Origin of the sequence: Rhodococcus sp. T7, from assembly GCF_009872365.1 — a bacterium.
Lineage (GTDB): Bacteria > Actinomycetota > Actinomycetes > Mycobacteriales > Mycobacteriaceae > Rhodococcus_F.
In genome coordinates this window covers 1-48,207 of sequence record NZ_WXYH01000349.1, presented here as the reverse complement: position 1 = coordinate 48,207, position 48,207 = coordinate 1, and the positions used below count along the sequence as shown (strand labels likewise).

Genomic DNA, 48,207 nt, shown 5'->3' with positions numbered 1-48,207 from the left:
CTGTATCCATGCCCGCATGCTCTCGAGAAAATCACGAAAACTCGAGCCGACACGCCGATCTAACAAAGTACTACTAGGCGTTCCGCCGGGTACCGACACCAGAAAGCCGAGATCATCATGGGCCAGGTTCTTGACAGGATCGAACAGTACGCGGACGAGATCCGCGCGGAAGGCGCCGAGGGCGACAAGCTGATGCGGCTGTCGGACACCTCCGCGAAAAGGCTGCGCGACTCCGGGGTGATGCGGATGCTGCAACCCAAGGAGTACGGCGGCTACGAATCCCACCCGCGCGAATTCGCGGAGACCGCGATGGGCATCGGCGCCATCGACGGAGCCGCGGGCTGGGTCAGCGGCATCGTCGGCGTCCACCCCTGGGAGCTGGCGTTCTTCGACCGCGTCGCGCAGGACGAGGTGTGGGGCGAGGACTCCGACATGTGGATGGCGTCGCCGTACGCCCCGATGGGGGTGGCCGTGCCCGTCGACGGCGGCTACGTCCTCAACGGACGGTGGTCGTTCTCCTCGGGCACCGACCACTGCGGGTGGGTCATGATCGGCGCCGCGGTCGGCGACCGGGACGGCAACCGGGTCATGCCCCCGAAGATCCTGCACGTGCTGCTCCCGCGCTCGGACTACGACATCGACCAGGACAGCTGGAACGTCGTCGGACTGCGCGGCACCGGATCCAAGGACCTGATCGTCAAGGACGCGTTCATCCCGCAACACCGGACGCTGCAGGCCGACAAGGTCTTCGACGGGTCCGCGCCGAAGGAGTTCGGCCGCACCCAGACGCTCTACAACTTCCCGTTCTCGTGCATCTTCCCGCTCGGCATCACGTCCTCGCTCATCGGCATCGCCGAGGGCGCGCTGGCGTGCCACCTGAACGCGCAACGCGAACGCGTCACCGTCTCCGGCACCCCGATCAAGGACGACCCCTACGTGCTGTTCGCGATCGGCGAGGCGGCCGCGGAGATCGCGGCATCGCGCGCAGCGATCCTGGAGACGGTCGACCGGTTCTGGGACATGACCGAGCAGGGCCGGGAGGTGTCGTTCGAGCTGCGGTCGATCGGTCGTCGCACCCAGACGGCCGCAGCCTGGCGGGCGGTACGCGCCGTCGACGAGATCTTCGCGCGCTCCGGTGGCGGTGCGCTCCAACTGAAGACACCGATGCAGCGGTTCTGGCGGGACGCGCACGCCGGCCTCTCGCACGCCATCCACGTGCCGGGGTCGATCTTCCACTCCTCGGCCCTCACCCAGCTCGGCGGCGAACCCCAGGGCATCCACCGCTCGATGATCTAGGCGCTCCGCGCCCGTGCGCCTTTTTGGTAGTTCCAGCTACCAGAAAGGCGCACGGGTGGCGGAGCCGCCCCCCCAGGAAAGGACTTCACATGACCGACATCCGAGGGCTCGGCTACCTACGGATCCAGACGAAGGACGTGCCACGCTGGCGTGAGCTGGTGGTGGACGGGCTGGGCATGGCCGAGGGGTCGGGCCCCGAACCCGACGGCCTGTACCTGCGCGTGGACGAGCGGCGGTCGCGGCTGATCGTCCTGCCCGGCGACACGGACAAGGCGCTCGCCGTGGGGTGGGAGGTACGCGACCAGTTCGCCCTCCAGCGGGTGCGCGAGCAGGTGGAGAAGGCGGGCGTCACGGTCGACGTCCTGTCCGAGGAGGAGTCGCGCTACCGCGACGCCGAGCAGGTGTTAGCGTTCGACGATCCGTCCGGCACCCGGGTGGAGGTGTTCTTCGGGCCGGTCCTCGACCACAGTCCCGTCGTCACCCCGCACGGGGGCCGTTTCGTCACCGGCGCACAGGGACTGGGGCACGTGGTTCTCCCGACGCCGGCGTTCGAGGAGGCGTACTTGTTCTACACCGAGGTGCTGGGGTTCCTGCCCCGCGGGGCGATCCGCCTCGGACCGGCCGACGCCCCCGGACCCGCCCGCCGGGTGCGGTTCATGGGCGTCAACCAGCGCCATCACAGTCTCGCGTTGTGCCCCGCCCCGCACAGCGGCGAACCGGGGATGGTGCACCTGATGACGGAGGTCGACACCCTCGACGCCGTCGGTCAGGCACTCGACCGGCTCGGCAAGCTCGGCTTCTCCATCTCGTCGACCCTCGGTCGCCACACCAACGACCGCATGGTGTCGTTCTACGTGCGCGCCCCCGGCGGCTGGGACCTCGAATTCGGCACGGACGGCATGCTCGTCGACGAGGCGCACTACACCGCCGAGGAGATCACGGCGGACAGCTACTGGGGCCACGACTGGTCGGGTTCCGAGCCGCTGGCGGCGTTCTCGTGACGTCCTCGCGCGCCCGCATCGGCGCTGTGGCCGCACTCGTTCTCCTCGGTGGAAGTGCCTGTTCCAGTGCGGCTTCCGAGACGACCACCGACACGTCGCCCCGGCCGGGTCAACTGCTGTCGGCCCGCGCCGTGACCGATGGTCCCGCGCTGCCGAGCGCCGCGCGGACCGAGGTGATCACCTACGCGTCGCAGGACGGCAACGGCGGCCCGGTCGTGGTGTCGGGGACCGTGGCGATTCCCCGCTCGCCGGCACCCGAGGGCGGGTATCCGGTGATCAGCTGGGCGCACGGCACCACCGGAGTCGCGGACGCCTGCGCCCCGTCCGCGGATTTCGCGGGCGGTCCCGCCCACAGCTACCTCTCCGGAGTCAACGCCTCCCTCGACGACTGGGTGGCGAAGGGGTACGCGGTGGTGAGCACGGACTACCAGGGTCTGGGCACGCCGGGTATCCATCCGTACATCAACGGTGACACGGAGGCGAACGCCGTCGTGGACATCGTCCGGGCCGCCCGCGAGGTGGATCCGGCGGTCGGCTCGACGTGGTTCGTGATCGGGCACAGCCAGGGTGGGCAGGCGGCGCTGTTCACCGCGGCGCAGGCAGAGGAGCGCGCCCCGGAACTGGACCTCGGCGGTGCTGTGGCGATCGCCCCGGGCAACGGGCTCGACCAGACTCCGAACTACTTCCGCTCGGGCGTGCCGGGTATCGAAGCGGCCGAGGCGTTCCTCCCGCTGATCCTCCTCGGCGCGCAGGCCGCCGATCCCGCGATCGACCCGTCGGCGCTGCTGACGGAGCAGGCGCAACCGCTGCTGACGGCGGCGCGGACCGGGTGCATCGACGACATCCGGAAGGTGCCGCCCGTGCCCGCGGGTCAGGTCTTCCGCCCCGACGCCGACCTCGGACCGCTGACGGAGTACCTGGGCCGCCAGGAGCCGTCGCGGGTCCACGTGCAGGTCCCGACGCTGGTCGCGCAGAGTTCCGGTGACCTGGTGGTGAGCAAACCGTCGACGGATCTGATGGTGAAGACGTTGCAGGACAACGGGAACGAACTCACGTATCGGACGTACGAGGGCGTGGACCATCGCGGGACGATCGGGGCGTCGCAGCAGGACGCGCAGGATTTCGTCGCCGGGATCCTCGACCGCTGACGGCGCCGGGACCTCCCCGGACACCACGATCATCAACAGTTTGTTGACAACAGGCTGTTGATGGCGTGGAGTGGCCGGGTGACCACCGACGACCAGACACACGCGGCCGAGCTGGATTCGGCCCGCACGACGCTGAACCGGGCCGGTGCCGCGAGGCTCGAGCGGCGTCCGTGGGAGCATCCCGGGCAGCCACGTTCGGACGGTGACCTCGTCAGATTCGCGGCGTGGGACTGCCGGGATGCGAACGGTGCGGACCCGGCGGTCCTCGCGGCCGGGCTGCGGCTGCTGTCTTCGGCGCGGGTCGAACTCGACCAGATCGAGGCCGGGCTGCTGTTCGCCGCCCGGGGCAGTGGGCTGACCTGGCCGCACATCGCCGAGGCGCTCGGCCTGGGTTCGGCTCAGGCCGCCCAGCAGCGCCTGAACCGGGTCGTGTCCCGAGTCGGCGACCGCGACGCGGAGGACTGAGCGGTGGCCTCGTGATGTCCACTCCCCACCCGGAAGCTGCGCCGGGCGAGGTGCTGCTGACCGGCATCGCGGCCGGCCCCGGCACCGCGGTCGGCCCCGCGCGGATCGTCGGCGGCCCGGACGACTTCGCCCGCTTCCGCCCGGGCGACGTCCTGGTCTGCCGCACGACGTCGCCGGCCTGGACCCCGCTGGTGGCCACAGCCTGCGCGGTGGTCACCGAGACCGGTGGGTTGTCGGCGCACGCCGCGATCGTGGCCCGCGAGTTCGGCATCCCCGCGGTCGTGGCTGCGCCGACGGCCATGATCACCCTGACCGACGGCTTGCTGGTTCGCGTGGACGGCACGCGCGGGCACGTCGCCGTTCCGAACGCCGGGAGGATCTGATGGCCTACCGCACTCCGACGGACATTCTGGTGTTGCACGCCGTGCGGATCCTCGGCTACGCCGAGACCGCGCGTGTGGCTGCCCGATTCGAGCTGCCCGTCGAGGCGACCGCCGAGCACCTGCTCGATGCCCAGGCCCGTGGGTGGGTCACCCGCACCACGTTCGCCGAGGACAGTGGCTGGTCCCTGACCGATCTCGGAAAGGTACACGGCGAGCGACTGCTCGCCGCCGACCTCGACCGGTGCGGGATCCGTGCCGTGGTGGTGCAGGTGCACCGGGAGTTCCTGCCGCACAACGTCGCCGTCGCGGACGCGTGCACCGCCTGGCAGTTGGCCGAGCTGGGTATCGGCGACGCAACCGTGACCCTCGACGAGACCACCACCCGCCTCGCGTCCGCGGCCCGCGCACTGGCCGATTTCGAGGCGCGCCTGGTCGCGGACGCGGACCGGTTCGCCGGCTACCACCGGCGGTTTGCCGACGCAGTCGAGTGGGCGAGCACCGATCCGGCCTGGATCACCGCGACCGACCGCGACTCCTGCCACCGCGTCTGGTTCGAGTTCCACGAGGACCTCATCGCGTCCCTCGGCCTGGTTCGGTGATACGGCCTAGTCTCGAACGCATGGGCCTGCGACTGCGCGACACCGTCGGACGTCAGTTACGTGAGCTTCGCTACGAGCCGACAGCGAAGCGGATCCGCGCCGTGCTGAACGCGACCACGGTGGTCGACAGCGACCGCGCGGTTCTGGTCTGGGAACCCCGGCGCGTCGTTCCCACCTACGCGGTGCCGGAGGAGGACATCGCCGCGGAGGTGACGCCGGAGCCGGCGAGGCCGGTGCCGGCGGCGGACGCAGTCGGCTTCGCGCTGCCGGACGTGACGTCGATGCCGGTGCTGGATCCGCGGGTGCCGTTTTCTGTGCACAGTGCGGAGGGCGAGGCCGTCGCGATCCGCATCGACTGCGAGCGGTACGCCCTGGGGTTCCGGCCCGGTGACGCAGACCTGGCCGGGTATGTGGTTCTCGATTTCGACGGCTTCGACCGCTGGCTGGAGGAGGACGACGAGATCGTCGGCCATCCGCACGACCCGTTCCAGCGCATCGACGTTCGCCGCACATCCCGTCGTGTGCAGTTGATGTTGGGCGACACGGTCCTGGCCGACTCGCGGCGGGCGAGCATGCTGTTCGAAACGATGCTGCCGGTCCGTTACTACCTGCCGCCCGAAGACGTCGTCGCGGAACTGCAACCGAGTGAGACGAAGACGTATTGCGCATACAAGGGTGAGGCCACCTATCAGTCGGCGGTCACCCCCGGCGGACTGCTTCACGACATCGCGTGGCGTTACGACAACCCACTCGTCGATGCGTCGGAAGTTCGCGGACTCGTGGCCTTCTTCGACGAGCGGATCGATCTGATCGTCGACGGTGTCGCCCGGCCTCGCTCCCTGACTCCCTGGTCCTAATCCTCGGCGGCGTCTGCGCCGCCGAGCGCGATCTCGAGTGCCCGGGCCTCGTGGGCGTGCCCGAGCAACTCGTATCCGACGACGGTGACGACCGGTGCCAGCATCACCACGATCAGGCACCACGCCATCGACACGCCCTGCGCCGCCAGCACGAGTGCGAGCGCGATCGTGGCCGCGGTCAGGACGAGGAGCAGGACGTGGAACGGATCGGGAACCCGCAGCAGATACGTGTACAGCAGGTACACGGCCGCGAGGTAGATCGCGACGGGAGCGGCGACGGCGAGCACCGTCGCCGTTGCGCCGATGTGGGAGGCGTGTTCGATGTAGTACGCCGCCACGTGCAACCCGGCCCCGACGGCGGCCAGTGCGGCGAAGATCACGATGTGGCTGTACCCCCACACGAACGAGCGGCGGCGATACACCGCAAGCACCTCGGCCGACGGCAGGGTGTAGTACACCCACCACAGTCCGAACGTGAGTCCGATGCCCGCGACCGCGACGAGTATCGCGTCGAGCGTCCACCCCTGGTGTTCGACGACGGCGGACAGTGAGGCCACCGTGCCGATCACACCCTCACCGAGCGTGATGATCACGAGCAGGCCGTGACGCTCGACGATGTGGTGTGCGTGCCAGGGTGTTCCGCCCCTGTACCGTTCGGCGATGACGGGGCTGCTCATCTCGACGAGGATGAGGACGGCGCCGAGGCCGAACGCATACTCGACGGTGAGGGGTGCGATCAGCAGGGCGACCCAGCCGATCTGGGCGAAAACGAGTGCCGTGGCGTATGTCAGCGACGCCGAACGGTGGTCGGGGTCGTGCCGGGCTGCGCGCAACCACTGGAACACCATGGCGACCCGCATGACGATGTACCCGGACACCATCACGGAATTGTCGAGTTCGACTCCGCGGTCGATGGACGCGAACATCTGCGGCATGCCGAGTGCCAGGACGACGACGCCGATCATCTGGATCATGGTGGTGACCCGGTAGATCCAATCGTCGGTGTCGTAGGCCGAGGCGAACCAGGAGAAGTTGATCCACGCCCAGATGATCGAGAACATCGCGAACGAGAATCCGGCCAGCCCGGCGCCGACGTGTCCTTCGGCGACGAGGTGGGCGAACTGATTGCCCGCGACACCGAACGCGACGACGAACGTCAGGTCGAACAGCAACTCCAACGGCGTTGCCGTGCGGTGTTCCTCGTCCGGGTCGCGTCCGACCATCTTCCGGACGCGGTGGGCGAGGCTCCTGTTGTTCGATGCCGATCGGTCGGGTGCGTTCACGACCCGGCCGTTACGGTGTCGCCCGGTCTGCCTGCACCACGAGGTCGGCGACGGCGACGGGTTGAGACACCAGGACGGCGTGCGACGCGGGGATCTCCGTGATCTGTGCCCCCGCCCGGGTGGCCATGAACCGCTCGGACGTCGCCGGAATCACCTGATCGTTCTGAGCGACCATGGCCCAGCTGGGAGTCGACGCCCACGACGGCGGGCCGCTCGGTTCGAGGTTCGCCACCAGCGCGGCCGACCGCTGGTGCGCGAGCATCTCGGCGGCCGTCGCGTCCGACACGTCCGGTGCGAACACCCGATGGAAGTCGGCCGGGTTGATGTAGCCGTCGAGGTTCCTGCCCGCGATCCCGGTGGGATCGTTCTCGACGACCTTCACCTGCAGCACCGGTGGGAGCAACTGGCTGCCGGGGAAGCGGATCGGGTCGAGGTTCAGCATCACCGGCTCGCCCTGCACCGGGGCGAATGCCGCCACGTAGACGAGAGCCTCGACGTTCGGCGAGTGCACATTCGTGATGACCGCCCCGCCGTACGAGTGGCCGACGAGCACCACCGGTCCCGGGATGTCCGCGAGCACCTTCTCGATGGCGGCGGAATCGTACGCGGGTCCGCGCAGCGGGTTGTCCGGGACGACGACTTCGTACCCGCGACCGCGCAGGTTCGCGGCCACCGCGTCCCAGCTGGTCGTGTCGGCGAACGCGCCGTGGACCAGCACCACCGTCGGCAGATCCTGGGCGAGGGCCGGTCCGGCCCCGACGGTGAGTGTGCCGGCAGCGGCGATCGCGCACGCGGCGACGGCGGTTCGTAATCGAAGAAGTCGCATCACTCGTCTCCCGGGTCGGGGCGGAACACAGTGGTCAGGGGTGAAGGGGACTGTGCGCCACAATCAGTCGTGCGACGAGAAGCAGTGCAGTACGACGGACGACGCCGTGGCCTGGCCCTTCGTCGCTGAGATTACTCGCCCGCAGCGCGGTCGGCATCATTTCGGCTAGCGTGAGCGGAGGGGGCATTCCGCTCGTGCACGCTTCGCCGTCGTCAGGAGGAACCCCGTGGATCTCGCATTGCACGGCACCGTCGCCGTGGTCACCGGAGCCAGCAAGGGTATCGGGCTTGCCATCACCCGGGCGCTCGCCGCGGAAGGCGCCTTCGTGGTGGCGGGGGCACGATCACCCGGCCCGGAACTGGAAGAACTCGTCCGCGGCGGAAACGTGGAGGCAGTGAGCGTCGACCTGTCGACACCCACCGGCCCGGGCGAACTCGTCGCCGCGGCCGTTGCCCGGGGCAGTCTCGGCGTCGTCGTCAACAACGTCGGCGCCGCCCACCCCAGGCTGACCGGTTTCCTCGACGTGACCGACGAAGACTGGATCACGACGATGAATCTCAACCTGATGTCGGCGGTGCGGACGATCCGGGCCGCGCTGCCCACGATGATCGCCGCGGGCCGGGGGAGCATCGTGACCACGAGTTCGGTCAACAGTTTCCTGCCCGATCCCACCGTCATCGACTACTGCGCGTCGAAGGCCGCGCTCACCAACTTCTCGAAGGCTCTGTCGAAAGAGGTGGGGCCGTCGGGAATTCGGGTGAACACGGTCAGCCCCGGTCCGGTATCGACCGCCCTGTGGCTCGGTGACGACGGGGTGGCCGCCACGGTGGCGCGCGCCGCGGGCGGCGAAGCGGAGGCGGTGGCGGAGAGTGTCGCGAAACAGTCGGTCACGGGCCGGTTCACCCGCCCGGACGAGGTGGCGGATCTCGTCGTGTTCCTCGCGAGCGATCGGGCGGGCAACGTGACGGGATCCGATTTCGTGATCGACGGTGGACTCGTCACCACCCTCTGACCGCCCTCTGACCACCCGCGGCCTACCGGCGGCCCAGAAGTTTCCGCATGCCCTCGGCCGCACCGCGCACCAGTGCGTCGCGGGGGAAACCGCTGCGCTTCTGCGCCGCGTCGTAGTTGCCGCCCGCCACCCAGACCGGACCGTCCGCGAGGTGCGCGAGCCCCTCCCGGGCAACGTCTTCGGGCTCGGCGACGTTCATCCCCGGCAGGTCGAAGTTCAGGCCCGCCCGGACCATCGCCGGCGTGCGGGTGACGCCGAGAACGAGTTCGACCACGTGGACGCCGAACGGCGCCAGTTCGAGCCAGAGGCTTTCGGCGAAGATCCGGCCGAACGCCTTGGACGCCGCGTAGATGCTCTGGTCTTCCGACCCCAGATAGCCGGCCAGCGAACCGACCAGCACGATCGCGCCCCGGCCGCGGTCCTTCATCCTCGCGCCGAAGTGCTGTGACAGGTGTAGCTGGGAGGTGATGTTCAGGTCGATGATGCGCTGGAAGCCGGCGAGGTCTCCGCTGACGAACTCGTGCCCGTAGCTGTTGGCTCCGGCGTTGAAGATCAGCAACCCGACCTCGACGTCGTCGGTGGCCGTGCGGATCCGGTCGGGGGCGTCCGGGTCGAGGAGGTCGAGCGCGAGGGTGCGCACCAGGACGCCGTGCGCGCGGACCTTGGCGGCGGTCTCCTCGAGTGGGCCGGGTTTGCGGGCGATCAGCACGAGGTTGATCCCCGCTCGGCCGAGTTCCTCGGCGAAGCTCGCGCCCACACCCTCGGAGCCGCCTGCGATCACGGCCCACGGTCCGTAGTAGTCGGTGTCGATCATGATGTGTCCCTTCGGGAATGATTTCAGTGGACGACGACGGGCGTCGGTACGGGGTCGGGATCGCGCACCGGGACGGCACCCGCCTGCGCGGCCCGGGCGATCGACGCGGTCAGTGCCGCGCACCCTTCCCGGGGAGCGCCGGGACGTCCCGGTCCGGTACCGCCGATCTCACGGCACCGGGAGCGGGCCGCGTCGTCCCACTGAATGGACGTGTGCTCCCAGCTGTTCTTCTGGACGAGCACCCGCGCGCCGCACTCAGTGCACTGCAGCGGCTGCATCGGCTTCGCGCGCCTTTCTTGCGAGGTTCTCGTCCACTTCCCGCTTCCACGATTCCACGGGCCGGGTGGTGTCGAGTTCGAACTCGAAACGCTCGGTCATCTGCGGCGTCACCGCGGCGACGTCGACGTAGAACTGCTCGTACCACCGCCGCAGCTGGTAGACCGGACCGTCCTCCTCGCACAGCAGCGGATTCTCGATGCGGGTCTTGTTCTTCCAGATCTCGATGTCCTGCTCGAAGCCCTTCGCGATGAACGTGCCGAAATTCTTTGCCATCGCGGTGGCGGCGTCGCCCTCGAGTTCCTCGGACTTCTTGACGATGATGCCGTACTGCAGCACGAACTTGTCGGCGCTGACGGGGTAGTGGCAGTTGATCAGCACGGAGTCGACGTCGTGCGTCTCGTACTGGTACGTCAGGTCGTCGACCATGAACGACGGTCCGAAATAGGTGGCGTCCGAGCGGCTTCCGACCATCTTCGGCTGACCCGACGCGTGCGGGCGCATGTCTTCACGGGCCTGCCCGCGCATGAACTGGCTGGCGACGTGGCCCTCGAAGACGTTCTTGAAGTAGGTGGGGAACGAGAAGTGCACGTAGAAGAAGTGCGCCATGTCGACGATGTTGTCGACCACCTCGCGGCAGTTGGTGTCGACGGTGGTGCGGTACCAGACCCAGTCCGTCCACTCGTCGTCGAGAGAGCCGTCGATGCGGGGAATCGTGACGTCCGCGGGCGGCGGATTGCCTTCCGGATCGTTCCACACGAACAGCATCCCGTCCTGGTCCAGCGCGTGCCACGACCGGGTTCGCGCGAGCGGCGGCACCCGGCGAGCGTACGGAATCTTCTTGCACCGGCCGTTGCTTCCCCACCGCCAGTCGTGGAACGGGCACGCCACCTCGTCGCCCTTGACGGTGCCCTGGCTCAGATCGCCGCCCATGTGCCGGCAGTAGCCGTCGAGCACCGCGAGGTCGCCGGCACTGTCGGCGAAGACGACGAGTTTGGTGCCGAACGCCTCGACGGAATGCGGCTTGCCGTCCCGGAACGGCTCGGACAAGCCGATGCAGTGCCATCCACGGGCGAATCGGGTGGGCGCTGCGCCCGCGTCGATCTCGCGTACCTCGACTGTCTCGGACTGTTGGGTGGTCACGATGCGTCCCGTCCTCTCCTGGGCTTGTGCGGTGCCCTGCACGCTAAGTGAGCGTGAACGGCCGGCATCGTGTGGTCCCACTGGACGGGACCGGTCGAAGGGCGGCGTTTCCCGTTGAGCGAGATGTATATCCACGCGCGGGTGCGATCGCCCTACCCTCCGACAGATGACGAACGAGGTCCTCAGATCGGTCCGCGGGCTGCTGCCGACGATCGCGGAGTGCGCGGACAAGGTCGACGAGTCGCGGCGGGTGTCCGAGCAGGTGATCCGTGAACTCGGCGACGCCGGATTGTTCAAGATGCTGCAGCCCCGGCGGTACGGCGGCACCGAGAGCAATCCGGTGCACTTCTACGAGGTGGTGCGCGCCGTGTCGGGGGTGTGCGGCTCGACGGGCTGGCTGGCGTCCGTGCTCGGCGTGCACCCGTGGCACCTGGCCCTGTTCGACGACCGGGCGCAACATGACGTGTGGGGCCACGACGATTCGGTGCTGGTGTCGTCCGCCTACGCACCCGTCGGGCGGCTCGTCCCGGTCGAGGGCGGATACCGGCTGACGGGGGACTGGGGTTTCTCCTCGGGCTGCGAGCACGCGTCGTGGGCGCTGCTCGGCGCGATGGTCGTCGGAACCGAGGGCCGCCCGGTCGATTTCATGACCGCACTGGTGCCGAGGTCGGACTACCGCATCCACGACGTGTGGGACGTGGTGGGGATGCGCGGCACCGCCAGCAACGAGATCAGCGCCCGGGACGTGTTCGTTCCCGACTACCGGATCAAGAGGAACTACGAGACGGCGAAACTGCGCGGTCCGGGGCAGAAGGTGAACCGGGGACCGCTGTACCGGCTGCCGTTCGCCACGCTGTTCACCACTGCCGTCGCGACGCCCGGGGTCGGCATCGTCGCGGGATGTTACGAGCGCTATCTGACGTTCATGCGGGAGCGGGTGCGGCTCACCCTCGGTGGCGGCCGATTCGTCGACGACCAGTTCGCCCAGGTCGCGGTCGCCCGGGCGGCGTCCGAGATCGATGCCGCAATCCTGCAGATGGACCGCAACGTGCGGGAACTGTGGGAGTTGGCCGAGGCCGGTGAGGAACTCCCCATGGGCTTGCGCCTGCGGGTGCGCCGCGATCAGGTCCGCGCCACCGAGCGGGCCCTCGAGGCGATCGACCTGCTGTTCAAGACCGCCGGCGGGAGTTCGCTGTTCCGCGGCAACGCGATCGAACGGTCGTGGCGTGACGCCCACGCGGGCAGCGCGCACGTGGCCAACGAGCCCGAACGCGCCCTCGCCCTGTTCGGCAGGGGTGCGTTCGGGCTCCCGGTGGAGGACAACCTTGTGTAGCTCTCGTCTAGTCAGGCCCGCATGTGCTGAACTGCCCGGTAGGAGAACACCATTGCGGTGCCGAGTGGCACGCCGGGGCCGGGGTAGAACCGGCCGCTGAGCGATGCGCTGGTGTTGCCTGCCGCATACAGCCCGTCGATGGGGGAGCCGTCGGCGCGCAGGACGCGGGCGTCGGCGTCGGTCCGGACCCCACCCTTGGTGCCGAGGTCGCTCAGCACGATGCGGGCCGCGTGGAACGGGCCCTGCGACACCGGGCTCAGCGCCGGGTTGGGCGGAGCGTCTGCACCCGTGCCGGGCGGGCAGAAGAAGTTGTCGTACGGATCTTCTCCCCGGTGGAACGCCTCGTCGACGCCGTGCTTGGCGAAGTCGTTGAACTGTTCGACGGTGCGGCGCAGAGCGTCCGCGGGGACGCCGATCTTCTCCGCGAGTTCCTCGATCGTGTCGGCCGAGACCCAGGTGCCCGCCGCGTGATGCTTCTCGGCGGAGATCTGCGGAATGGAGATGGCAGGCAACACGGGCCCGCCCTCCTTCGAATCGAAGACGAGGTAGGACCCGGCGCTGCCGTGTTCGATCATCGCGCGGCCGAACTGGTCGTACGGCAGCGACTCGTTGAGGTACCGCTCGCCGGCCGTGTCGACCAGAATCCCGCCGCGCACACCCACCATGAAAGCGCCCGAGCCGTCCGGAAGTTCGACGCCGGGGCACCACCACGCCTCGTCGAGCAGCGCGGTGTCGGCGCCGACCTCCACCGCCGCCTGCAGGAGGTCGCCGGTGTTGGCGCCGCGCGGGCCCATGCTCCACTCGGCTCGGCCGGGCGTTCCGTTCTCGGTGCGCAGGGCCGCGCTGCCCTCGATCCCGCCCGCCGCGAGCAGCACACCGCGCGTCGCCCGGATGCGGATCGTCTCACCGGTCGCGTCCGTCGCCAGGGCGCCGACGACCCGGCCGTCCTCGACGATCAGCGAGCGGGCCGCGGTCTCGGTGCGCAGTTCCGCGTGCCCGGTGCCGTACAGGGCCATGAGGAGGCGGCCGATCAGGGCGCGGCCCCCGTTCAGCGTTCCCTCGGGATGCGGTTCGCCGGCCCGGTCGACGTCGGCTTCCGGCCGGATCACCTCACGGAGTTCGCCGACCTCGTCGCCCGGCAGGTCGAGCGGGTTGATCGCGCGACCGTAGTCCATGCGGCCGGGCGCCTTGTAGTAGTCGGGGAATGCGCGCCACTCGAACTCGATGTGAGGATCGCGTTCGAGCAGTTCGACGACCTCGGGGGCGGTCGTGACGTACGCCTCCTGGCGGTCGATCTCCTCGTCTCCCACCACCGCGCGCAGGTACGTGCGCGCCTTGTCCGTGGAGTCGCCGATTCCGGCACGCTCCTGCACGGCGGTGCCCGGCAGCCACACCGCGGCGCCCGAGTACGCGGACGTGCCGCCGAACAGTGGGGTCTTCTCGAGGACGAGGGTGCGCAAACCCTGCGAAGCGGCCGTGTACGCGCCGGTCAGGGCGCCGCCCCCCGAACCGACCACCAGCACGTCGCACTCGGTTGTCCAGTCCTGCATCGTCGTTTCCTCCGTTGAATGTTCCGTGGTGACTGGCGGTCCAGTCGTGGGGTTCACGCAATCGCATCCGGGCGGCGTGCGGCACGTGCGGTCCCACTCACCGGACGAAATTCGAAGCTTTGCCGATCCAGTGCGAGAATCGACACCGGATCCGGGGCTGTGTGCGGAGTGAAGGGGGATCGAGGGTGCCGAGAATCGCCGAGGTGCGGGACGCTGCCGAACCGAGTTCGGAGGAACAGCGGGCCCGCCACGTCCGCATGCTCGAGGCCGCCGTCGAACTGGCGACCGAGAAGGAACTCGCCCGCGTCCAGATGCACGAGGTGGCCAAACGCGCCGGTGTCGCGATCGGGACGCTGTACCGGTACTTTCCGTCGAAGACGCACCTGTTCGTGGCGGTGATGGTCGATCAGATCGACCGGATGGGTGCCGGTTTCAAGAAGAGTGCGCCGCCCGGGGAATCACCGCAGGACGCGGTGTACAACGTGCTCGTCCGGGCCACCCGCGGTCTGCTGCGCCGGCCCGCGCTCTCCACGGCGATGATCCAGTCCACTAGCACCGCCAACGTGGCGTCCGTGCCGGACGCAGGGAAGGTCGACCGCGCGTTCCGGCAGATCATGCTGGACGCCGCCGGGATCGAACACCCGACTGAGGAAGACCTGACCGCGTTGCGCCTGCTGGTGCAGTTGTGGTTCGGCGTGATCCAGTCCTGCCTCAACGGCCGGGTCACCATTCCCGACGCCGAATCCGACATCCGCAAGGCATGCGACCTGCTGCTGGTCGGACTGTCGCACCGCTGACCGCTCGCCGGGCCGGGGTCGCTTCGTAGGCGCCCCCGAAGTGAAATTCATTCCTGACCGCTGAGGCGGGTAGGAAATCGTCCTTCGCAAGACGAAGGGCATTGCTGTCTTCCAAGAAATAGAATAAATTCCAAAAATGAGCCGCGGACATGTTCGCGAGTCACACGAACCCCGAGTCAGAAGAACCCAAGGGAGCGGAACATGGGCAACGCCGTCATCGTCGACGCGGCACGGACACCGATCGGGCGCCGGCACGGGGCGCTGGCCGGACTGCACCCGGCCGAACTGCTCGGCGCCGCGCAGCGGGGCGTCCTCGAACGGTCCGGCGTCGCCCCGGAGGACGTCGGACAGATCGTCGGCGGATGCGTCACCCAGGCCGGTGAACAGTCCAACAACGTGACCCGGCAGGCGTGGCTGCACGCGGGTCTGCCGTACACGACGGCGGCCACGTCGATCGACTGCGCCTGCGGATCGTCCCAGCAGGCCGTGCACGTCGTGGCGGGTCTGATCGCGTCCGGCCAGATTTCCGCCGGAATCGGGTGCGGTGTCGAGGCGATGAGCCGGGTGTTTCTCGGCCAGGCCGCCACGCCGGAGACGGGCAACCCGTACCCCGGCGACTGGTCGATCGACATGGGCGACCAGTTCACCTCGGCCCAGCGGATCGCCGACCTGCGCGGGATCAAGCGCGGAGACGTCGACGCCCTCGGCCTCGAATCGCAACGACGCGCCGCACAGGCCTGGGCGGAAGGCAGATTCGACCGCGAGATCGTGCCGGTCACCACCCCCGTCGTCGACAAGGCGGGCACACCCACCGGTGAATCCGCGGTGGTCACCCGGGACGGCGGATTGCGGGAGACGACGGCCGACGCCCTGGCCGCATTGAAGCCGGTGATCGACGGCCACATCCACACCGCGGGCAACTCGTCCCAGATCAGCGACGGCGCCGCCGCCGTCCTGCTCATGGACGAGGACCGTGCCCGTGAACTCGGACTGCGGCCGCGCGCGAGGATCGTCGCATCCGGCATGGTCGGCTCCGACCCCTACTACCACCTCGACGGACCGATCGACTCGACGCGGATGGTCCTCGATCGCGCCGGAATGTCTTTGGGCGACATCGATCTCGTCGAGATCAACGAGGCGTTCGCGTCCGTCGTGCTGTCGTGGGCGCAGGTGCACGGCGCCGACCTGTCGAAGGTGAACGTCAACGGCGGCGCCATCGCCCTCGGACATCCGGTGGGCTCCACCGGGGCCCGGCTGATCACCACCGCCCTGCACGAACTGGAACGCTCCGACACCGCCACCGCACTGGTCACGATGTGCGCCGGTGGCGCGCTGTCCACCGCAACCATCATCGAACGCATCTGAACCCCCGAACGATCGAGGCCGACATGACAATGGGATTGACCGAAGAAGAGCGCGACCTCCGCGACTCGGTGCGAGGCTGGGCCACGCGGACCGTGACCCCGGCCGTGCTCCGGGAGACCGTCGAGGCCAAGACCGAGCAGCGACCGCTGTTCTGGAAGTCGTTGGCGGAACTGGGCGTACTGGGACTGCACCTGCCGGAGGACGTGGGCGGGGCGGGCTGCGGGCTGGTGGAACTGGCGGTGGTCACCGAGGAACTGGGCCGGGTCCTGCTGCCCGGGCCGTTCCTGCCGACCGTGCTGCTCGGCGCCGTCCTGCACGAGTCCGGCCGCACGGGTGAACTCTCCGGACTGGCTGACGGTGCGACCCTCGGTGCAGTGGCGCTGCAGCCGGGTTCACTGCGCCTCGTCCGGGACGGCGAAGGAGTGACGCTGGACGGCGAGTCCGGGTACGTCCTCGGCGGGCAGGTGGGCGACCTGTTCCTGCTCGCGGCCTTGGACGGCGACGACACCGTGTTCGTGGCGCTCACCCGCGACCGCCTCGACGTGACCGACCTGCCCAGCCACGACGTGGTGCGCCGCAACGCGACCGCGGCGGTGACCGGACTCGAGATCACCGAAGCCGACGTCCTGCAGATCGATGCGCAGCGCGTCCTCGACCTGGCCGCGACGTTGTTCGCCGCCGAGGCGTCGGGCGTCGCCGACTGGGCAGTGACCACCGCCGCCGACTACGCGAAGGTGCGTCGGCAGTTCGGTCGTCCCATCGGCCAGTTCCAGGGCGTGAAGCACCGCGTGGCGCGGATGCTCGGCCTCGCGGAGCAGGCCCGCGTCTGCGCGTGGGACGCCGCCCGCGCGATGAATTCCGAAACCGGTGCTGCGGAGGCGTCACTCGCCGCCGCGGTCGCCGGCGCCACCGCACCCGACGCGGCGTTCTCCGTCACCAAGGACTGCATCCAGGTGCTCGGGGGCATCGGCTACACCTGGGAACACGACGCCCATTTGTACCTGCGCCGGGCGCAGTCGCTGCGGATCCTGCTGGGGTCCACCGCGTCCTGGCGGCGGCGCGTTGCCCGCGCGACGCTGGGCGGTGCCCGCCGGGTGCTCGGCATCGATCTGCCGCCGGAGGCCGCCCGAATCCGGGCCCGCGTCCGCGCGGAACTCGCGTCCGCCGGCTCGCTGGGCGAGACGGAACGCAGGACGTACCTCGCCGAGAAGGGTTACACCGCACCGCACCTGCCCGCACCGTGGGGCAGGGGTGCGGGCGCCGTGGAACAACTCGTGATCGCGGAGGAACTGCGCACGGCCGCGCTGAAGCCGCACGACATGATCATCGGCAACTGGGTGGTGCCCACACTCATTGCACACGGCAGCGAAGTCCAGTTGCAGCGCTTCGTGCCGCCGTCGCTGCGCGGCGACGTCGTCTGGTGCCAGCTGTTCTCCGAACCCGGCGCCGGATCGGACCTCGCAGGCCTGAACACCAGGGCCACGAAGGTGGCCGGCGGCTGGATGCTGCAGGGGCAGAAGGTGTGGACGTCGATGGCCCGGGACGCGGACTGGGGAATCTGCCTCGCCCGCACCGACGCCACGGTCCCCAAACACAAGGGATTGTCGTACTTCCTGATCGACATGAAGGCGAGCGAGGGCCTGGACATCCGGCCGCTGCGCGAGATCACCGGCGAGGCCCTGTTCAACGAGGTGTTCCTGGACGACGTCTTCGTTCCGGACGAACTCCTCGTGGGCGAACCGGGCGACGGCTGGAAGCTGGCCCGCACCACCCTCGCCAACGAACGCGTGTCGCTGTCGCACGACTCGTCGCTGGGGTCCGGTGGTGAGGCGCTGCTGACCCTGGCCGGTGAACTGCCCGGTGGCATCGACGACGAGCAGCTGACCGTGCTCGGCAAGGTCCTCTGCGACGCGCAGTCCGGCGGGCTGCTGGCACTGCGCACCACCCTGCGCTCGATCGCGGGCGGGCAACCGGGCGCCGAGTCGTCCATCGCGAAACTGCTCGGCGTCGAACACATCCAGCAGGTGTGGGAGGTGGCGATGGACTGGGCGGGACCGCGGGCCCTGCTCGGCGACCGGCCTCGCACGTCGGACACGCAGATGTTCCTGAACTCGCAGTGCATGTCGATCGCGGGTGGCACCACCAACGTCCAGCTCAACATCATCGGCGAACGGCTGCTGGGTCTACCCCGCGACCCGGAGCCCGGACAGGGAGCGGTGGCCTGACATGGCGATCGACGTGAAGGCGGCGCTGGCCGCGGACCCGGCCGTGCGCGAACTGTCGTGGACCGAACGTGACGTGATGCTTTACCACCTCGGACTCGGCGCCGGCGAGAACACCCGCGACCCGGCGGAACTGCGCTGGGTGTACGAGAAGAATCTGCAGGTGCTGCCGACGTTCGCGCTCGTCGCGGGGCAGGGCATCTCGGCGGGCGACGTGCCTGCGGCCGGGCTGAGTCTGCCCGGCATCGACATCGACCTGCGCAAGATCCTGCACGGCGGCCAGTCGCTCACCGTGCACGCGCCGATCCCCGCCTCGGGCGCCGCCCGGGTGTCCTCGCGGGTGGCCGACGTGTGGGACAAGGGCAAGGCCGCCGTCATCGTGCTCGAACAGACGGCCACCGACTCGGGCGGGAACCCGTTGTGGACCACGGGGATGCAGATCTGGGCCCGTGATGAGGGCGGGTTCGGCGGCTCCCCGGGACCCGAGTCGGTGGCCACGATCCCCGACCGCGAGCCCGACAAGGTGCTCGTGTCCCGCACCGGAACAGCGCAGGCGCTGCTGTACCGGCTCAGCGGCGACCTCAACCCGCTGCACGCGGACCCCGAGTTCGCGGCCGCAGCCGGGTTCGAAAGGCCGATCCTGCACGGGCTCGCGTCGTACGGTGTGGTGTGCAAGGCCGTCGTCGACGGAATGCTGGACGGCGATCCCACGCGACTGCGCCACTACGCGGTGCGGTTCGCGGGCTCGCTGTACCCCGGCGATACCGTCGAGACCGCGGTCTGGCAGGAGGGCGACCGGCTCACCCTCCGCGCGACGTGCCCCGACCGGGCCGGGCAACCGGTGCTGACCCAGGCGACGATGGAGGTGACCGGATGAGCGTCGGAACGCACCCCACGTTCGAGAACAGCCCGCCGGGAACGGTGCTGACGTCGCCGCCCGACGGTTCCGCCGTCGACCGGGCGACCGGCGCCGCCCGGCGCGTCGTCGACGCGTTGCTGCGCACCGACCGCGGCAACGCCAACCTCGAGCGCGTCGCGGAGGAGTTGAACGGCATCGCCGAACACCTCGAGGAACACGCCCCCGCCGTCGCGGAGCGGCTGATCGACATGTGGAACGGCGAGGGCGTCACCCGGCACGATCCCGTCACCGGACCCGAGAACGCGCTCGCGCCGCCCCTGGTCCTCGAGGGCCTGCCGGACGGATCGGTGCGGGGCACCGTCACCCTGACCATCCCGTACCAGGGGCCGCCCGGGCACGTCCACGGCGGCGTGTCCGCGCTCCTGCTCGACCACGTCCTCGGCGTCGCCAACGCCTGGGGTGGAAAGGCGGGCATGACAGCGCAGTTGAGCACCCGCTACCACCGCCCGACGCCGCTGTTCGAACCGCTCACCCTGACCGGGAAGCTGATCTCGGTCGACGGCCGCAAGATCACCACCGCCGGCGACATCCGGACCGCGGACGGCCAGGTGTGCGTCTCCGTCGAGGGACTGTTCGTCGACAAGTCCGTGCCCCGTCCACGATGACCCCGATCAGGAGCAGAACGTGACGTCACCGCAGCGTTTCGAGAACAAGGTCGTCTTCGTCACCGGCGCCGCCCGCGGACAGGGTCGCGCCGAGGCCGTCCGGTTCGCGTCCGAGGGCGCCGACGTCATCGCGATCGACGCCTGCACCGAATTCGCGTCCACGCCCTATCCCGGCGCCACCGAGGACGACCTGGCCGAGACGGTCCGGCTCGTCGAGTCGACGGGCAGGCGGATCGTCGCGGCCACCGCCGACGTGCGCGACTTCGACGGCCTCTCGCGGGCACTCGCCGACGGCATCGACCGCCTGGGCCGCCTCGACGTCGTGATCGCGAACGCGGGCATCTGCTCGGGCGCGCTGTCGTGGGAGATCACCGCCGAGCAGTGGCAGGAGACGGTCGACGTCAACCTCACGGGAACCTTCCACGCCGCGAAGGCGGCGATTCCATACCTGATCGAACAGGGTGAGGGCGGCGCCGTCGTCTTCACCAGTTCGGTGTCCGGGTTGAAGGGCACCCCGTTCACGGGGCACTACGTCGCCACCAAGCACGGCATCACCGGGCTCGCCAAGACGATGGCGAACGAACTCGGAGAGCACCGCATCCGCGTCAACACCGTGCACCCGGCCGGGGTCGACACCGGCATGAAGATGCGCGACCTGCACCCGCTCATCGCCAAGTACGCGTCGACTCTCGGCTCGATCTACCAGAACACGCTGCCCTACACCATCACCCAGCCGGAAGACGTCGCCGCCGTCGTCGCCTGGGTGTGTTCCGACGAAGCGAAGTACATCACCGGGGCGCAGATCCCCGTCGATCTCGGCAACCTCATCCGCTGACGTTCGCCCGAATGCCGCGGGGGCGCAGTTCGACTGCACCCCCGCGGCATTCGGCTGTCAAGCGGTGATGTCGCGGCGGACCATCTTGCCGGTCGCATTGCGGGGTAGCAGGTCCGTGCTGATCCGCCAGCGGGTCGGGACCTTGAAGTACGACAGGCGATCGGCGGCGTAGTCCCGCAGTTCCGCCTCGGTGGTCGCGGCACCCGGTCGCAACACGACCACGGCGGCCACCTCCTGCCCCAGATCCTCGTGGTGCACGCCGATCACCGCGCACTCGAGCACGTCGGGGTGCTCGTCGAGGCACTGCTCGATCTCGGTGGGGTACACGTTCTCGCCGCCGCGCAGGATCAGATCCGAGCGGCGTCCGGTCAGCCGGAGCCGGCCGTTCTCGACGAGCCCGAAGTCGCCGGTCCTGAGCCACCGGCCCGGGGCGATCGCGGCGGCGGTGGCGGCCTCGTCCTCCCAGTAGCCGAGCATCACGAACGGGCTACGCACACACACCTCACCCTCGACGCCGTCGGGCAGCCACTCCCCGTACGGGTCGCGGATCTCCATGCTCACGGTGATGATCGGGCGCCCCAGGGTTCCCGGGAACTGCTCGAGTTCGGGGGCGGTGGCGACGGCGATCGCGGTGCTGCACTCGGTGAGCCCGTAACTGTCGACGAGCGCGTTGCGCGCGAACGGCACCTTCTCGCGGAGACGTTCCTTGAACGCGACCGACGACGGCGCGGAGGCCAGCGAGAACGACGTGAGCGACGACAGGTCGTACCGGTCGAGGTTCTCGTGCTCCACCAGGCGGGACGCCATGGTGGGCACCGCACCCCAGTTGGTGACGCGTTCCCGCTCGACGAGACGGAGCACGGCGTCGACATCGAATCCACCCTGGTGCATGACGACGGCGCCGCCCGTCGCCAGCCGCGGGATCACCAGATTGTGCAGGCTCGCGATGTGGAACAGGGGAGACGTCAGGAGGTAGCGGAGCGGGCTCGGCACCGCCGGATCCACGGGCCGTCCACTGAATTCGCCGACCACGGCGTCGCTGAAGCGGTGGTAGTCGACGACGGCCAGGATGTTGCGCTGCGAGTGCAGCGCCCCCTTGGGCCTGCCACTCGTGCCGCTGGTGTACAGGATGGCGGCGGGGTCGTCCTCGTCGACGTCGGCGTGTGGCATGGGGGAGCCCGCGTAGCGCGCGAAGATGCCGGGCAGATCCTCCTCCATCGTGAGAACGGGGACACCGGTGCCGACCGCGGCGAGCGTCTCGGCTCGCTTCGCGTCGGCGATCACCACGGTGGGGCGGCTGTGCGTCAGTCCGTACTCGACCTCCCGCGGAACCCACCAGCCGTTCAATCCGACGCTGATGGCGCCGAGTACCTGCGTGGCCCAGAACGCGACCACCCACTCCGGGGTGTTGGCGGCCAGGATCGCCACCCGGTCACCCTTCCGGACTCCGTGCTCCTCCCGCAGCGCCGTCGCCAGGGCGGCGACCGCGGCGGCGTGCTCGGTGTACGACATCCGGCGGTCGGCGGTCACCAGGTAGTCGCGGTCACCCCAGCGCAGTGAGGTGGTGAGAAGTTCGCCCACCGAGCGCCCGCGGTTCTTCATCACCGGCATCCGGGTGCCGAGCACCGGTTCCTCGACGAGTTCGAACCGGCCACCGGGTCCGGTGAGGCGGGACATCACCTGATCCAGGAGCAACTGTGGATCTGTAGGGGCAGTCATCGGGGCGACCTTTCGTCCTCGGGCACTCGTACCGACACAAGATGGCACGCCGTGACGGGCGCCCGGACGTGGTTACCACTCAGCGAGACTGCCACGATCCGTGACATCCCGGCGCCGCTACGTTCGACAGCGAATCGCAGCTGGAGGAACTCTTATGACGATAGATCTCGACCCGCCCGCAGTGAAGGTCGATCCACTCGCCCCGGCCCGGCTCGGGCCGATCACTTTGCGTAATCGCGTGATCAAGGCGGCGACGTACGAGGGGCTGACCCCGAAGGGGCTGGTCACCGACGAGCTCATCGACTTCCACCGGCAGCCTGCCGCCGGGGGCGTGGGCATGACGACGGTCGCGTACTGCGCCGTCGCCGCGGACGGCCGGACGTCGCCCGGCCAGATCCAATGGACCGACGAGACGATGCCGGGCCTGCGGAAGCTGACCGACGCCATCCACGACGAGGGTGCGGCCGTGTCGGCGCAGATCGGCCACGCGGGACCGGTCGCGGCCGCGAAGTACATCGGCTACCCGGCGCTGGGCCCGTCCCGCGCGTTCCGGATGACGACGCAGAACTTCTCCAAGCCGGCCACCGCCGCCGACATCACCCGGATCGTCGAGGCACACGCGCACGCGGCCCGCCGTGCGGTGGACGCGGGGTTCGACGCCGTCGAGATCCATTTCGGACACAACTACCTGATCAGCTCGTTTCTCAGTCCGAAGGTCAACAAGCGCACGGACGAGTACGGCGGGTCCCTGGCGAACCGCGCCCGGTTCGCGCTGGAGACCGCCCGTGCGGTGCGCGCCGCGGTGGGCGACCGGATCGCGATCCTTGCCAAGCTGAACATGGACGACGGTGTGCCCGGCGGCTTCTGGGTGGACGAGGCCATCCAGGTGGCGCAGTGGCTCGAACAGGACGGGTCGCTTGACGCGCTCGAGCTCACCGCAGGCAGTTCGCTGCTGAATCCGATGTACCTGTTCAAGGGCGACGCACCGCTCCGCGAGTTCGCCGCCGTCATGCCGCAGCCGACGAAACTGGGAATCCGGTTGGTCGGCAAGCACTTCCTGAAGGAATACCCCTACCGCGACGCCTACCTTCTCGAGGACGCCCGGCAGATCAGGGCCGCCGTGAAGATGCCGCTCGTGCTGCTCGGCGGCATCACCGGCAAGGCGACCATGGACCTCGCGATGGAGGAGGGCTTCCAGTTCGTGGCAGTCGCACGGGCACTGCTGCGGGAACCCGACCTCGTCAACCGCATCGCGGAGGAGAACCACAACCCCGGATTGTGCATTCACTGCAACAAGTGCATGACGGCGATCTACGGTGGCACCCACTGCGTGCTCCGGGCACAGTGAGCACGCAGGCCGTGTCGGCAGGAGAACTGGAGTTGGAACGCACCACGATCGCCCGGATGCTGCTCGACCGGCGCGGCGACGACAGGCTGGGAATCCGCACCCGGGAACAGGATTGGACCTGGGACGAGGTCGTGCGCGAGAGTGCCGCGCGCGGGGCGATCGCGTCCTCGCTGCGCCGCGACGGCCCGTTCCACGTGGGCGTCCTGCTCGAGAACACCCCGGAGTTCCTGTTCTGGCTGGGCGGCGCGGCCCTCGCAGGCGCCACCGTCGTCGGCATCAACCCGACCCGCCGCGGGGCGGAACTCGAGGCCGAGATCCGGTACGTCGACTGCCAGCTGATCGTGACGGACACCGCGGGGAAGGCGCAGCTCGCGGGTCTGGACCTCGGGCTGTCCGAGGACCGGTTCCTGCTGGTCGATCAACCCGCCTACACGGGCCTCGTCGCGGCCCACGCCGTGGAGCACCCGGCCCAGGACCCCGCGCTCGACCCGTCGACGCTGTTCCTGCTGCTCTTCACGTCCGGCACCACCGGCACGTCGAAGGCGGTGCGGTGCAGCCAGGGCCGCCTCGCCCGGCTGGCGTACGCAAACATAGCCAAGTACGGGCACGTGCGCGAGGACGTCGACTACTGCTGCATGCCGCTGTTCCACGGCAACGCGCTGATGGCGCTGTGGGCACCGGCGCTCGCCGTCGGCGCCACCGTCTGCCTGCCGCGCAAGTTCTCCGCATCCGGATTCCTGCCCGACGTCCGATTCTTCGGTGCCACGTTCTTCACCTACGTCGGCAAGGCGCTGGCCTACCTGATGGCCACCCCGGAGCAACCCGACGACCGGGACAACACGCTGGTCCGCGGTTTCGGGACGGAGGCGTCCCCGGAGGACAAGACCGAATTCGTGCGCCGGTTCGGCGCCGAACTGTACGAGGGATACGGCTCGAGCGAGGGCGCCGGTTCGGTGACGCTCGACCCGCACGCCCCCGAGGGTGCGCTCGGCAGGCCCGCGAACGAGAACATCGTCATCGTCGACCCCGACACTCTCGCGGAGAAGGCCCGGGCGCGGATCGACGAGCACGGCCGGGTACTCAACCCGGACGAGGCGATCGGCGAGATGATCGACAAGGCCGGCGCGGCCCGGTTCGAGGGCTACTACAAGAACGAGGACGCGATCGCCGACCGGATCAGGCACGGCTGGTACTGGACGGGCGACCTCGGGTACGTCGACGAGGCCGGCTTCATCTACTTCGCGGGCAGGAAGGGCGACTGGATCCGGGTGGACGGCGAGAACACCTCGGCGTTGATGGTGGAGCGAATTCTGCGCCGCCACCCGAAAGTGATCGCCACCGGCGTGTACGCCGTCCCCGACCCGAGGTCGGGTGATCAGGTGATGGCCGCGGTGGAGGTGTCGGACCCAGCCGATTTCGATCCGGTGGAGTTCGCCGCGTTCCTCGCGGGCCAGGACGACCTGGGCACGAAAGCGGCCCCGCGGTTCGTCCGGGTGTCGACGGACCTGCCCGTGACCGGATCGAACAAGGTGCTCAAGCGAACCCTGCAGGAACAGTGCTGGCGGTGCGACGATCCGATCTTCCGGTGGGTGGGACGTGGTGTTCCCGAGTACCGCGAGATGACCGACAGTGAGAAGGCCGCGCTGGAGCAGGAGTTCCATACGCACGGCCGGCAACGATTCCTGCACGTGTGACGGTGAGGGTGACATGAAACTGGGTGTGGTGATTCCCGTCGAGCTGGGACGGGCCGGTGAGCCCGAGTGGATACTCGAATTCGCCAGGGCCGCGGAATCACTCGGATTCGACGAGATCTCCGCCGTCGAGCACTCGGTCGTCATCGCGGACACGGAGAGCGAATACCCGTATTCGCCGACCGGGAAGTCGCACCTGCCCGACGACTGCAGCCTGCCGGACCCGCTGGAACTGCTGTCGTTCGTCGCCGGCGCCACGACGACCCTTGGGCTCGCGACGGGAGTGCTGGTACTGCCCAACCATCACCCGGTGGTGCTGGCGAAACGCCTCGCCACCCTCGACCGGCTTTCGGGGGGACGCCTGCGCGTCTGCCTCGGTCTCGGCTGGATGCGGGAGGAGATCGAGGCGTGCGGCGGCGACTTCGACCGGCGCGGCGCGGTGGCCGACGAGGCGATCGTTGTGATGCGGGCGCTGTGGTCGGGCACTGCCGCGGTCGATTTCAAGGGCGAGTACTTCTCCTTCCGCGGCGCGCAGAGTTGGCCCAAACCACAGCGGGATTCGGGCGTGCCGCTGTTCATCGGCGGTCACAGCCCGGCCGCCGCACGCCGCGCCGGGAGGCTCGGCGACGGGTTCCAGCCCCTCGGCCTCGCCGGCGACGACCTGAATCGGGCGATCGCCCGGATGCGGGCCGCCGCGGCAGACGCGGGCCGCGACCCCGCCGACGTCGAACTCGTGCTGGGCGCCACGCTGCCCCGGCTGGACGAGGCGAAACTCGACCGGTCCCGGGACCTCGGCGCGAACCGGCTCGTCCTGTCGGCGTCCCGGCACGCGCAGTCCCTGGACCAGGTCGTCGACGAGATGGCCGCGTGCTCGTCCCGGCTGGGACTCAGTCCGGCACGGTGACCGGCACGTCCTCGCTGAAGTCGACGATCAGTTCGCGCCGGGCGAACCGCCATCCGGAGTCGCCGAGCACGTAGCGGTCGTGGTAGCGCAGCGCGATCCGGTTGTCACGGTAGCCGTTTCGGCCGGAGTAGACGTGATGCGCCGTGCAGTACGTCTCACCCGACGCCGTCGACCCGTCCACGTCGAGCACCTGCTGGTGGACGACGTGCCGGGTGGAATGCAGATGTGTGACGGCGTCCACGACGGCGGACGCGAGCACGTCACTGCCGCGCAGTTCCGGCGCCGCGCCGGTGCCCGTCAACGCGGGCGGCAGGACGAACGTCGCGTCCGGGTCGAACAGCGCCGCGAGCGTCGCCGCCTCGCGCCGGTCGACGGCCCGCGCGTAGCGGGCGGTGAGTTCGGTGAGAGCGAATCCGGTGGCCATTCCACCATTCCAGCGGACGCCCGGCATCGGCGACAGCCGCCTCCCGGTGACCGAGACACCGGCACCGGGGCCGGGGAGTGCTGGTTAGCGTCCAGAACACACGTGGCGACAGCCACGCACAGGCATGAGGAGATCGCCGATGGATCTGAGGGAATCGCCCGCGCAGCGGGAACTCCGGCGGGAATTGCGCGCCTACTTCGCGGCGCTGCTGCCGGAGGAGAAGCGGCGCGTCGCAGGTGAGGAGGGTGTCGGCGGCGAACACTTCCGCGACATCGTGCGCCTGCTGGGCAAGGACGGCTGGCTCGGTGTCGGCTGGCCGGTGGAGTACGGCGGGCAGGGGCGGTCGATCGAAGACCAGTTCGTGTTCTTCGACGAGGTTCAGCGGGCCGGGTTGCCGTTCCCGTTCGTCACCGTCAACACCGTCGGGCCCACGCTGATGAAGTACGGCACCGAGGAGCAGAAGGCGCGGTTCCTGCCCGGCATCCTCGCCGGTGACATCGTGTTCGCCATCGGCTACACCGAACCGGAGGCTGGAACCGACCTCGCCTCGCTGCAGACCCGGGCCGTGCGCGACGGGGACTCGTGGATCGTGGACGGCAACAAGATCTTCACCAGCGGCGCCAACACCGCCGACTACGTGTGGCTGGCGTGCCGCACCGATGCGGACGCCCCGAAACACAAGGGCATCTCGATCCTCATCGTCCCCACCGACGACCCCGGCTTCAGCTGGTCGCCCATCCACACCGTGGGAGGGCTTACGGTCACGTCGACGTACTACAGCGGGATCCGGGTCGGCGATCAGGACGTCGTGGGCGACGTCCACGGGGGGTGGCAGCTGATCACCGCGCAACTCAACCACGAACGGATCGGGCTCGCGGCGCTCGGCGGCCGCACGCTGGGGCTGTGGCACCAGGTCCTGGACTGGGCGCGGGAGAACGGTGCGCTCGACCTTCCCTGGGTGCAGATGGACTTCGCCCGCACCCACGCCAAGCTCGAAGCGATGCGACTGCTGAACTGGAAGATGACCGCGGCGGTCGCGCGAGACAGTTTGTCGGGCGCCGACGCCGGCGCCACCAAGACGTACGGCACCGAAACCCACGTCGACGTCTACCGCACGCTGCTCGGGATCCTCGGTGCCGCCGGACGGCTGCGCCCCGGCTCACCGGGAGCGGTCCTCGCGGGCCAGATCGAGCAGATCTCGCGACAGAGCGTGGTGAACACGTTCGGCGGCGGCGTCAACGAGGTGCTCCGCGACATGGTCGGCACCCTCGGCCTCGGCCTGGTGCGCGAGAAGAGGGTGAAATGAGCGAACTCCTCACCCGGCTGCGCGCCTTCGAGGGACGGACGATCGTCCCGGCCGCCTGGGGTCCCGACCCGGTGAATACCCCCATGATCCGGCACTGGGCCGAGACGATGGGGGACACGAACCCCGTCTACCTCGATGACGATGCCGCACGCGCCACCGGCCGCTCCGGTGCCGTCGCGCCCGCCCAGATGCTGCAGGTGTGGACGATGCGCACCTACGCCGACAAGATGTCCGGCGCCGACCCGTCACCCGTCTGGACGGAGTTGATCGCCACCCTCGACGAGGCCGGTTTCACGTCCGTCGTCGCCACGGACTCCGACCAGGAATTCTTCGCCGAACTGCGCCCCGGCGACCGGGTGAGCACGACCGAGGTGGTCGAGTCCGTCTCCGCGGAGAAGCAGACCGGCCTCGGCGCCGGGCATTTCGTCACCACGCTCAAGACGTACCGCAACGGCGACGGCGAGATCGTCGGCACCCAGCGGTGGCGGACACTCCGCTTCCGGCCCGCCGAACGCCCGGCCCCGCGCGCCCTGCGCCCGCGGCCCGCACTCAACGAGGACAACGCCTTCTGGTTCGCGGCCGCCCGCGAGCACCGTCTGGTCATCCAGCGGTGCGCAGCCTGCGGGGTGCTGCGGCACCCGACCGGACCGATGTGCGGGGAGTGCCGCTCCACCGACTGGGACACCGTCGACGCGTCGGGTCGGGGCACCGTCTACACGTTCGTCGTCAACCACCACCCGAAGATCGACGCCTTCGACTACCCCCTCGTCGTCGCGGTGATCGAACTCGAGGAGGGCACCCGGCTGATCGCCAACATGACGGGCGTCGAACCGGCGGACGTGCACATCGGAATGCCGGTGGCACTGGACTGGATCGACGCCGACCCGGAACTCACACTCCCCGCGTTCCGGCCCGCTACACGGGAGGAGAACTGATGGACTTCACATTCGGCGAGGAGCAGGAGGCGGTCCGCGGACTGGCCGCGGACGTGTTCGCCGCCAAGTCGCGACCCGAACGGATCAAGGAGGTCGAGTCGACCGCCGACCGGGTCGACCGGGAACTGTGGCGCGAACTCGCCACCACCGGTCTGCTCGGCATCGCCCTGCCCGAGAACCTCGGGGGCGGCGGCGCGGGGCTCGCGGAGTTGTACGTGCTGCTCGAGGAGCAGGGCCGGAACGTGGCCCCGGTTCCCCTGTGGCCGCACGTGCTCGGCGCGCTCGCGATCGCCGAGTTCGGGACGCCCGCCCAACGCGACGCCCTGGTGCCGGCGGCGGTGGACGGCAGCGGGATCCTCACCGTCGCCCTCGAGGAGTTCGGGCCGCATGCCCCTAGTGAACCGTCGACGACGGCACGCGAGGTGGACGGCCGATGGCACGTGCACGGCGTCAAGGCCGCGGTGCCGGTGGCGCATGTCGCCGAACGCCTCGTCGTCTCCGCGGCCACGGTGAGCGGTCCGGCACTGTTCCTGGTGCACCCGGAATCCGCGGGAGTGACTGCGCAGCAGGCAGAGTCGACCACCCACGAGATCTGCGCCAACGTCACGTTCGACGGGGCGCCGGCGGAGCCGCTCGGCCCTGCGGACGGCGTCGCGGTGCGGTGGCTGCTCGACCGCGCGGAACTCGCGGTCGCCGCTCTGCAACTGGGCGTGGGCGAGGGCGCGGTCCGTCAGGCCGTCACCTACCTCAACGGACGCACCCAGTTCGGCCGCCCGCTCGCGACGTTCCAGGCCGTCACCCATCAGCTCGCGGACTGCTACATCGACCTCGAGGCCATGCGGGTGACGCTCTGGCAGGCGGTCTGGCTCCTCGGGAGCGGGGAGGATCCGGGAACCGCCGTGCCGGTGGCGAAATGGTGGGCCACCGACGGCGGCCAGCGGGTCGTCCACCGCACCCAGCACGTGCACGGCGGGATCGGCGTCGACACCGACTACCCCGTGCACCGGCACCTGCTGTGGGGCAAACAGCTCGCCGCCACACTCGGCGGCGCCTCCTCCGACCTGGCACGTCTGGGCGCGCTACTGGCGGCCGGCGTCGAGGTGGTCGCATGACCGCGACCGTCGGTGCCCCGACCTACGAGACCGTGCAGATCGGCGACCGGCTGCCGGAACTGGTGATTCCGCTGACCCGCACCCTGATCGTCGCCACCGCCCTCGCCACCCGCGATTTCCAGGACGTCCACCACGACCCGGCCCTCGCGGTGGAGCGGGGATCGAAGGACGTGTTCATGAACATCCTCACCACCAACGGGCTGGTGGGGCGGTTCGTCACCGACTGGGCCGGCCCGCACGCGTCGCTGCGCCGCATCGCGGTGCGGCTCGGCGCCCCCAACTACCCCGGCGACGAGATGACCCTGACCGGTGAGGTGGTCGCGAAGGACGACGGTCTCGTGACCGTGAAGATCCGCGGCGCCAACAGCCTCGGCGACCACGCCACCGGCACCGTCGTCGTCGCCCTGCCTGCACGAGAAGACCTGCCTGCACGAGGAGACCTGTGACCAGCCCCCTGTCGGGCGCCGCCGCCATCGTCGGCATCGGTGCCACCGAATTCTCCAAGCACTCGGGACGCAGCGAACTGCAATTGGCGTGCGAGGCGATCGTCGCTGCGCTCGCCGATGCGGGCATCGACCCGTCCGAGGTGGACGGACTGTCCACGTATACCGCCGAAACCAACGGTGAGGTACTCGTCGCCCGCAACACGGGCATCGGCGAGCTGAAGTTCTTCTCCCGCATCGGCTACGGCGGCGGGGCTGCGTGCGCCACCGTCCAGCAGGCGGCCATGGCCGTGGCGACGGGTATCGCGGACGTCGTCGTCTGCTACCGCGCGTTCAACGAACGGTCCGGTGTGCGTTACGGACTGGGGCAGCACGATCGCCCGATGGACAGCACCGCGGACCGGGCCGCCTACGCCTGGCTGACGCCGCAGGGACTGTCGACGCCCGCCCAGTGGGTGGCGATGTTCGCCCGCCGGTACATGCGCCGGTACGGCGCCACCAGCGAGGACTTCGGCCGGGTCGCGGTCGTCGCCCGCAAGCACGCCGCCGTCAACCCCGCCGCCTGGTTCCACGGGCGGCCCATCACACTCGACGACCATCAGCAGTCGCGGTGGATCGCCGAACCGCTGCACCTGCTGGACTGCTGCCAGGAAACCGACGGCGGCCAGGCCCTCGTCGTGGTCTCCGCCGAACGCGCCAGCGATCTGCGCACCACCCCGGCGATGATCAAGGCCGCCGCGCAGGGGTCCGGCAAGGACCAGCACATGATGGCGAGCTACTACCGGCCCGACATCACCGGAATACCCGAACTGGGCCTCGTCGGCAGGCAACTCTACGGGCAGAGCGGTCTCGCACCGGACGACATCTCGGCGGCGATCCTCTACGACCACTTCACCCCGCTCGTCCTGCCGCAACTCGAGGAACTCGGGTTCTGCGACCCCGGCGACGCGAAGGACTTCATCCGGGACGGCAACCTCGAGATCGGCGGCCGCCTCCCGTCCAACACGCACGGCGGGCAGATCGGCGAGGCCTACCTGCACGGCGTCAACGGCATCGCGGAGGCGGTCCGCCTGATCCGCGGAACGTCGACGACACAACCGGACGGCATCGGCAACGTGCTGGTGACCGCGGGCACCGCCGTGCCCACCAGCGGCCTGATCCTGGGCAGAGAGGACTGATCATGACGACAACCGAGCGCACGACGGCAGGAGCGTGGCGAGGCGCGGACCTCGGCACCCGCACCGTGAGTTACGACGAGCGCGACGCCATCCTGTACGCACTGTCGGTGGGTGCGACGGCCACCGAACTGGACCTCGTCTTCGAGGAGCGTCTGCGGGTGCTGCCCACGTTCGCGCTCACCCTCGCCCAGTGGGCGCCGGACGCACTCGGATCGCGGGGCGCCTTCGACACGAAGACGGCGCTGCACGGATCGCAGGAACTGACGGTGCTCGCGCCGCTTCCGCGCCGCGGCGAGATCGCGTTGTCGGCGTCCGTCGGCGAGGTGTGGGACAAGGGTTCGGCGGCGGTGTTCGACGTGCGCGTCGAATCCGAGTACTTCGTCGCCACGTGGTCGCTGTTCGCGCCGGGCGCCGGCGGGTTCGGCGGCGATCGCGGTCCCGCGAAACCGTCTCGGCCCGAGGGTGAACCGGCCGTGCAGCGCGTGCTGCACACCGCGGAGAACCAGGCGGCACTGTACCGGCTGACCGGCGACCGGCACCACATCCACATCGATCCGGCGGCGGCCGAGCGGATCGGGCAGCCCCGGCCGATCATGCACGGCCTGTGCACCCTCGCCGCGAGCGCGCTGGAACTCGCGCGGGCGCTGGACGTGCACCCCGCCGACCTCGCGCGGCTCGAGGGACGGTTCGCCGCGCCGGTCTACCCGGGCGACACCCCGTCGTTGCGGGCGTGGGGCGACGCGCGTGACGCGTCGTTCGAACTGGTCCGAGACGACGCGCCGGTGATCGCAGGCGCCCGCGCCGAGTTCGGCTGACGGTACGTCGGGATTTCACCGCCGAATGTCACACCGGTGCAGGACAACCGGGGTGACATTCGGCGCGGACGTCAGGAGTGGGTCGCGAGGTACCGCGCGGGGTATTCGCCACCGCCGTGGACGGCGAGATCGGCGCCGTTGACGTACGACGCCTGCGCGCTCGCCAGGAACAGGCAGGCGTCCGCGACGTCGGACGGCACCGCCATCCGCCCCATCGGAAGGGTCCGGGTGACGGCGGCGCCGCCGTCCTCCCCGTAGACGGACGCCGCGCTCTCGGTGCGAATGAGTCCCGTCGTGATGTGGTTGATGCGGACCTTCGGAGCCCATTCGAGCGCAAGCGCTTTCGTCAACACGAGCAGGCCGGCCTTCGCGGCGCTGTACGCGGCGGTGCCGGGTTGCGGATCGTGCGCGGAGACGCTGCCGATGTTGACGATCGCGCCACCGTCGGACTGCTGCTGCATCACCGCATTCGCGGCCTGGGCGACGGTGAAGGGCGCCAGCAGATTCAGCGCGACGATCTTCTCGACGAAGCGCGGCGACACGGTGGCGGCGTCGGCGTCGGGCGACCCACCCGCGTTGTTGACGAGGACGTCGATGCGGCCGAATCGGGCGACGGCGTCGTCGATCAGTCCGGCGGCGTCGGCGTGGTCGCGAACGTCGGTCGCGCGGAACGCGGCGGTGCGATCACCGTGTGCGGGCGGGGTGTCCGGCGCGGACCGGCCGCACACGAGCACGTTCGCACCCGCGGCGAGAAACGCTTCGGCGACGACGAAACCGATGCCCTTGGTGCCGCCGGTCACGACGACGGAACGGCCACGGAAATCGAGAGGATGGGGATGTGTCACGGGGGAGACCTTCGGAGTGAGGAGCGCGGGGAGATCCGGCGCTCGGCGGTGATCAGTGAAAACGAGATACCAAGCAATTGCTCGGTTCGATAGTAGGGGAACGGGAGCGGACATGAACACACTCGACGGCAAGGTCGCGCTGATCACGGGTGCGGGGCAGGGCATCGGGCAGGGCATCGCCCTCGCCCTCGCGCGGGAAGGGGCAGCCATCGCGGTCGCCGGACGCACGGAGTCGAAACTGCACGACACGTGCGAGCGACTGTCCGCGATCGGCGCCCGCAGCACACCGGTGGTGTGCGACGTCAGCAGGCGCGAGGACATCGCGTCCGCCGTCGAGAAGACCGTGGACGCGTTCGGCGGCGTCGACATCCTGGTCAACAACGCCAACGACTGCTCACCGGGACCGATCCTGTCGGTGATCGACGAGGAGTACGAGCGGTCGTTCGCGACGGGACCGCTCGCGACGCTGCGGATGATGCAGTCGTGCCACCCGCACATGGTCGCGCGCGGCGGCGGCGTGATCGTCAACCTCGTCACGTCGGCGGCCGTCCGCTGGGACGCGAGCAACTACGGGGCGTACGGCTCGATCAAGGAGGGCATGCGTTCGCTGACCAGGTCGGCGGCCTGCGAATGGGGCCGGGACGGGATCCGGGTGCTGTCCGTCGCCCCGCACGCGAAGAGTCCGGCGCTCGAACGGTGGATGGACCGGAATCCGGACGAGGCGGCAGAGTTCGTGGCGGGCATCCCCCTCGGACGGGTCGGTGACGCCGAATCCGACATCGGGCGCGCCGTCGTGTTCCTCGTGAGCGAGGACGCCGGCTACCTCACCGGGGCGACGATCCCGCTGGACGGGGGGCAGTCGCGGTGGGGGTGACGGCGACGATCCGGGTCCCGCCCAGCGGGAAGGCCCGCGGCCGCTGCCGCCGACCTGCAGTAGTTTCGGCAGGATCGAGTTACCGTAGCGAGAGGGCACCGTCGCGATGACGACCGTTGAAACACCACGCAGTTCGCGATCAGTAGTGGTCACCGTGGCCGCCGTCGTGGAGGAGACGTCCGACGCCCGTTCGCTGGTGTTCGACGTCCCCGACGAGCGCAGGCACGAATTCGCCTACAAGCCCGGGCAGTTCCTGACGTTGCGTATCCCGAGCGATCGCACGGGATCGGTCGCCCGGTGCTATTCGCTGGCCAGTTCGCCGTTCACCGACGACCTGCCGAAGGTGACGATCAAGCGCACCGCGGGCGGATACGGTTCGCACTGGTTGTGCGACAACGTCGGCGTCGGCGACCGCATCGAGGTGCTGCCGCCCGCCGGAGTGTTCACTCCGGCGAGCCTGGACGAAGACCTGATCCTGTTCGCCGCGGGCAGCGGAATCACCCCGGTGATGTCGATCCTCAAATCGGCGCTGAGCGAAGGCGCCGGGAAAGTCGTTCTCGTGTACGCGAACCGGGACGAGAAGTCGGTGATCTTCGCCGACGAGTTGCGGGACCTCGCCGCCCACCACGAACACCGTTTGACCGTCGTGCACTGGCTCGAGAGCGTGCAGGGCCTGCCGACGCCGCGGCAGCTGGCGAACCTGTCGGACCGGTTCCGGGACCACCGGGCCTATATGTGCGGACCGCGCCCCTTCATGGAGGCGATCCACGAGGCGCTCGCACTCGCCGGCGTCCCCCGGGACAGGGTGCACGCCGAAGTGTTCACCTCGCTGTCGGGTGATCCGTTCGCCGAGATCGTCGTCGACGCACTGGAGGACACGGAACCGGGAACGGTGTCGACGGTCGAGGTACAACTCGACGGCGAAGCGCACAACCTGAGCTGGCCGCGCCAGGCGACACTCGTCGACGTCATGCTCTCCACGGGGCTCGACGTCCCGTACTCGTGCCGCGAAGGCGAATGCGGTTCCTGCGCATGCACGGTCGTCGAGGGCGAGGTGGACATGGACAATGCGTCGATCCTCGACCCCGAGGACATCGCGAGCGGCTACATCCTCGCGTGCCAGGCCCGCCCCGTCAGCGAGCACCTGCGGATCGAGTTCTGACCGGGTGGCTACTTCTCCGTCTGCGCCGCCGCGGCCCGGGCATTGAGATCTTCGAGGCGGATCGGGTACCGCGGCGGGTGCTCGACGATCACCTCCCGGGTGACGGCGAGGTCGCGGCCGACGTGCAGCAGTTCGCCGGACTGCAACGGCGTCCACCCGGGGTCCTCGTCCATCTGCTCACTCGCGACGACCACCGCCGGACGCTCGGAGAGATGTTCGGACCTGGCCCGGATCCGGCCGGGAGTGCTCGCGTGCTGGAGGTGGCGGCCACCGCTCGGACCGCCCGCGCGACGCTCGAGGAACAGCAGGTCGTGGGTGTCCGGGTAGCGCAGCGCCCACAATTCGCCGGGAGTGGTCAGCAGGATGTTGAGCGCGTAGATCGGCACGTTGTCGGCCAGCCACCGGGCGGCGGCGGTGATCCCGGCCGTGACGTCGCCGCCGCTCCTGCCGATGTGCCGCGTCACGAGCGCGAAGACCCGTTCCGAGTCGGTATCGCCGTGAACGAGAGCGAGATCGGAGCCCAGTTCCGCATCGAGCTTCGGCAGGTCCTCGACCACGCCGTTGTGGGCGAACACGCGACCGTCCTGAGCGAACGGATGGGTGTTCTGCGGAAGTAGTTCACCGGTGGTCGCGAAGCGGATGTGCGCGACGAACGTGGCCGAGTACCGGTGCTTCGCCTCCTGCGCGAATTCGGCGTCCTCGTACGCGGCGAGCGGTTGCTTCTCCACCAGCGGCGTCCCGTCCTCCGCGAACGTGCCGAGGCCGGTGCCGTCCGGTTCGCGGTGACTCTGCTGCGCCAGACTGTCCGGGGCGTCGAGCAGCCAGAACGACGCGCGAACGCGGTGCGGGGCGGCGGACAACCCGAACAATCGGCACATGGCTTCCCTCTCGGGTGGGACGGATCAGCGGTAGTCCGGGTTGGCGAAATCGGGACGGCACCCGGCGTCCCACTCCGAACGTTGATTTCCGTACACGGGGAACCCGCCTGCCTTCTTCAGCATCGCGGCGACGTGCATCAGGTTGTACGTCATGAACGTGGTGTTGCGGTTGGTGAAATCGTTCTCCGGGCCGCCCGACCCCTCGTCGAGATACGACGGTCCGGGGCCCGCTTCACCGATCCATCCGGCGTCGGCCTGCGGCGGGATCACGTATCCGAGATGCTGGAGGCTGTAGAGGATGTTCATCGCGCAATGCTTGACCCCGTCCTCGTTGCCGGTGATCAGGCACCCGCCTGCCCGCCCGTAGTACGCGTACTGGCCTTGGTCGTTGAGCAGCGACGAGCACCCGTACAGCCGCTCGATCACCTGCTTCGTGACGGAACCGTTGTCGCCGAGCCAGATCGGGCCCGCCAGCACCAGGATGTCGGCGTCCAGCACACGCCGGAACAGTTGTGGCCATTCGTCGCTCGGCCACCCGTGCTCGGTCATGTCCGGGTAGACGCCGGTCGCGATGTCGTGGTCCACCGCCCGGAACTGGTCGACCGAGACGCCTTCCTTCTCCATCAGGCCGACACTGCGGTCGATCAACCCCTGGGTGTTGCTCACATCGGGAGACCGCTTGAGGGTGCAGTTGACGAACAAAGCGCGCAGACCACTGAACCGTGGCCCGTCCTGCGGCGATGGATCGGTCATCAGTCCACGATATGCCGCGGCGGTTCCTCTTCGTGGCGGAAGCGGCGAGAGGTCTAGGCCCTAGCTCTCGATCGGCGTCGCCGTCTCCAGTGCCGCGGCCAGGAACTCCGCCGGAACCTCCGGCCAGTCGGACTGCCACCGGCCCGCCAGCCTGTCCTCGAGGAGTGCAGTCAGCACGGGCACCATGCGCGGCCCGCCGTCGATCAGATAGCGCACGAAGCCGATTCGCACACACGTCGCGGCGATGGACGCCAGCACCGACTTCGCTTCGTCGACCCGGCCCGCCGCGACCAGGCACGCGACGAGCAGGCGATTGGCCTGCATGGCCGCCCTCGGCCTGCGCTCCTGTTCGACCCGGCGCACCCACTCCTCCGCGCGGCGACACGCGACGTCCGGCTCGACCGCCAACTGCTTCCGGATCTCGGTGGCGTCGTCGAGCTGCGCGATGATCTCGGCGAAACCGAAATCGGGTTCCCGGGTGGGTTTCCCGGCAGTGGGCGGCGGCTGCGGCGAGGCGGGCAGTCCGAGCCGGACCCGTTCGTTCTCGACCCGGGCGCGCAGCCGGGGGAGTCCCAGCGCCGCCGCCGCGGACGCACCCTCGTCGAGGTGCCGGGCAGCGGACGCGACGTCGCCGCGTGCGGCCTTCAGCCGGGCGCCCGTGACGAACCTGGCGATCATGAAATCGACGATGCCGGCCTCGGGCCCGAGTTCGTAGCTCTCGTCGAGAAGTCGTTCGGCCTCGTCGAGATGACCCAGTTCGTACATCAACTCGCCCAGCAGCGCCCCCGCGAGACGTGCGGCGTGCGAGTGCGGGCCCACCCCTTTCGTCGCGGTCTGCACGGCCAGCCGGAAGTTGTCCTCGGCCGCGGTGATGTCGAGTTGCTCCAGCGCGGCGATACCGGCGAAGCAGTAGCCGTACATCTTGCTGAACGGTCCGACGGTCCGCTGGTGATACCCGGTGGCCCACTCCTGCAGGCGGCGCGCCTCCACGAAATCGAACTGGGCGATCGCGACCGCGGAGGCGAGATTGGACCCCGCCGAGACCACCCACGGGCGCAGGGTTTCCGGCCGGGCCAGACATTCCGCGATGAGGTCGGGCACTCCGGCGATGCGATCGGACGACACCGCGATCACGGCGCGGACGATGTCGGCCTCCACCCGGATGTCCGCCTGCTCGGATTCGCTCAGCGCCGAAGACTCGAGCCTCGACGCGACGAGCGACAGCGCCTGCAGCGCCGGCGTCACCCGCTGCAGCAGGATGTTCGCCCACGCCACCGCGATCTGGATGCGCGGACTGGACTCGACCAGCGACTGCGGCAGCTTGTCGACCAGGCCGAGCAGCGCGACCATCCGCGAATGCTCCACCAGGTACATGCCCTGCTCCTCGACCACCGCGACGGCCACGTCGCGATCGCCCGCCGCCAGCGCGTGATCCACTGCGTCGCTGACGTAGTGGTGATCGGCGAACCAGTGCGCGGCCGCACGGTGCAGATCCGCGACGCGCGACGGATGATCGCGCTCGAGCCGTCGGCGGAGGTATTCGGCGAACAGGTGGTGGTACTCGAACCACTCCCGGTCCTCGTCAAGGCTGCGCAGGAACAGGTCGCGCGATTCGACCTGCTCGAGCAGGGCCTGACCGCGGGGCACGTTCGCCAGCACGCACGCGAGTTCGCCGCACACCCGCTCGGTGATGGACGTGGCCAGCATGAAGTCGAGCAGCGCAGGCTCGAGAGTGCTGAGCACGTTCTCCGCCAGGTACTCGCCGATCGCGTGGTGGCGGCCCGACATGTGCCGGATGAGGTCGCCGGGATCGTCGCGATCGCGCAGCGACAGGGACGCCAGTTGCAGCGCCGCCACCCACCCGTCCGTGGTCTCCTCCAGCGCCTCCACGTCGGAGTCGTCGAGGTGCAGTCCGCCGAGGTCGACCAGGAATCGCTGCGATTCCGTGAGGTCGAAACGCAAAGCCACGGAGTCGATTTCGACGAGCTCGTCACGCACCCGCATCTTGGCGAGTGGAAGTCCCGCCTGGCTACGGCTGCTCACCACCATCTGCAGGTGATGGCAGCCGTTCTCCAGGATGAAGTCCATCGCCGCGATCGTGTCCGATGACGTGACACGGTGCCAGTCGTCGATCATCACCACCACGTGGCGCCTGCTGTCGTGGACCTGATTCACCAGCGACGTCAGCACGTACCGTTCCGCCTCGGCGCCGTTCTCGTCGAGCGCCTGCCCCAGTTCGTCCGCCAGCGTCGGCTCGGCCCGGCGGATCGCCTCGACGAGATGGGACAGGAACCAGACGACGTTGTTGTCGTCGTTGTCCACCGTCAACCAGGCGACGGCGGCGCCGTCCTCGATGAGGACGTCGCGCCACTGGGCCGCGACCGTGCTCTTCCCGAACCCGGCGGGTGCGTGGATGAGCGTCAACCGCCGCCGCTGCCCCAGCCGGAGCAGATCCAGGAGGCGGGTGCGCTCCACCAGGGAACGCATCGGGGTCGGCGGCCGGAAGCGGGCGGCGGCGCTCGGTGGGGTGGCACCCGACCGCCGCCGGTAGCTGCGACTGCGCCCGGACTGCGTGGTCGGCGTCGAACTGTGCTCGGTGCGAGGGAACTCGTCCGCCGCGGCGGGGAGCGCCATCTCGTCGACGTCGAGTCCGTGCCTGCGTTCGATGTCGCGGAGTTCCTGCCCGAATTCCGCTGCAGATTCCGGTCGGTCGGTCGGTTCCTCGGACATGGCCCGCTCGATGGCCGAGCACACGTCGTCGGGAATGTCCTCGCCGCGCAGGTCCGGAACGGGTTGCGTGGCGATGCGGAGGAATTGCGCGACGAGCCGCTCTCCGCTGCGCCGCTCGAACGCGGCGTGACCGGTGAGCAGGCAGAACAGGGCGGCGCCCAGGCTGTACACGTCGGAGGACGCGGACGGCGCGTCGCCGCGCAGGACCTCCGGGGCCGTGAACGCCGGCGAACCGGTGATCATGCTCGACGTGGTCTCGAACCCCCCAGAGACGCGCGCGATGCCGAAATCGGTGAGCTGCGGTTCGCCGTATCCGGTGAGCAGGATGTTCGCGGGCTTCACATCGCGGTGCAGGGTGCCGAGCCGGTGCGCCGTCTCCAGGGCGCCCGCCAACTTCACGCCGACGCGCAGCGTTTCACTCCACGGCAGCGGCCCTTCTCGGCGAATCCAGGCGTCCAGGGAGTTGCGCGAGTGATACGGCATCACGATGTACGGCCTGCCACTGCGCGTCACGCCGGACTGCAGGATGTCGACGACGTGCGGATGCCCCGACAATTTTCCCATCGCACGCTGCTCGCGCAGGAAACGTTCCCGATCTTCCCCGTCCAGATCGGAGGACAGCACCTTGATCGCGACCGTGCGGTCGAGGGCCGTCTGCAGGCAGCGGTACACGACCCCGAACCCTCCCCGGCCGATCTCGCGGGCGTCGTCGAATCCTTCCGAAGACAGCTCCGCGACGATGTCGGTCACGACGATCCGCTTGGTAGCCTGCGGATCCGAGTCGGTCGGCCCGGAACTGCTTTCCGGGTGTCGTGGCACACTCAATGAAATCACCTTCTCGGTGCACTGACGCCAGCATATCGCGGACGTGCGACACGGAGAGCGGTGTTCGAGAACGAGTAGACCCGAGGAGAATTCGACGGTGACGGATACCGGCATTGCGACAGCGCGCACGACCCCGGCCGAGCGCACCCTGGCCCAGCTGCTCGACGCGCGAATCAGTTGCCGGGCATACCTGCCCGAGCAGGTGCCGCACGACGTGATCGAGAGGATCCTCGAACTCGCCCAGCAGACGCCGTCGTGGTGCAACACGCAGCCGTGGCAGGTCGCGATCACCGAGGGGGAGGGCACCGAGCGGTTCCGTGCCGGGCTGGCGGAGTACGTCCGCACCCACCCGCAGGAGTCCGACTTCGAGTGGCCCCGCGAATACGTGGGCGAGCACAAACTGCGCCGCCGCGAGTGCGCCATGCAGCTGTACACGAGCGTCGGGATCGCCCCCGGCGACCGGGCAGCGTCCGCCGAGCAGACGATGAAGAACTTCGACCTGTTCGGGGCGCCGCACGTCGCGATCGTCACCACCCACGAATCGCTCGGCACCTACGGCGCCGTGGACTGCGGCCTGTACGTCGAGACGTTCCTGCTCGCCGCGCAGAGCCTCGGAGTGGCGACCATTCCGCAGGCCGCCGTCGCGGGAAGTTCGCGGTTCATCCACGACTTCTTCGCGCTCGAGGAGGACCGCAGGGTGGTCTGCGCGATCTCGTTCGGCTACCCCGACACCGAGAACCCCGTCAACGGATTCCGCACCCACCGGGAACCCGTCGCCCACGTCGCGCAGTGGGTGTCCCGGTAGCGTGCTCGACTCCGAAGTGTTCGACCGCGACGACCTGTTCTCCCGGCTGCGTCGCCGCCCCGACGTCGAGGCTCCCAACCTGACGGCAGTCGACGCCGCCGACCGCCTGATCCTCGACGAGGCCGCGGCCGCCCTGTCCGCCGCGTCGCCCGGGACACTCACCGTGATCGGCGACCACTACGGTGCACTGACCCTCGGCGCCGCGGCGGCGCACGGTGCCACCGGAATCCGCGTGCACCAGGACCCGCTGACCGGCGAACTGGCGCTGGCCGCCAACGCCGACACAGTCGGGCTCGCCGACCGCTACCGGTCGCGTGCGCTCGGCGAGGAACTGCTCGCGGGGGCGACGGTCGTGCTGATGCAACTGCCGCGGAGCCTCGGCGAACTCACCGAGGTCGCCGAGACGATCGCCCGCCACGCCGACCCGTCCGTCGTCGTCTATGCGGGCGGACGCAACAAGCACATCTCCACCGCCATGAACGACGTGCTCGGGCGGTCGTTCTCCGACGTCCGCGCCACCCTCGGCAGGCAGAAGTCGCGGGTGCTGATCGCGCGCGGACCGCGGGAGTCGGCGCAGCAGACGTACCCCGTCACCGATCACCTCGCCGAGATCGGGCTGGACGTCGTCTCCTACGGAGCCGCGTTCGCCGGCCCCAAACTGGACATCGGGACGCGATACCTCCTCGACTTCCTGCCCCGGGTGAACCCGCGAGCACGCGCGGCGGTGGACCTCGGCTGCGGGACCGGCATCCTCGCCGTCAGCCTGGCCCGGCTCCTCCCGGAGGTGTCGGTGATCGCGACGGACCAGTCGTCGGCGGCGGTGGCGTCGGCCGCCGCCACCGCCCGCGCCAACGGGCTCGACGGGCGGGTGTCGACCCTGCGCGACGACGCCATGTCCAGCCTCGCGACCGACAGCCAGGACGTCGTCCTGTGCAACCCGCCGTTCCACGTCGGCGCGGCCGTCCACACCGGTGGGGCGTCGAAGATGTTCGCCGAAGCCGGGCGCGTGCTCCGGCCCGGCGGCGAGTTGTGGACCGTGTACAACTCCCACCTCGGATACCGGGGCCGGTTGCAGCGGCTCGTCGGGAGAACCGACGTGGTCGGGCGGAATCCCAAATTCACGGTCACCCGGTCGGTGGCCTGACCGCCACGCCGACCGGCCTCGTCTGGCGAGTGTCCCCGCGGCACCGGTAGAGTCCGAATTGTCCGACCCGAAAGCGACGAACGGGAACTTGCGGTGGGTGCGGGACGTTCAACGTACAAGACACCCGGATCCACCCGGCGAGCCACGAGAAGGGATGTGCACGGTGCGCACCACCAGTAACCCGGTGTTCCGCAACCTGCCCAAACAAGAGGGCAGCGGCGGATACGCCTCGTTCGGATCTACGACGGCCGGCGCCGCGCAGGTCACGCAGCAGTTCGGTCAGCCGCAGTACACGCAGGCCGAGCCCTACCGGACAGGTCCCGACCACCGTTCGATGACCATCGACGACGTCGTCACCAAGACGGGCGTCACGCTGGGCGTGCTCACGGTGTCGGCGATCATCTCCTACTTCCTGGTGAGCAACAACGCGAACCTGGCGACCCCGCTCGTCATCGGCGGCGGCCTCGTCGGCCTCGTGCTGGTCCTCGTGGCCACGTTCGGCCGCAAGATGGACAACCCGGGCATCGTCCTCGCCTACGCCGTGGCGGAGGGCCTGTTCCTCGGCGCGCTGTCGTTCATGTTCACCGACGTCACCTTCGGCGGAGTCGGCGGCGCGGCGCTCATCGGGCAGGCCGTGCTCGGCACGTTCGGCGTGTTCTTCGGCATGCTCGTCGTCTACAAGACCGGTGCCATCCGGGTCACGCCCCGCCTGACGCGGATGATCATCGGTGCCCTCATCGGTGTCGTCGTCCTCGCCCTCGGCAACCTGATCGCCAGCTTCTTCACCGAAGGCGGCCTCGGCCTCCGCGACGGCGGTCCCGTGGCGATCATCTTCAGCCTCGTCTGCATCGGCATCGCCGCGTTCAGCTTCCTGCTGGACTTCGACGCCGCCGACCAGCTGATCCGCGCCCAGGCGCCGGAGAAGGCAGCATGGGGCGTCGCCTTCGGACTCACCGTCACCCTGGTGTGGCTGTACGTCGAGATCCTGCGACTGCTGAGCTATTTCAACAGCGACTAGGCGCGAACGCGCGAAAAGGGCCCCGAGAGCTGAAGCTCTCGGGGCCTTTTCGCGCTTCGCGCCCGTGCGCCTTTCTGGTTGCTACCGCTACCAAAAGGCGCACGAGCCCGGAGGGCCTAGCTCAGGCGCTCGAGGACCATCGCCATGCCCTGACCGCCGCCGACACACATGGTCTCGACGCCGAACGTCTTGTCCTGCTCGCGGAGGTTGTTGAGCAGGGTGTTGGTGATGCGGGCGCCGGTCATGCCGAACGGGTGGCCGAGGGCGATGGCGCCGCCGGAGATGTTCAGCTTGTCCTCGTCGATCTTCAGTTCGCGGGCGGACCCGAGAACCTGCACGGCGAACGCCTCGTTGATCTCGAACAGGTCGATGTCGGAGATGGACTTGCCCGCGATGGCGAGCGCCTTCTTGACGGCCTCGATCGGGCCGAGGCCCATGATCTCGGGCGACAGGCCGGACACGCCGGTGGACACGATCCGGGCGAGCGGGGTCAGGCCGAGGGCCTTCGCCTTCGTGTCGGACATGATCACGAGTGCCGCGGCGCCGTCGTTGAGGGGGCACGCGTTGCCTGCGGTGACGGTGCCGTCGGGCCGGAACACCGGCTTGAGCTGGCTGATGCCCTCGTAGGTGGTGCCGGCGCGGGGGCCGTCGTCGGTGTTGACGACGGTGCCGTCGGGGAGGGTGACCGGGGTGATCTCCCGCTCGAAGAAGCCGTTCTTGATCGCTTCCTCCGCGCGGTTCTGCGAGCGGACGCCCCAGCGGTCCTGCTCCTCGCGGGTGATGCCGGTGGCCGACGCGACGTTCTCGGCGGTCTGGCCCATGGCGATGTAGACGTCGGGGATCTGGTCGTTCTCGCGCGGGTCGGTCCAGGCGACACCGCCCTCGGCGAGCTTCGCGGTGCGCGCCTCGGCGTCGGCGAACCGCTCGTTCTTGGTGTTCGGCAAGCCGTCGGCGTTGCCGGTGACGAAGCTGGACACCGACTCGACACCGGCGGAGATGAACACGTCGCCCTCGCCGGCCTTGATCGCGTGCAGTGCCATCCGGGTGGTCTGCAGCGACGACGAACAGTAGCGGTTGACGGTGACGCCGGGCAGGAAGTCGTAACCCAGTTCCACCGCGACGACGCGGGCGATGTTGAAGCCCGACTGTCCGGCGGGCTGGCCGCAGCCGAGGAGCAGGTCGTCGATCTCGGTGGGGTCGAGTTCGGGGACCTTCGCCAGCGCCGCGGCCACCATCTGCGTCGTCAGATCATCCGGGCGGATGGTCTTGAGCGAGCCCTTCATGGCTCGGCCGATCGGTGAGCGTACTGCGGAGACGATGACTGCCTCGGGCATGAAAACTCCTTTGTCAACGGCGGGTGTCTGCACTGTGTTTCAAACCACCCGTTTTGTGGCCTTCCCGACAACTTACGTTGCCAGGCGACGCCGGGGTCGCCGCCATCTCACTCAGCGACCCGTCGCGTCCCGGGCGCGGACGCCTCCTCGATCGCGAGGAGTTCGTCGAGGCGGGCGGGTGCGCGTCGCCGGACGTCGCGTCGCCACAGAAAACGATTGAGCGAGGCCGTTATCCGGGTCGACAGCTTGCGTGATTCCGCGGCCTCCGACACCTCCGGCAGATCGGGCAGGGGCCCGCCGTGCCACAGGCCCAGTGCCGTCGCGAGTACGGGCACGATCTGGATGGCCGCCAATTCGTAGCCCGCCGCCGACGGATGGAAGTGGTCGGAGGAGAACATCCGGTCGGGCGCCGCCAGGAACTCGGGGGCCAGCAGGTCGGCGAGTGCCACCGGGTGGCCGCCCGCCGCGCTGGTCGCGGCCGCCTGCGCCCGGGCAAGCCGCAGTCCCCAGGTCCGGACGACGGTCCGCAGGGGTTGCGGAATCGCCGTCACCACCCCCAGGTCGGGGCATGTTCCGACGACGACGGCGCAGTCGTGGGCGCGGAGCCGTTCGACGGCTTCGCCGAGCCTGCGCGCCGACGCCCGGATGGAGTTCTTGCTCGTCACGTCGTTGGCGCCGACCAGGATCACCGCGGCGTCCGGCGGCGGTCCGGCGACGAACATCGCATCCACCTGCCCGCTGAGCCCGCGGGACGTGGCGCCGCCGATGGCCTTGGTGCTCAGCCGGATCCGCTTGCCCGTCTCGTCGGCGAGGCGCCGCGCGATCTGTACGCCGGGCACCTCCTCCGCCGACAGGCAGCCCACCCCGGCGGCCGTGGAGTCGCCGAAGATCATCAGGTGGATGTCGTACGGGGTGGTCCGCAGCCAGCGTTCGGGCACCGCCGCGCCGGGGGAGTAGACGCCGTCGGCCTCCGGCGGCTTGGCGACGTTGTGGCCGATCACCCCGCGGGCCGCCGTCGCCTGCGACATCAGATACGAGTACGCCGCCCACGACAGCGTGCCTGCGCTCGAACCTGCCACGACAGCCGCGGCGCCGGCCTTCACTCCGGACTGCCAGGTCCTCTTGGGCACTGGTCTCACCTTTCCGCTACCTGGTGCTCATCTCACGGGTTCCAGCGGACTGCGTCCGCACCAATCTAGTCGGATCGGGGCCCCCGTGCCGGACGTCTGTGAGCATCGGATCAGGGCATCTGGGAGCATGGAGGCATGCGCATCGCGGAACACGTCGTCGACCTGATCGGCAACACCCCTCTCGTCAAGCTTTCTTCCGTCATCGGTGAGAACCACGGGACCGTTGCAGCCAAGATCGAATACCTCAACCCGGGTGGAAGCTCGAAGGACCGCATCGCGGTCAAGATGATCGACGCCGCGGAGGCGTCGGGCGAGCTGAAACCGGGTGGGACCATCGTCGAGCCCACATCCGGCAACACCGGCATCGGCCTCGCGCTGGTCGCCCAGAAGCGCGGATACAAGTGCGTGTTCGTCTGCCCCGACAAGGTCAGCGAAGACAAGCGCAACGTCCTCAAGGCCTACGGCGCCGAGGTCGTGGTGTGCCCCACCGCGGTCGCGCCCGAGCACCCGGACAGCTACTACAGCGTCTCCGACCGGCTCGCCCGCGAACTGCCCGGCGGCTGGAAGCCCAACCAGTACTCCAACCCGGGCGGCCCGCAGAGCCACTACGAGACCACCGGCCCCGAGATCTGGGCCGACACCGACGGCAAGATCACCCACTTCGTCGCGGGCGTCGGCACCGGCGGCACCATCACCGGCACCGGCCGCTACCTCAAGGAGGTATCCGGCGGCAAGGTCAAGGTCATCGGCGCCGACCCCGAGGGCTCCGTGTACTCGGGTGGCACCGGCCGTCCGTACCTGGTCGAGGGTGTCGGCGAGGACTTCTGGCCCAGCGCCTACGACCCGTCCATCCCCGACGAGATCATCGCCGTGTCCGACGCCGACTCCTTCGAGATGACCCGCCGTCTCGCCCGCGAGGAGGGCCTGCTGGTCGGCGGCTCCTGCGGCATGGCCGTCGTCGCCGCGCTCGAGGTCGCCAAGCGTGAGGGCCCCGACGCCGTCATCGTCGTCCTGCTGCCCGACGGCGGCCGCGGATACCTGTCGAAGATCTTCAACGACAAGTGGATGGCGTCCTACGGATTCCTCCGCACCCCGCTGGACGGCAAGCCCGACGAGAAGACCGTCGGCGACGTGCTGCGCGGCAAGTCCGGCGAACTCCCGGACCTCGTCCACACCCACCCGTCCGAGACGCTGCGCGACGCCATCGAGATCCTCCGCGAGTACGGGGTGTCCCAGATGCCCGTCGTCGGTGCCGAGCCGCCCGTCATGGCCGGTGAGGTCGCGGGCAGCGTCACCGAGCGCGACCTGCTCAGCGCCGTGTTCGAGGGCCGTGCACACCTCGCCGACCCGGTCGAGAAGCACATGAGCAAGCCCTTCCCGCTCATCGGTTCGGGCGAGCCCGTGTCGGCCGCCACCAAGGCGCTCGGCGACACCGACGCGCTGATGGTCGTCGACGACGGAAAGCCCGCGGGCGTCATCACCCGTCACGACCTTCTCGGTTTCCTCAGCGCCGGCTCCTAGACGACACGTCGAGGGCAGGACGCGAGAAGACTGGTCCCCGCTGCGCACGGAACGTACGGTGCACAGCGGGGCGCCGGTCCGGTGTCCGTGAGGGGGAGTTCATCGGATTAATCAGAGGAAGTCTGGCCCTTTCGGGCTGGGAGGAAGCTGATTCTGTACCGCGGGATGGCGCGTAGCGGGGGCGCTTTCTTGCGTGGGTTTGGGTCGTTTTTGGTTGGTGATGTACTCGGCGACGGTGGCGAGTGGGGCTCCGCCTGCGGAGGCGGCGAAGTAGGACGGTGACCAGAAGTGATTGCCCCACAGGTATTTCTGGATGTGGTCGGGGAACTCTTGGCGCAGGTATCGAGCGGAGACGCCCTCGAGGCTATTGACCAGGGTGGAGAGTTGCACGGTAGGTGGGTGGTGGATCGATAGGTGGACGTGGTCGGTTTCTCCGGTGAACGCGGTCGACGTTGCGCCGAACTTGTCACACACCTCTGCCATCATCTCGGTGACATAGACCAAAGGGTATCCGCAGGGAAAGGCGCGGGGTGTGAAGCGGATCGTTGTCGTGAAGCTGGCTCCGACCCCGGAGCAGTATGTGG

At 69.3% G+C, this 48,207-nt stretch carries 45 protein-coding genes; 30 read left to right on the top strand and 15 right to left on the bottom strand.

All coding sequences use genetic code 11. From position 1 onward, the window contains the following. The first annotated feature begins 117 nt into the window (after positions 1 to 117). The 7 genes from MLGJGCBP_RS34350 (at position 118) to MLGJGCBP_RS34320 (ending at position 5,749) form a co-directional block, all read left to right on the top strand. The gene (locus MLGJGCBP_RS34350) at positions 118 to 1,296 is read left to right on the top strand and encodes an acyl-CoA dehydrogenase family protein (protein WP_160101368.1); all 1,179 of its coding nucleotides are present in this window, start codon (positions 118 to 120) and stop codon (positions 1,294 to 1,296) included. A gap of 89 nt (positions 1,297 to 1,385) precedes the next feature. Next, on the top strand, positions 1,386 to 2,297 hold the full coding sequence (gene bphC / locus MLGJGCBP_RS34345; RefSeq protein ID WP_160101366.1) for a biphenyl-2,3-diol 1,2-dioxygenase: 912 nt from the start codon (positions 1,386 to 1,388) through the stop codon (positions 2,295 to 2,297). Next, on the top strand, positions 2,294 to 3,445 hold the full coding sequence (locus tag MLGJGCBP_RS34340; RefSeq protein WP_160101364.1) for an alpha/beta hydrolase family protein: 1,152 nt from the start codon (positions 2,294 to 2,296) through the stop codon (positions 3,443 to 3,445). The genes bphC and MLGJGCBP_RS34340 overlap by 4 nt, the downstream gene beginning before the upstream one ends. A gap of 78 nt (positions 3,446 to 3,523) precedes the next feature. After that, a complete protein-coding gene (locus tag MLGJGCBP_RS34335) occupies positions 3,524 to 3,910 on the top strand; it encodes a hypothetical protein (RefSeq protein WP_160101362.1) in 387 nt (128 codons plus the stop codon). A gap of 14 nt (positions 3,911 to 3,924) precedes the next feature. After that, positions 3,925 to 4,293 (top strand): PEP-utilizing enzyme, encoded by a 369-nt coding sequence (locus tag MLGJGCBP_RS34330; protein WP_160101361.1) that lies wholly within the window; start codon positions 3,925 to 3,927, stop codon positions 4,291 to 4,293. Continuing rightward, on the top strand, positions 4,293 to 4,892 hold the full coding sequence (locus MLGJGCBP_RS34325; RefSeq protein ID WP_160101359.1) for a hypothetical protein: 600 nt from the start codon (positions 4,293 to 4,295) through the stop codon (positions 4,890 to 4,892). The genes MLGJGCBP_RS34330 and MLGJGCBP_RS34325 overlap by 1 nt, the downstream gene beginning before the upstream one ends. Positions 4,893 to 4,912: 20 nt before the next feature. Further along, on the top strand, positions 4,913 to 5,749 hold the full coding sequence (locus tag MLGJGCBP_RS34320) for a DUF427 domain-containing protein (RefSeq protein ID WP_160101356.1): 837 nt from the start codon (positions 4,913 to 4,915) through the stop codon (positions 5,747 to 5,749). Here MLGJGCBP_RS34320 and MLGJGCBP_RS34315 read toward each other — a convergent pair. Beyond that, positions 5,746 to 6,972 carry a low temperature requirement protein A gene (locus tag MLGJGCBP_RS34315; RefSeq protein ID WP_160101374.1) on the bottom strand — a complete coding sequence of 409 codons (1,227 nt, stop codon included), beginning with the start codon at positions 6,970 to 6,972 and terminating at the stop codon, positions 5,746 to 5,748. The genes MLGJGCBP_RS34320 and MLGJGCBP_RS34315 overlap by 4 nt on opposite strands. A gap of 70 nt (positions 6,973 to 7,042) precedes the next feature. Then, on the bottom strand, positions 7,043 to 7,858 hold the full coding sequence (locus MLGJGCBP_RS34310; RefSeq protein ID WP_160101354.1) for an alpha/beta hydrolase: 816 nt from the start codon (positions 7,856 to 7,858) through the stop codon (positions 7,043 to 7,045). Between the two features lie 226 nt (positions 7,859 to 8,084). On the opposite strand from MLGJGCBP_RS34310, the gene MLGJGCBP_RS34305 reads away from it, so the two are divergent. Next, on the top strand, positions 8,085 to 8,870 hold the full coding sequence (locus MLGJGCBP_RS34305) for an SDR family NAD(P)-dependent oxidoreductase (RefSeq protein WP_160101352.1): 786 nt from the start codon (positions 8,085 to 8,087) through the stop codon (positions 8,868 to 8,870). Between the two features lie 22 nt (positions 8,871 to 8,892). Here the strand turns inward: MLGJGCBP_RS34305 and MLGJGCBP_RS34300 are convergent, their stop codons facing one another. From MLGJGCBP_RS34300 to MLGJGCBP_RS34290, 3 genes are read right to left on the bottom strand one after another with little or no spacing between them, the layout of a single operon-like run. Continuing rightward, positions 8,893 to 9,684: an SDR family NAD(P)-dependent oxidoreductase gene (locus MLGJGCBP_RS34300; protein WP_160101350.1), complete on the bottom strand. Its 792-nt coding sequence runs from the start codon at positions 9,682 to 9,684 to the stop codon at positions 8,893 to 8,895. Positions 9,685 to 9,707: 23 nt separating this feature from the next. Then, on the bottom strand, positions 9,708 to 9,962 hold the full coding sequence (locus MLGJGCBP_RS34295; RefSeq protein WP_087560202.1) for a hypothetical protein: 255 nt from the start codon (positions 9,960 to 9,962) through the stop codon (positions 9,708 to 9,710). Further along, entirely contained in the window at positions 9,940 to 11,103 is a 1,164-nt protein-coding gene (locus MLGJGCBP_RS34290) for a Rieske 2Fe-2S domain-containing protein (RefSeq protein ID WP_160101348.1), read from the bottom strand. The genes MLGJGCBP_RS34295 and MLGJGCBP_RS34290 overlap by 23 nt, the downstream gene beginning before the upstream one ends. Before the next feature lie 166 nt (positions 11,104 to 11,269). On the opposite strand from MLGJGCBP_RS34290, the gene hsaA reads away from it, so the two are divergent. Further along, entirely contained in the window at positions 11,270 to 12,436 is a 1,167-nt protein-coding gene (gene hsaA, locus MLGJGCBP_RS34285; RefSeq protein ID WP_160101346.1) for a 3-hydroxy-9,10-secoandrosta-1,3,5(10)-triene-9,17-dione monooxygenase oxygenase subunit, read from the top strand. Between the two features lie 11 nt (positions 12,437 to 12,447). Here hsaA and MLGJGCBP_RS34280 read toward each other — a convergent pair whose 3' ends face one another. Further along, positions 12,448 to 13,986: an FAD-dependent oxidoreductase gene (locus tag MLGJGCBP_RS34280; RefSeq protein ID WP_160101344.1), complete on the bottom strand. Its 1,539-nt coding sequence runs from the start codon at positions 13,984 to 13,986 to the stop codon at positions 12,448 to 12,450. Positions 13,987 to 14,171: 185 nt separating this feature from the next. Here MLGJGCBP_RS34280 and MLGJGCBP_RS34275 point away from each other — a divergent pair, with 185 nt between their 5' ends. The 6 genes from MLGJGCBP_RS34275 to MLGJGCBP_RS34250 all read left to right on the top strand — a co-directional run bounded on the left by MLGJGCBP_RS34275 (position 14,172) and on the right by MLGJGCBP_RS34250 (position 20,729). After that, complete coding sequence (locus MLGJGCBP_RS34275) at positions 14,172 to 14,783, top strand: TetR family transcriptional regulator (RefSeq protein WP_072940808.1); 612 nt, start codon at positions 14,172 to 14,174, stop codon at positions 14,781 to 14,783. A 201-nt stretch (positions 14,784 to 14,984) separates the two neighbouring features. Next, positions 14,985 to 16,148, top strand: coding sequence for a steroid 3-ketoacyl-CoA thiolase (locus MLGJGCBP_RS34270; protein ID WP_160101342.1), 1,164 nt, complete (start codon positions 14,985 to 14,987; stop codon positions 16,146 to 16,148). Positions 16,149 to 16,171: 23 nt separating this feature from the next. Continuing rightward, complete coding sequence (locus tag MLGJGCBP_RS34265; RefSeq protein ID WP_160101340.1) at positions 16,172 to 18,373, top strand: acyl-CoA dehydrogenase; 2,202 nt, start codon at positions 16,172 to 16,174, stop codon at positions 18,371 to 18,373. A gap of 1 nt (position 18,374) precedes the next feature. Further along, positions 18,375 to 19,247, top strand: a complete 873-nt coding sequence (locus tag MLGJGCBP_RS34260) for a MaoC/PaaZ C-terminal domain-containing protein (protein ID WP_160101338.1) — start codon at positions 18,375 to 18,377, stop codon at positions 19,245 to 19,247. After that, a complete protein-coding gene (locus tag MLGJGCBP_RS34255) occupies positions 19,244 to 19,894 on the top strand; it encodes a PaaI family thioesterase (RefSeq protein ID WP_087560196.1) in 651 nt (216 codons plus the stop codon). The genes MLGJGCBP_RS34260 and MLGJGCBP_RS34255 overlap by 4 nt, the downstream gene beginning before the upstream one ends. A 19-nt stretch (positions 19,895 to 19,913) precedes the next feature. Continuing rightward, complete coding sequence (locus tag MLGJGCBP_RS34250) at positions 19,914 to 20,729, top strand: mycofactocin-coupled SDR family oxidoreductase (protein ID WP_160101336.1); 816 nt, start codon at positions 19,914 to 19,916, stop codon at positions 20,727 to 20,729. Positions 20,730 to 20,786: 57 nt separating this feature from the next. Here MLGJGCBP_RS34250 and MLGJGCBP_RS34245 read toward each other — a convergent pair whose 3' ends face one another. Next, positions 20,787 to 22,448: a class I adenylate-forming enzyme family protein gene (locus tag MLGJGCBP_RS34245; RefSeq protein ID WP_160101334.1), complete on the bottom strand. Its 1,662-nt coding sequence runs from the start codon at positions 22,446 to 22,448 to the stop codon at positions 20,787 to 20,789. A 154-nt stretch (positions 22,449 to 22,602) separates the two neighbouring features. Here MLGJGCBP_RS34245 and MLGJGCBP_RS34240 point away from each other — a divergent pair, with 154 nt between their 5' ends. Genes MLGJGCBP_RS34240 through MLGJGCBP_RS34230 form a run of 3 tightly spaced genes read left to right on the top strand, consistent with a single transcriptional unit; the run spans position 22,603 to position 26,391 of the window. Next, on the top strand, positions 22,603 to 23,796 hold the full coding sequence (locus MLGJGCBP_RS34240; RefSeq protein ID WP_160101332.1) for an NADH:flavin oxidoreductase: 1,194 nt from the start codon (positions 22,603 to 22,605) through the stop codon (positions 23,794 to 23,796). A gap of 26 nt (positions 23,797 to 23,822) precedes the next feature. Beyond that, the gene (locus tag MLGJGCBP_RS34235) at positions 23,823 to 25,490 is read left to right on the top strand and encodes an AMP-binding protein (protein ID WP_160101372.1); all 1,668 of its coding nucleotides are present in this window, start codon (positions 23,823 to 23,825) and stop codon (positions 25,488 to 25,490) included. 13 nt (positions 25,491 to 25,503) lie between these two features. Beyond that, entirely contained in the window at positions 25,504 to 26,391 is an 888-nt protein-coding gene (locus MLGJGCBP_RS34230; protein WP_160101330.1) for an LLM class F420-dependent oxidoreductase, read from the top strand. Here the strand turns inward: MLGJGCBP_RS34230 and MLGJGCBP_RS34225 are convergent. Beyond that, a complete protein-coding gene (locus MLGJGCBP_RS34225) occupies positions 26,375 to 26,815 on the bottom strand; it encodes a nuclear transport factor 2 family protein (protein ID WP_160101328.1) in 441 nt (146 codons plus the stop codon). The two genes, MLGJGCBP_RS34230 and MLGJGCBP_RS34225, sit on opposite strands and share 17 nt — an antisense overlap. Before the next feature lie 139 nt (positions 26,816 to 26,954). On the opposite strand from MLGJGCBP_RS34225, the gene MLGJGCBP_RS34220 reads away from it, so the two are divergent. From MLGJGCBP_RS34220 to MLGJGCBP_RS34195, 6 genes are read left to right on the top strand one after another with little or no spacing between them, the layout of a single operon-like run. After that, complete coding sequence (locus tag MLGJGCBP_RS34220) at positions 26,955 to 28,121, top strand: acyl-CoA dehydrogenase family protein (RefSeq protein WP_087560190.1); 1,167 nt, start codon at positions 26,955 to 26,957, stop codon at positions 28,119 to 28,121. Further along, positions 28,118 to 29,056, top strand: coding sequence for a bifunctional MaoC family dehydratase N-terminal/OB-fold nucleic acid binding domain-containing protein (locus MLGJGCBP_RS34215; RefSeq protein WP_160101326.1), 939 nt, complete (start codon positions 28,118 to 28,120; stop codon positions 29,054 to 29,056). The genes MLGJGCBP_RS34220 and MLGJGCBP_RS34215 overlap by 4 nt, the downstream gene beginning before the upstream one ends. After that, positions 29,056 to 30,168: an acyl-CoA dehydrogenase family protein gene (locus tag MLGJGCBP_RS34210; RefSeq protein WP_160101324.1), complete on the top strand. Its 1,113-nt coding sequence runs from the start codon at positions 29,056 to 29,058 to the stop codon at positions 30,166 to 30,168. The genes MLGJGCBP_RS34215 and MLGJGCBP_RS34210 overlap by 1 nt, the downstream gene beginning before the upstream one ends. Then, a complete protein-coding gene (locus tag MLGJGCBP_RS34205) occupies positions 30,165 to 30,614 on the top strand; it encodes a MaoC family dehydratase (protein ID WP_160101322.1) in 450 nt (149 codons plus the stop codon). The genes MLGJGCBP_RS34210 and MLGJGCBP_RS34205 overlap by 4 nt, the downstream gene beginning before the upstream one ends. Then, positions 30,611 to 31,789 (top strand): lipid-transfer protein, encoded by a 1,179-nt coding sequence (locus MLGJGCBP_RS34200; protein WP_160101320.1) that lies wholly within the window; start codon positions 30,611 to 30,613, stop codon positions 31,787 to 31,789. The genes MLGJGCBP_RS34205 and MLGJGCBP_RS34200 overlap by 4 nt, the downstream gene beginning before the upstream one ends. A 2-nt stretch (positions 31,790 to 31,791) precedes the next feature. Beyond that, the gene (locus tag MLGJGCBP_RS34195; RefSeq protein ID WP_087560185.1) at positions 31,792 to 32,604 is read left to right on the top strand and encodes a MaoC/PaaZ C-terminal domain-containing protein; all 813 of its coding nucleotides are present in this window, start codon (positions 31,792 to 31,794) and stop codon (positions 32,602 to 32,604) included. Positions 32,605 to 32,675: 71 nt separating this feature from the next. Here the strand turns inward: MLGJGCBP_RS34195 and MLGJGCBP_RS34190 are convergent, their stop codons facing one another. Next, complete coding sequence (locus MLGJGCBP_RS34190; protein ID WP_160101318.1) at positions 32,676 to 33,449, bottom strand: SDR family oxidoreductase; 774 nt, start codon at positions 33,447 to 33,449, stop codon at positions 32,676 to 32,678. A gap of 112 nt (positions 33,450 to 33,561) precedes the next feature. On the opposite strand from MLGJGCBP_RS34190, the gene MLGJGCBP_RS34185 reads away from it, so the two are divergent. Both MLGJGCBP_RS34185 and MLGJGCBP_RS34180 read left to right on the top strand, forming a co-directional pair. Then, the gene (locus tag MLGJGCBP_RS34185; protein ID WP_160101316.1) at positions 33,562 to 34,323 is read left to right on the top strand and encodes an SDR family NAD(P)-dependent oxidoreductase; all 762 of its coding nucleotides are present in this window, start codon (positions 33,562 to 33,564) and stop codon (positions 34,321 to 34,323) included. Positions 34,324 to 34,429: 106 nt separating this feature from the next. Then, positions 34,430 to 35,485 carry a ferredoxin--NADP reductase gene (locus MLGJGCBP_RS34180; protein WP_160101314.1) on the top strand — a complete coding sequence of 352 codons (1,056 nt, stop codon included), beginning with the start codon at positions 34,430 to 34,432 and terminating at the stop codon, positions 35,483 to 35,485. 8 nt (positions 35,486 to 35,493) lie between these two features. Here the strand turns inward: MLGJGCBP_RS34180 and MLGJGCBP_RS34175 are convergent, their stop codons facing one another. From MLGJGCBP_RS34175 to MLGJGCBP_RS34165, 3 genes are read right to left on the bottom strand one after another with little or no spacing between them, the layout of a single operon-like run. Continuing rightward, positions 35,494 to 36,363, bottom strand: a complete 870-nt coding sequence (locus MLGJGCBP_RS34175) for a class II glutamine amidotransferase (RefSeq protein WP_160101312.1) — start codon at positions 36,361 to 36,363, stop codon at positions 35,494 to 35,496. Positions 36,364 to 36,387: 24 nt separating this feature from the next. After that, entirely contained in the window at positions 36,388 to 37,116 is a 729-nt protein-coding gene (locus MLGJGCBP_RS34170) for a flavodoxin family protein (protein WP_160101310.1), read from the bottom strand. 60 nt (positions 37,117 to 37,176) lie between these two features. Then, positions 37,177 to 40,665, bottom strand: coding sequence for a serine/threonine-protein kinase (locus tag MLGJGCBP_RS34165; protein ID WP_160101370.1), 3,489 nt, complete (start codon positions 40,663 to 40,665; stop codon positions 37,177 to 37,179). A 103-nt stretch (positions 40,666 to 40,768) separates the two neighbouring features. Here MLGJGCBP_RS34165 and MLGJGCBP_RS34160 point away from each other — a divergent pair, with 103 nt between their 5' ends. From MLGJGCBP_RS34160 to MLGJGCBP_RS34150, 3 genes are all read left to right on the top strand, one after another. Then, positions 40,769 to 41,476 carry a nitroreductase gene (locus tag MLGJGCBP_RS34160; RefSeq protein WP_160101308.1) on the top strand — a complete coding sequence of 236 codons (708 nt, stop codon included), beginning with the start codon at positions 40,769 to 40,771 and terminating at the stop codon, positions 41,474 to 41,476. Position 41,477: 1 nt separating this feature from the next. Then, positions 41,478 to 42,620, top strand: a complete 1,143-nt coding sequence (locus tag MLGJGCBP_RS34155) for a class I SAM-dependent methyltransferase (protein ID WP_160101306.1) — start codon at positions 41,478 to 41,480, stop codon at positions 42,618 to 42,620. A gap of 163 nt (positions 42,621 to 42,783) precedes the next feature. Then, positions 42,784 to 43,638, top strand: coding sequence for a Bax inhibitor-1/YccA family protein (locus MLGJGCBP_RS34150; protein WP_201453286.1), 855 nt, complete (start codon positions 42,784 to 42,786; stop codon positions 43,636 to 43,638). A gap of 116 nt (positions 43,639 to 43,754) precedes the next feature. Here MLGJGCBP_RS34150 and MLGJGCBP_RS34145 read toward each other — a convergent pair whose 3' ends face one another. Together MLGJGCBP_RS34145 and MLGJGCBP_RS34140 are read right to left on the bottom strand one after the other, a co-directional pair. Further along, positions 43,755 to 44,972, bottom strand: a complete 1,218-nt coding sequence (locus MLGJGCBP_RS34145; protein ID WP_160101302.1) for an acetyl-CoA C-acetyltransferase — start codon at positions 44,970 to 44,972, stop codon at positions 43,755 to 43,757. A gap of 107 nt (positions 44,973 to 45,079) precedes the next feature. Then, positions 45,080 to 46,102: an SGNH/GDSL hydrolase family protein gene (locus MLGJGCBP_RS34140; RefSeq protein ID WP_087560175.1), complete on the bottom strand. Its 1,023-nt coding sequence runs from the start codon at positions 46,100 to 46,102 to the stop codon at positions 45,080 to 45,082. A 135-nt stretch (positions 46,103 to 46,237) separates the two neighbouring features. Between MLGJGCBP_RS34140 and MLGJGCBP_RS34135 the strand changes: the two genes are divergently transcribed. Beyond that, the gene (locus tag MLGJGCBP_RS34135; protein ID WP_005255744.1) at positions 46,238 to 47,623 is read left to right on the top strand and encodes a cystathionine beta-synthase; all 1,386 of its coding nucleotides are present in this window, start codon (positions 46,238 to 46,240) and stop codon (positions 47,621 to 47,623) included. Between the two features lie 111 nt (positions 47,624 to 47,734). On the opposite strand, the gene tnpA is transcribed toward MLGJGCBP_RS34135, so the two are convergent. Then, positions 47,735 to 48,207: IS200/IS605 family transposase (gene tnpA, locus MLGJGCBP_RS34130; RefSeq protein WP_236581530.1), on the bottom strand; the 473-nt coding region annotated here is incomplete at its 5' end.

What these genes read in the sequence shown, in the direction of transcription:
- MLGJGCBP_RS34295 (WP_087560202.1), bottom strand. Translation starts at nt 9,962, where the DNA reads ATGCAGCCGCTGCAGTGCACTGAGTGCGGCGCGCGGGTGCTCGTCCAG.
- MLGJGCBP_RS34205 (WP_160101322.1), top strand. Translation starts at nt 30,165, where the DNA reads ATGACCGCGACCGTCGGTGCCCCGACCTACGAGACCGTGCAGATCGGC.
- MLGJGCBP_RS34350 (WP_160101368.1), top strand. Translation starts at nt 118, where the DNA reads ATGGGCCAGGTTCTTGACAGGATCGAACAGTACGCGGACGAGATCCGC.
- MLGJGCBP_RS34315 (WP_160101374.1), bottom strand. Translation starts at nt 6,972, where the DNA reads ATGGTCGGACGCGACCCGGACGAGGAACACCGCACGGCAACGCCGTTG.
- MLGJGCBP_RS34310 (WP_160101354.1), bottom strand. Translation starts at nt 7,858, where the DNA reads ATGCGACTTCTTCGATTACGAACCGCCGTCGCCGCGTGCGCGATCGCC.
- MLGJGCBP_RS34135 (WP_005255744.1), top strand. Translation starts at nt 46,238, where the DNA reads ATGCGCATCGCGGAACACGTCGTCGACCTGATCGGCAACACCCCTCTC.
- MLGJGCBP_RS34325 (WP_160101359.1), top strand. Translation starts at nt 4,293, where the DNA reads ATGGCCTACCGCACTCCGACGGACATTCTGGTGTTGCACGCCGTGCGG.
- MLGJGCBP_RS34225 (WP_160101328.1), bottom strand. Translation starts at nt 26,815, where the DNA reads ATGGCCACCGGATTCGCTCTCACCGAACTCACCGCCCGCTACGCGCGG.
- MLGJGCBP_RS34260 (WP_160101338.1), top strand. Translation starts at nt 18,375, where the DNA reads ATGGCGATCGACGTGAAGGCGGCGCTGGCCGCGGACCCGGCCGTGCGC.
- MLGJGCBP_RS34230 (WP_160101330.1), top strand. Translation starts at nt 25,504, where the DNA reads ATGAAACTGGGTGTGGTGATTCCCGTCGAGCTGGGACGGGCCGGTGAG.
- MLGJGCBP_RS34145 (WP_160101302.1), bottom strand. Translation starts at nt 44,972, where the DNA reads ATGCCCGAGGCAGTCATCGTCTCCGCAGTACGCTCACCGATCGGCCGA.
- MLGJGCBP_RS34245 (WP_160101334.1), bottom strand. Translation starts at nt 22,448, where the DNA reads ATGACTGCCCCTACAGATCCACAGTTGCTCCTGGATCAGGTGATGTCC.
- MLGJGCBP_RS34220 (WP_087560190.1), top strand. Translation starts at nt 26,955, where the DNA reads ATGGATCTGAGGGAATCGCCCGCGCAGCGGGAACTCCGGCGGGAATTG.
- MLGJGCBP_RS34210 (WP_160101324.1), top strand. Translation starts at nt 29,056, where the DNA reads ATGGACTTCACATTCGGCGAGGAGCAGGAGGCGGTCCGCGGACTGGCC.
- MLGJGCBP_RS34270 (WP_160101342.1), top strand. Translation starts at nt 14,985, where the DNA reads ATGGGCAACGCCGTCATCGTCGACGCGGCACGGACACCGATCGGGCGC.
- MLGJGCBP_RS34185 (WP_160101316.1), top strand. Translation starts at nt 33,562, where the DNA reads ATGAACACACTCGACGGCAAGGTCGCGCTGATCACGGGTGCGGGGCAG.
- MLGJGCBP_RS34175 (WP_160101312.1), bottom strand. Translation starts at nt 36,363, where the DNA reads ATGTGCCGATTGTTCGGGTTGTCCGCCGCCCCGCACCGCGTTCGCGCG.
- MLGJGCBP_RS34180 (WP_160101314.1), top strand. Translation starts at nt 34,430, where the DNA reads ATGACGACCGTTGAAACACCACGCAGTTCGCGATCAGTAGTGGTCACC.
- bphC (WP_160101366.1), top strand. Translation starts at nt 1,386, where the DNA reads ATGACCGACATCCGAGGGCTCGGCTACCTACGGATCCAGACGAAGGAC.
- MLGJGCBP_RS34215 (WP_160101326.1), top strand. Translation starts at nt 28,118, where the DNA reads ATGAGCGAACTCCTCACCCGGCTGCGCGCCTTCGAGGGACGGACGATC.
- MLGJGCBP_RS34280 (WP_160101344.1), bottom strand. Translation starts at nt 13,986, where the DNA reads ATGCAGGACTGGACAACCGAGTGCGACGTGCTGGTGGTCGGTTCGGGG.
- MLGJGCBP_RS34320 (WP_160101356.1), top strand. Translation starts at nt 4,913, where the DNA reads ATGGGCCTGCGACTGCGCGACACCGTCGGACGTCAGTTACGTGAGCTT.
- MLGJGCBP_RS34330 (WP_160101361.1), top strand. Translation starts at nt 3,925, where the DNA reads ATGTCCACTCCCCACCCGGAAGCTGCGCCGGGCGAGGTGCTGCTGACC.
- MLGJGCBP_RS34170 (WP_160101310.1), bottom strand. Translation starts at nt 37,116, where the DNA reads ATGACCGATCCATCGCCGCAGGACGGGCCACGGTTCAGTGGTCTGCGC.
- MLGJGCBP_RS34255 (WP_087560196.1), top strand. Translation starts at nt 19,244, where the DNA reads ATGAGCGTCGGAACGCACCCCACGTTCGAGAACAGCCCGCCGGGAACG.
- MLGJGCBP_RS34300 (WP_160101350.1), bottom strand. Translation starts at nt 9,684, where the DNA reads ATGATCGACACCGACTACTACGGACCGTGGGCCGTGATCGCAGGCGGC.
- MLGJGCBP_RS34265 (WP_160101340.1), top strand. Translation starts at nt 16,172, where the DNA reads ATGACAATGGGATTGACCGAAGAAGAGCGCGACCTCCGCGACTCGGTG.
- hsaA (WP_160101346.1), top strand. Translation starts at nt 11,270, where the DNA reads ATGACGAACGAGGTCCTCAGATCGGTCCGCGGGCTGCTGCCGACGATC.
- MLGJGCBP_RS34240 (WP_160101332.1), top strand. Translation starts at nt 22,603, where the DNA reads ATGACGATAGATCTCGACCCGCCCGCAGTGAAGGTCGATCCACTCGCC.
- MLGJGCBP_RS34195 (WP_087560185.1), top strand. Translation starts at nt 31,792, where the DNA reads ATGACGACAACCGAGCGCACGACGGCAGGAGCGTGGCGAGGCGCGGAC.